Origin of the sequence: Mesotoga sp. H07.pep.5.3 (genome assembly GCF_002752615.1) — a bacterium.
In the GTDB taxonomy this organism is placed as follows: domain Bacteria; phylum Thermotogota; class Thermotogae; order Petrotogales; family Kosmotogaceae; genus Mesotoga; species Mesotoga prima.
The window spans coordinates 517,702-575,372 of sequence record NZ_AYTV01000012.1 but is presented as its reverse complement, the minus strand read 5'-3'; the positions used below and the strand labels follow the sequence as shown (position 1 = coordinate 575,372).

At 44.6% G+C, this 57,671-nt stretch carries 54 protein-coding genes (2 of these 54 only partly in view); 19 read left to right on the top strand and 35 right to left on the bottom strand.

What is annotated here, in order from left to right; translation table 11 throughout:
* Both V513_RS06465 and V513_RS06460 read left to right on the top strand, forming a co-directional pair.
* A protein-coding gene (locus tag V513_RS06465) for an asparaginase (RefSeq protein WP_014730558.1) crosses the window boundary here: on the top strand, positions 1 to 30 show its final stretch. Its footprint begins 966 nt before the window's first position; the window shows 30 of its 996 coding nt (coding positions 967-996); the start codon falls outside the window, past its left edge; its stop codon occupies positions 28 to 30.
* A gap of 1 nt (position 31) precedes the next feature.
* Positions 32 to 1,471: an AI-2E family transporter gene (locus tag V513_RS06460; protein ID WP_099772079.1), complete on the top strand. Its 1,440-nt coding sequence runs from the start codon at positions 32 to 34 to the stop codon at positions 1,469 to 1,471.
* Positions 1,472 to 1,557: 86 nt separating this feature from the next.
* On the opposite strand, the gene queA is transcribed toward V513_RS06460, so the two are convergent.
* Positions 1,558 to 2,568, bottom strand: coding sequence for a tRNA preQ1(34) S-adenosylmethionine ribosyltransferase-isomerase QueA (gene queA, locus V513_RS06455; protein ID WP_014730556.1), 1,011 nt, complete (start codon positions 2,566 to 2,568; stop codon positions 1,558 to 1,560).
* Positions 2,549 to 3,553, bottom strand: a complete 1,005-nt coding sequence (locus tag V513_RS06450) for a ribonuclease (RefSeq protein WP_099772078.1) — start codon at positions 3,551 to 3,553, stop codon at positions 2,549 to 2,551. Before V513_RS06450 ends, queA begins: the two co-directional genes overlap by 20 nt.
* Before the next feature lie 110 nt (positions 3,554 to 3,663).
* Here V513_RS06450 and rpmE point away from each other — a divergent pair, with 110 nt between their 5' ends.
* The 3 genes from rpmE to glgP all read left to right on the top strand — a co-directional run bounded on the left by rpmE (position 3,664) and on the right by glgP (position 7,021).
* Positions 3,664 to 3,873 carry a 50S ribosomal protein L31 gene (gene rpmE / locus V513_RS06445; protein WP_006492482.1) on the top strand — a complete coding sequence of 70 codons (210 nt, stop codon included), beginning with the start codon at positions 3,664 to 3,666 and terminating at the stop codon, positions 3,871 to 3,873.
* Positions 3,874 to 3,923: 50 nt separating this feature from the next.
* Positions 3,924 to 4,292 (top strand): S1 RNA-binding domain-containing protein, encoded by a 369-nt coding sequence (locus V513_RS06440; RefSeq protein ID WP_014730554.1) that lies wholly within the window; start codon positions 3,924 to 3,926, stop codon positions 4,290 to 4,292.
* A 161-nt stretch (positions 4,293 to 4,453) separates the two neighbouring features.
* The gene (glgP, locus tag V513_RS06435) at positions 4,454 to 7,021 is read left to right on the top strand and encodes an alpha-glucan family phosphorylase (RefSeq protein ID WP_099772077.1); all 2,568 of its coding nucleotides are present in this window, start codon (positions 4,454 to 4,456) and stop codon (positions 7,019 to 7,021) included.
* Positions 7,022 to 7,047: 26 nt separating this feature from the next.
* On the opposite strand, the gene V513_RS06430 is transcribed toward glgP, so the two are convergent.
* From V513_RS06430 to V513_RS06395, 8 genes are read right to left on the bottom strand one after another with little or no spacing between them, the layout of a single operon-like run.
* Positions 7,048 to 7,377, bottom strand: coding sequence for a hypothetical protein (locus tag V513_RS06430; protein ID WP_014730552.1), 330 nt, complete (start codon positions 7,375 to 7,377; stop codon positions 7,048 to 7,050).
* A gap of 7 nt (positions 7,378 to 7,384) precedes the next feature.
* The gene (locus V513_RS06425) at positions 7,385 to 8,179 is read right to left on the bottom strand and encodes a DUF72 domain-containing protein (RefSeq protein ID WP_099772076.1); all 795 of its coding nucleotides are present in this window, start codon (positions 8,177 to 8,179) and stop codon (positions 7,385 to 7,387) included.
* Positions 8,180 to 8,773, bottom strand: a complete 594-nt coding sequence (gene pduL, locus V513_RS06420) for a phosphate propanoyltransferase (RefSeq protein ID WP_014730550.1) — start codon at positions 8,771 to 8,773, stop codon at positions 8,180 to 8,182. It abuts the gene before it with no gap.
* A 14-nt stretch (positions 8,774 to 8,787) separates the two neighbouring features.
* Positions 8,788 to 9,894: a GTPase gene (locus V513_RS06415; RefSeq protein WP_099772075.1), complete on the bottom strand. Its 1,107-nt coding sequence runs from the start codon at positions 9,892 to 9,894 to the stop codon at positions 8,788 to 8,790.
* Positions 9,891 to 10,943 carry a YqeG family HAD IIIA-type phosphatase gene (locus tag V513_RS06410; RefSeq protein ID WP_014730548.1) on the bottom strand — a complete coding sequence of 351 codons (1,053 nt, stop codon included), beginning with the start codon at positions 10,941 to 10,943 and terminating at the stop codon, positions 9,891 to 9,893. Before V513_RS06410 ends, V513_RS06415 begins: the two co-directional genes overlap by 4 nt.
* A complete protein-coding gene (locus V513_RS06405) occupies positions 10,921 to 11,163 on the bottom strand; it encodes a DUF4911 domain-containing protein (RefSeq protein ID WP_014730547.1) in 243 nt (80 codons plus the stop codon). The genes V513_RS06410 and V513_RS06405 overlap by 23 nt, the downstream gene beginning before the upstream one ends.
* Before the next feature lie 9 nt (positions 11,164 to 11,172).
* Positions 11,173 to 12,459, bottom strand: a complete 1,287-nt coding sequence (locus V513_RS06400; RefSeq protein ID WP_099772074.1) for a PhoH family protein — start codon at positions 12,457 to 12,459, stop codon at positions 11,173 to 11,175.
* Between the two features lie 2 nt (positions 12,460 to 12,461).
* Positions 12,462 to 13,019, bottom strand: a complete 558-nt coding sequence (locus V513_RS06395) for a 3'-5' exonuclease (protein WP_014730545.1) — start codon at positions 13,017 to 13,019, stop codon at positions 12,462 to 12,464.
* 85 nt (positions 13,020 to 13,104) lie between these two features.
* Between V513_RS06395 and V513_RS06390 the strand changes: the two genes are divergently transcribed.
* Positions 13,105 to 13,413, top strand: coding sequence for a polyhydroxyalkanoic acid system family protein (locus tag V513_RS06390; RefSeq protein WP_099772073.1), 309 nt, complete (start codon positions 13,105 to 13,107; stop codon positions 13,411 to 13,413).
* 3 nt (positions 13,414 to 13,416) lie between these two features.
* A complete protein-coding gene (locus tag V513_RS06385; RefSeq protein ID WP_099772072.1) occupies positions 13,417 to 14,169 on the top strand; it encodes a histidinol-phosphatase HisJ family protein in 753 nt (250 codons plus the stop codon).
* On the opposite strand, the gene murJ is transcribed toward V513_RS06385, so the two are convergent.
* Positions 14,163 to 15,680: a murein biosynthesis integral membrane protein MurJ gene (gene murJ / locus V513_RS06380; protein ID WP_099772071.1), complete on the bottom strand. Its 1,518-nt coding sequence runs from the start codon at positions 15,678 to 15,680 to the stop codon at positions 14,163 to 14,165. The two genes, V513_RS06385 and murJ, sit on opposite strands and share 7 nt — an antisense overlap.
* A gap of 105 nt (positions 15,681 to 15,785) precedes the next feature.
* Between murJ and wecB the strand changes: the two genes are divergently transcribed.
* Positions 15,786 to 16,943 (top strand): non-hydrolyzing UDP-N-acetylglucosamine 2-epimerase, encoded by a 1,158-nt coding sequence (gene wecB / locus V513_RS06375; protein WP_099772070.1) that lies wholly within the window; start codon positions 15,786 to 15,788, stop codon positions 16,941 to 16,943.
* Positions 16,944 to 16,965: 22 nt separating this feature from the next.
* Here the strand turns inward: wecB and V513_RS06370 are convergent, their stop codons facing one another.
* The 5 genes from V513_RS06370 to V513_RS06350 all read right to left on the bottom strand — a co-directional run bounded on the left by V513_RS06370 (position 16,966) and on the right by V513_RS06350 (position 21,520).
* Positions 16,966 to 17,658, bottom strand: coding sequence for a DUF2461 domain-containing protein (locus tag V513_RS06370; RefSeq protein ID WP_099772069.1), 693 nt, complete (start codon positions 17,656 to 17,658; stop codon positions 16,966 to 16,968).
* Positions 17,655 to 18,407 carry a PHP domain-containing protein gene (locus V513_RS06365; protein WP_099772068.1) on the bottom strand — a complete coding sequence of 251 codons (753 nt, stop codon included), beginning with the start codon at positions 18,405 to 18,407 and terminating at the stop codon, positions 17,655 to 17,657. Before V513_RS06365 ends, V513_RS06370 begins: the two co-directional genes overlap by 4 nt.
* Positions 18,408 to 18,436: 29 nt before the next feature.
* Complete coding sequence (locus tag V513_RS06360) at positions 18,437 to 19,336, bottom strand: tyrosine-type recombinase/integrase (protein WP_099772067.1); 900 nt, start codon at positions 19,334 to 19,336, stop codon at positions 18,437 to 18,439.
* Positions 19,337 to 19,549: 213 nt separating this feature from the next.
* Positions 19,550 to 20,491 (bottom strand): hypothetical protein, encoded by a 942-nt coding sequence (locus tag V513_RS06355; protein WP_099772066.1) that lies wholly within the window; start codon positions 20,489 to 20,491, stop codon positions 19,550 to 19,552.
* 180 nt (positions 20,492 to 20,671) lie between these two features.
* A complete protein-coding gene (locus V513_RS06350) occupies positions 20,672 to 21,520 on the bottom strand; it encodes a carbohydrate kinase family protein (RefSeq protein ID WP_014730536.1) in 849 nt (282 codons plus the stop codon).
* A 98-nt stretch (positions 21,521 to 21,618) separates the two neighbouring features.
* On the opposite strand from V513_RS06350, the gene V513_RS06345 reads away from it, so the two are divergent.
* Positions 21,619 to 22,860, top strand: a complete 1,242-nt coding sequence (locus V513_RS06345) for a glycoside hydrolase family 1 protein (RefSeq protein ID WP_099772065.1) — start codon at positions 21,619 to 21,621, stop codon at positions 22,858 to 22,860.
* Positions 22,861 to 23,391: 531 nt separating this feature from the next.
* The gene (locus tag V513_RS06340; RefSeq protein WP_099772064.1) at positions 23,392 to 25,386 is read left to right on the top strand and encodes a sodium-translocating pyrophosphatase; all 1,995 of its coding nucleotides are present in this window, start codon (positions 23,392 to 23,394) and stop codon (positions 25,384 to 25,386) included.
* A gap of 56 nt (positions 25,387 to 25,442) precedes the next feature.
* On the opposite strand, the gene yihA is transcribed toward V513_RS06340, so the two are convergent.
* Genes yihA through V513_RS06310 form a run of 6 tightly spaced genes read right to left on the bottom strand, consistent with a single transcriptional unit; the run spans position 25,443 to position 31,672 of the window.
* Positions 25,443 to 26,015 (bottom strand): ribosome biogenesis GTP-binding protein YihA/YsxC, encoded by a 573-nt coding sequence (gene yihA / locus V513_RS06335; RefSeq protein ID WP_099772063.1) that lies wholly within the window; start codon positions 26,013 to 26,015, stop codon positions 25,443 to 25,445.
* On the bottom strand, positions 25,996 to 28,371 hold the full coding sequence (lon, locus tag V513_RS06330; RefSeq protein ID WP_099772062.1) for an endopeptidase La: 2,376 nt from the start codon (positions 28,369 to 28,371) through the stop codon (positions 25,996 to 25,998). The genes yihA and lon overlap by 20 nt, the downstream gene beginning before the upstream one ends.
* A complete protein-coding gene (gene tsaE / locus V513_RS06325) occupies positions 28,372 to 28,929 on the bottom strand; it encodes a tRNA (adenosine(37)-N6)-threonylcarbamoyltransferase complex ATPase subunit type 1 TsaE (RefSeq protein ID WP_014730531.1) in 558 nt (185 codons plus the stop codon).
* Positions 28,887 to 30,347, bottom strand: a complete 1,461-nt coding sequence (gene glpK, locus V513_RS06320; protein WP_014730530.1) for a glycerol kinase GlpK — start codon at positions 30,345 to 30,347, stop codon at positions 28,887 to 28,889. The genes tsaE and glpK overlap by 43 nt, the downstream gene beginning before the upstream one ends.
* Positions 30,348 to 30,357: 10 nt before the next feature.
* Positions 30,358 to 31,431 carry a DUF362 domain-containing protein gene (locus tag V513_RS06315; RefSeq protein ID WP_099772061.1) on the bottom strand — a complete coding sequence of 358 codons (1,074 nt, stop codon included), beginning with the start codon at positions 31,429 to 31,431 and terminating at the stop codon, positions 30,358 to 30,360.
* Complete coding sequence (locus V513_RS06310) at positions 31,352 to 31,672, bottom strand: hypothetical protein (protein WP_049794037.1); 321 nt, start codon at positions 31,670 to 31,672, stop codon at positions 31,352 to 31,354. Before V513_RS06310 ends, V513_RS06315 begins: the two co-directional genes overlap by 80 nt.
* A 150-nt stretch (positions 31,673 to 31,822) precedes the next feature.
* On the opposite strand from V513_RS06310, the gene V513_RS06305 reads away from it, so the two are divergent.
* The 3 genes from V513_RS06305 to V513_RS06295 all read left to right on the top strand — a co-directional run bounded on the left by V513_RS06305 (position 31,823) and on the right by V513_RS06295 (position 35,326).
* Positions 31,823 to 32,371: a 3'-5' exonuclease gene (locus V513_RS06305; RefSeq protein ID WP_014730528.1), complete on the top strand. Its 549-nt coding sequence runs from the start codon at positions 31,823 to 31,825 to the stop codon at positions 32,369 to 32,371.
* A 221-nt stretch (positions 32,372 to 32,592) separates the two neighbouring features.
* A complete protein-coding gene (locus V513_RS06300; protein WP_014730527.1) occupies positions 32,593 to 34,746 on the top strand; it encodes a ribonucleoside triphosphate reductase in 2,154 nt (717 codons plus the stop codon).
* Positions 34,664 to 35,326, top strand: coding sequence for an anaerobic ribonucleoside-triphosphate reductase activating protein (locus tag V513_RS06295; RefSeq protein WP_041928073.1), 663 nt, complete (start codon positions 34,664 to 34,666; stop codon positions 35,324 to 35,326). Before V513_RS06300 ends, V513_RS06295 begins: the two co-directional genes overlap by 83 nt.
* Positions 35,327 to 35,423: 97 nt before the next feature.
* Here V513_RS06295 and V513_RS06290 read toward each other — a convergent pair whose 3' ends face one another.
* From V513_RS06290 to V513_RS06270, 5 genes are all read right to left on the bottom strand, one after another.
* On the bottom strand, positions 35,424 to 36,614 hold the full coding sequence (locus tag V513_RS06290; protein WP_099772060.1) for a POTRA domain-containing protein: 1,191 nt from the start codon (positions 36,612 to 36,614) through the stop codon (positions 35,424 to 35,426).
* A gap of 9 nt (positions 36,615 to 36,623) precedes the next feature.
* On the bottom strand, positions 36,624 to 37,868 hold the full coding sequence (locus tag V513_RS06285) for an ABC transporter substrate-binding protein (protein ID WP_014730524.1): 1,245 nt from the start codon (positions 37,866 to 37,868) through the stop codon (positions 36,624 to 36,626).
* Between the two features lie 16 nt (positions 37,869 to 37,884).
* Positions 37,885 to 38,706: a carbohydrate ABC transporter permease gene (locus V513_RS06280; protein ID WP_006492433.1), complete on the bottom strand. Its 822-nt coding sequence runs from the start codon at positions 38,704 to 38,706 to the stop codon at positions 37,885 to 37,887.
* Positions 38,699 to 39,631, bottom strand: a complete 933-nt coding sequence (locus V513_RS06275) for a carbohydrate ABC transporter permease (protein WP_006492432.1) — start codon at positions 39,629 to 39,631, stop codon at positions 38,699 to 38,701. The genes V513_RS06280 and V513_RS06275 overlap by 8 nt, the downstream gene beginning before the upstream one ends.
* 103 nt (positions 39,632 to 39,734) lie before the next feature.
* Positions 39,735 to 40,331, bottom strand: coding sequence for a class I SAM-dependent methyltransferase (locus tag V513_RS06270; RefSeq protein ID WP_006492431.1), 597 nt, complete (start codon positions 40,329 to 40,331; stop codon positions 39,735 to 39,737).
* Positions 40,332 to 40,455: 124 nt separating this feature from the next.
* On the opposite strand from V513_RS06270, the gene V513_RS06265 reads away from it, so the two are divergent.
* From V513_RS06265 to V513_RS06240, 6 genes are all read left to right on the top strand, one after another.
* Positions 40,456 to 40,764, top strand: a complete 309-nt coding sequence (locus V513_RS06265; protein WP_006492430.1) for a DUF5320 family protein — start codon at positions 40,456 to 40,458, stop codon at positions 40,762 to 40,764.
* Positions 40,765 to 40,768: 4 nt separating this feature from the next.
* Positions 40,769 to 40,996, top strand: coding sequence for a DUF5320 domain-containing protein (locus V513_RS06260; RefSeq protein ID WP_039882872.1), 228 nt, complete (start codon positions 40,769 to 40,771; stop codon positions 40,994 to 40,996).
* Positions 40,997 to 40,999: 3 nt separating this feature from the next.
* Positions 41,000 to 41,851 (top strand): ATP-binding protein, encoded by an 852-nt coding sequence (locus V513_RS06255; RefSeq protein WP_006492428.1) that lies wholly within the window; start codon positions 41,000 to 41,002, stop codon positions 41,849 to 41,851.
* Positions 41,851 to 42,726: a nucleotide-binding protein gene (locus tag V513_RS06250; RefSeq protein WP_039882870.1), complete on the top strand. Its 876-nt coding sequence runs from the start codon at positions 41,851 to 41,853 to the stop codon at positions 42,724 to 42,726. The genes V513_RS06255 and V513_RS06250 overlap by 1 nt, the downstream gene beginning before the upstream one ends.
* 2 nt (positions 42,727 to 42,728) lie before the next feature.
* Positions 42,729 to 43,046 carry a NifB/NifX family molybdenum-iron cluster-binding protein gene (locus V513_RS06245; RefSeq protein WP_039882868.1) on the top strand — a complete coding sequence of 106 codons (318 nt, stop codon included), beginning with the start codon at positions 42,729 to 42,731 and terminating at the stop codon, positions 43,044 to 43,046.
* Positions 43,047 to 43,126: 80 nt separating this feature from the next.
* Entirely contained in the window at positions 43,127 to 43,591 is a 465-nt protein-coding gene (locus tag V513_RS06240; RefSeq protein WP_006492425.1) for a DNA polymerase IV (Family X)-like protein, read from the top strand.
* Here the strand turns inward: V513_RS06240 and V513_RS06235 are convergent.
* The 8 genes from V513_RS06235 to rplJ form a co-directional block, all read right to left on the bottom strand.
* Entirely contained in the window at positions 43,584 to 45,086 is a 1,503-nt protein-coding gene (locus V513_RS06235) for a carboxypeptidase M32 (protein WP_006492421.1), read from the bottom strand. The genes V513_RS06240 and V513_RS06235 overlap by 8 nt on opposite strands.
* Before the next feature lie 42 nt (positions 45,087 to 45,128).
* Positions 45,129 to 46,019, bottom strand: coding sequence for an ABC transporter permease (locus V513_RS06230; RefSeq protein WP_006492420.1), 891 nt, complete (start codon positions 46,017 to 46,019; stop codon positions 45,129 to 45,131).
* Entirely contained in the window at positions 46,012 to 47,046 is a 1,035-nt protein-coding gene (locus tag V513_RS06225; RefSeq protein ID WP_006492419.1) for an ABC transporter permease, read from the bottom strand. Before V513_RS06225 ends, V513_RS06230 begins: the two co-directional genes overlap by 8 nt.
* Positions 47,043 to 48,551, bottom strand: coding sequence for an ABC transporter ATP-binding protein (locus V513_RS06220; RefSeq protein WP_099772059.1), 1,509 nt, complete (start codon positions 48,549 to 48,551; stop codon positions 47,043 to 47,045). Before V513_RS06220 ends, V513_RS06225 begins: the two co-directional genes overlap by 4 nt.
* A 107-nt stretch (positions 48,552 to 48,658) precedes the next feature.
* A complete protein-coding gene (locus V513_RS06215; protein WP_006492417.1) occupies positions 48,659 to 53,353 on the bottom strand; it encodes a DNA-directed RNA polymerase subunit beta' in 4,695 nt (1,564 codons plus the stop codon).
* Between the two features lie 40 nt (positions 53,354 to 53,393).
* Positions 53,394 to 56,918 carry a DNA-directed RNA polymerase subunit beta gene (gene rpoB, locus V513_RS06210; RefSeq protein ID WP_099772058.1) on the bottom strand — a complete coding sequence of 1,175 codons (3,525 nt, stop codon included), beginning with the start codon at positions 56,916 to 56,918 and terminating at the stop codon, positions 53,394 to 53,396.
* 105 nt (positions 56,919 to 57,023) lie between these two features.
* Entirely contained in the window at positions 57,024 to 57,410 is a 387-nt protein-coding gene (gene rplL, locus V513_RS06205) for a 50S ribosomal protein L7/L12 (RefSeq protein ID WP_006492415.1), read from the bottom strand.
* A 21-nt stretch (positions 57,411 to 57,431) separates the two neighbouring features.
* Positions 57,432 to 57,671, bottom strand: partial view of a 50S ribosomal protein L10 gene (gene rplJ / locus V513_RS06200; protein ID WP_099772057.1) — the end only. The gene runs 303 nt beyond the window's last position; only the last 240 of its 543 coding nucleotides appear in the window; the start codon falls outside the window, past its right edge; the stop codon is at positions 57,432 to 57,434.

Genomic DNA, 57,671 nt, shown 5'->3' with positions numbered 1-57,671 from the left:
CTCTTTAAACTCCCTTTGAAGGGGGCATAAAGTGAGTCGTGAGATTTTGAAAAAACCTCGTTTCAATGCTGCAATTTTCACCCTGTTCTACCTGGCTCTCTTTTTTATGGTATTCTCAGTTTCGTTGCAAACGGCAATGATTCTCTTCGCAACCTTCACGGTTGTCATAATATTGGAGCCATGGGCGAGATTTGCAGAAAGAAGTTTTCGCATTAAAAGGTCGATCTCTCTTGGCATAGGGCTGGCGGTGATTTTTTCGGGTCTCACGCTTCTGATCGTGTTCCTTACTACCCCCGTTGCAAAAGAAGCTTCCAAGTTCTATAACATAGTGAGAGACTTCTTTCCCTCCGCTGAAGAGACCGAAATAACTTCTTTCGAAGTAAATGCAAACATAGATAGATTTCTTTCCGAAGAGGAGTTTCTTTCAAAACTCTCTCCAGAAGAGGTTGAATCCTTGGATCTGCTGTCAAAAGATCTCAAACGTTACTACTCAGATATCATGGACCCGATCACCGCAGACTCGGAAGACCTGAATGAGGATCTTGCCTTACTTGAGGAGACCCTGAAAAACAGAAGCGATTATGTCGTAATTATCAGCAGCAGTAAGCAAAAAAACGCTTCATATGAAGAGATACACAAAATCATTTCGAATTATCTTAACCCAGAAGCGGCGGAACTGCTTTCAGCTTCGGTTCTGGATAATGCAATGGTAGTTCATTCACAAGAACTGTGGCGCAACGTAGTTGATTACTTCATGCCGAAAAATATCGACCCATCAACACAAAGAGCCACCTACGAAAGTGTGAGAAACTTCCTCATTCAAGTGCAGAGCAGCCTAATGAAATTTCTGCCTGGTATACTTGAAAAGATTCCAAGCTTCTTAACCAGTACGGGACTTGTTCTATTCTTTACCATTGTAGGCGCGATTTACCTGAGTTACTACTTCCTCACTGTGAAGGATTTTATTCCCAGATTCTACCCCAAGAAAGTGCGTGGAATAGCTATAAGCTTCCTCGAAGATACTTACAAGAATCTAGAGCGATATGTAATTTCAGTGGTAGTAATCGCCTTGATCGTTGGGGTGGTGGTTGGCATTGTTGTGCATTCTATGGGACTTAAATACAGTCTTTTGATGGGTACGTGGGCCGCCTTCACAAATCTAATACCCATTGTCGGTGTTCCTCTTGAGTTCATTCCTCTTTTCTTGCTGGCAGTGTCTACTCAAGACCTGGTTCTTGTGATTACCTTAATGATAATACTAGTGATTGTACACGCATCTGCGTTTATACTCTTCCTGGTATTCATGAAGGGATACAACAGGATAAACCCGGTGATAATTATCTTGATGATAGTTATCGCCGGACAGCTCTGGGGGCTTTTTGGTGCAATTATTGCCGTGCCTTTTGCGATAGTCCTTAAGATGACGTGGATGCATTTTTTCTCTCCAATGCTCGAAGAAGAAGAGCAGTAGGGCACCTTTTTTCCCGCAAAGAAGACGCCTTATTCTTTCGTATAAGACTTCAGCTTGGGAATTTCTAGCATCTCAGAGCCGCTTCTCTATAGTATCAGACAGGCATCACCGAACGAGAAGAACCTGTATCTCTTTAAAATGGCCTCTCTGTAGGCAGAGAGAATCAGTTCCCTCCCGGCGAATGCAGAAACGAGCATAAGAAGGGTAGATCTCGGTAAGTGAAAGTTAGTTATGAGAGAGTCGGTCGCTTTGAATGTATAAGGAGGATAGATAAAAATATCCGTATGACCGCTATCACCTACGATGCAACCGTGGCGAGCAACTATACTCTCCAAGGTTCGCACGGTAGTAGTTCCAACCGCTACTATTCTTCTCTTTTCGGTTCTGGCTCGCTCCAATCTCTCTGCAACCTCCGAAGAAACGGAGAAGAATTCATTGTGCATCTTGTGGCCGTCTACTGTTTCTGATTTGACGGGTCTGAATGTGCCAATTCCGACATGAAGAGTAATGAATTGAACATCGACGTCTTTCTTCCTAAGTCTTTCCAAAAGAGTATCCGTAAAGTGCAATCCCGCAGTGGGGGCAGCTACGGAGCCTTCCGGCCGAGAATAGACCGTCTGGTACGACTCTGGATTGTCTGGGTAGTATTTGACGTAAGGTGGAATTGCCAAGAGGCCTGCTTTTTTTACGTCTTCATCTGTTACGCTACCAAAATCTAGTATCCTGCTTGAATCATCGCAGTGTTCTATTACTTTGCAGGAAATTTTATTGAACAAGAGCACGTTTCCAGGTTTGATTTTTGACCCGGGCCTAACTATGGCTTTCCAGAGGCCCCCGCCAAGCTTTTCCGTAAGGACGGCCTCCACTTTGGCCCCTGTTTCCTTTTTGCCGAGGAGTCTTGCCGGAATAACACGACTGTTGTTTAAGACAAGAACATCTCCCGGATGAAGAAAATCCTCGATTTCTGCGAATACTCTATGCTCGAATGAGTATGTCTCCCTATCGATAACCAATAGCCGGGAACTGTCTCTTGGAATGGCTGGTTTCTGAGCTATCAGTTCTTCCGGAAGCTCAAAATCATAGTCTGAGACTTTCATCGATTTCCTCCGGTCTGATAATCGTAATATCTTCAGCAGCATGGTCCAGGAACCTGTCGTAGGTTATCACTGCCGAACCGCCCTCTCTCGCCAAAAAGATTAGCCGATCATCGGCAGGAGAGTATGTCTCGACTTGAGGAAGTGACAGAAGCCTATTGAGACTCTCCTGCTGAAAGCCGCCGATAGTATATCTGATGTTTGCATCAAACACTATCCTATAAGGGAACAAAGCAATCCTGCAAAGAGCCATTCTTAGGAAGAGATCATCGATTCTTTTTAGATCGGCATGATCGGTCATCGAAAAAACAACATTGCTGCCGTCAATAACAACAGGTCTAGAATGATTCGACATAATGGCCGTCTTAACGTAGGGATGTGTGAACCTGAGACTGCTAAGCAACCTTTTTTCGGATTTCGAAAGAGAAGTTACTGCATTTCTAAGGGTCTTCATTTCTGAGATATCTGTGTATAAAGCTCTTATTAGTCTTTCAGAGAGATTGGAGCTTCTATCATTCTCCTCCCTTTCGAAAAGCAAAGCCGCTTCGAGCATAACGAAATCCTGAATCCCATGCTCACCAACTGAGCGAGTTAGGGATTGCCATTCTTTGTAATCATCGATTGATTGAATTCTCTCTTTTACCGGGCCAGTAACTGGAGGATTGTTTCTCGGATCCACAAAAAAAAGCAGGTGCCCCATATCTGAGACTGATGCTTTGGACAGTGTAGAAGCATATTCAACCCTTTCTTCGGGTGCCCTGTCTCTTTCGCGGAGTATGTCGATCGAAAATTCGACCTCTTCATAAGAGAGATGGGCCAATCCGCTTATGCTCCTTTGGATTTTTGCAATCGTTGTACTACTTACAGGGCTTCTCTTTAGAGCCCTATTTAAACTCTCGACACGCTCCTTTCTGTTACTATAAAAGGCGTAAAATCCTTGGGAAGAAGCGGCCTCTTTCACAAAGTTCAATATATCGTCAATCATCATTACTCACCGTTCCAGTACAGCATTCAGCCATAATTAAGTCTTTGACACGCTTTCCTCTCTATGATATAATGAATTCTGTGCAAATTACAACATGAAGAGGTGAAGCCCCGATGAAAAAAGAAATGCACCCTGAGATGAAGCTAGTGACTGTAAAGTGTACGTGTGGCGCGGAGCACAAGTTTTATTCAACAAAGGAAAATATCAAGATCGACCTTTGCTCGAGCTGCCATCCCTTCTTCCGCGGAGATGCGTCTTCTATGATTCTCGACACTGAGGGAAGAGTACAGAAGTTCAGAAACAAATACGGAGACAATTACTGAGCAAGCGTTTTGCGCAAACTCAAGTATATAGTCAATTGGAGGTTAGTCATGTGAGTGTGAAAGTGGGTACCGTTGTTGAGGGAAGTGTGACTTCTGTTAAGAAATTTGGAGCGTACGTAAATCTTGAAGGCGGAGAAGAGGGATTCATCCACATTTCAAAAGTCGCAAGGGAGTACGTGAAGAACATTGAAGACTATCTCAAAGTTGGTCAGAAAGTGGAAGCAAAGGTTCTCGGAACTACGAAAGACGGAAAGTGGGAGCTGTCTATAAAGGATTTGAAAGGCAAAGGTTCAGAAGAGGCGCCTACAAGCCAGGATTTCGAGAAGAAACTAGCCAAGTTCATGAGAGATAGCGGCGAGAAGATTTCTGCCTATAAGAGAAGACTCGACAAGAAAAGAGGTATCCGTAAAAGACCATAATGGAAGAGCGAAAGTTAGATAGAATTAAGGGAGCTAGGCTCCCTTTTTTGTAGCTCTGCTAGCAATTCGTAGAAATGGCGAGCGAAATGATAGTAGGAAAGCACAGACTTGCATAAAAAGGTATAATTGGACAGAATTGCCAGAATTAGGAGGTTATTGCTATGTACTTCCTCGAAAGAGTGATGGCGGTACCACGATTACCGGAGAAGCTAAGAAGACTTGAAGAACTTTCAAAGAACCTTTGGTGGAGTTGGAACTACCGCGCTCAACAGATGTTCAAATACATGGATCCAGAAATGTGGTATCAGGAAAGAAGGAGTCCCATAAGGCTTCTTCGAAGGATAAGTCAAACCAGACTTTATGAGCTTTCCGAAGACAAACCATTTATTGAGATGTATGAAAGTGTTGTAGGAGAGTTTGATGAATATATGGGTGGGAAAGATACATGGATGGATAGAGAACATCCGGACAGAAAGGAACAATGTATCGCGTATTTCTGTGCCGAATATGGCTTTCATGAATCTTTCCCGATCTACTCCGGGGGTCTTGGGATTCTTGCTGGAGATCACTTGAAGACTGCTAGTGATATGGGACTGAACTTCGTTGCCGTCGGTCTTTTATACAGGAACGGTTATTTCGAACAGAGAATCGACGAGTCGGGCTGGCAACAGAACATATACCACTCTTATGAATTTGAAGACTTCCCCGTAGTTCCCGCACAGGATGACTCGGGAGATGAGATATTTGTTAACATCGACTTTCCAGGCAGGAAAGTCTGGGCGAAAATCTGGAAGACAGCCGTGGGAAGAACATCTCTCTATCTACTTGATACAGACATTCCCCAAAACGAGCCGGAAGACAGAAACATAACTGCTACACTCTATGGCGGTGACCGGGAAACTAGGATAAAACAAGAGATTCTCCTTGGCATCGGCGGAGTGAGGGCTCTCAGAATGCTCAATTATTCGCCGAATGTTTGGCACATGAATGAAGGGCATGCGGCCTTCCTTTCTCTCGAGAGAATCAGAGAGCTGGTTCAGAAGAATTCGATAGATTTATCCACAGCTTCAATGATTGTCAAATCAGGCAACGTCTTTACTACTCACACTCCTGTGCCCGCCGGAAATGACACGTTCAGCCTCGAGATAATCGACAAATACTTCCGCGATTTCTGGAGCACAATAAGAGCCGAGAGAGATGAATTCATAAATCTCGGGATTGAAAGACTTCCGGGCGGAGGCCAGCAATACAGTATGACCGTTCTAGCCCTTAGATTGTCCGCTCTAGCTAATGGAGTCAGCAAACTTCACGGAAGGGTAAGCAGAAACCTTTGGAATCATATCTACCCCGACCTGCCGGCTGTCGAGGTTCCAATATCTCATGTTACAAACGGAGTACATATCTGGACCTGGCTGAACCCAAATCTGGTCAAACTTCTTGACAGATATTTGCCTGTCGGTTGGCACGAAAAAGTGTACGACCCCGAAATCTGGGAGGCAGTGGACAAAATACCCGAAGAGGAGATCTGGAAATTGCATATGTCGCTAAAATCCAGGGCCAGAAACTTTCTCCAAGGTAGGCTCAAGAGGCAAAGAATGAGACTTGGCGAAACCATAGAAGATCTTATGGAAGTCGAAGAAGCTCTTCCCGAGGATGTTCTTACGATTGGATTCGCAAGGAGATTTGCCACATATAAGAGGGCGACGTTAATTTTCAAGGATATCAACAGGCTGAAGTCGATAATAACGAACTCTGAAAGACCGGTTCAGTTTGTCTTTGCCGGGAAGGCTCATCCTGCAGACGACCCTGGAAAGGAACTGATAAGAAAGCTTTATGAAATTTCCAGGACTCCTGAATTTAAAAGTCGAATCATTATAGTCGAAAATTACGACATGAACATAGCTCGACACTTGGTGAGCGGTGTCGATGTATGGCTCAATACGCCAAGAAGACCTCATGAAGCTAGTGGAACCAGTGGTGAGAAGGCTGGTATGAATGGAGTTCTGAATTTCAGTGTTCTAGACGGCTGGTGGGTAGAAGGCTTCAACGGAGTAAACGGCTGGGCCATCGGCGACAATAGAGATTACGAGGACCACGAGCTCCAGGATAGAATTGATTCCGTTTCCATTTACAGCTCACTTGAAAAGGAGATAATTCCCCTTTACTACTCTAGAGACGAAAAGGGAGTTGCCAAAGAGTGGGCAAAGAGAATGAAAAACTCTATCAAAGAAATCGGAAGCAAATTCAATACTCACAGGATGATCGCAGACTATGCTGAGGATCTATATTTTCCAGTCGCCGATCTTTCCAAAGAAGTCGAAAAAGATGATTTCAAACTCGCGAAGAGTGTTGCCATCTGGAAAGACAAATTCAGTTCGAGCTGGAATGCCATAAGAATCAAGCCCAATATGATAGGTGAGACTTCTGCAAAGTCCGTTAAGGTAGGACAGGAGATTTCTGTTTCAGCGAACATATATCTCGGTACTATGGATCCTTCTGAGGTTCAGGTCGAGATCTTCGTGGCAAAGATGAATGACGAAGGAGAAATGGACGGGTTTAGTCTTTACCCCATGAAGTTAGTTAAGGAAGATGTTCACGGCGAATATGTCTATGGAGGCAAATTCACCGTAGCTGAAGAAGGGCAGCTTGCATACACTGTTAGAGTAATTCCCAACCCCGAAAGACTACCTCACAGATACTTCATACCTGTTGCAAAATGGATTACGTAGAGGGAACCCGCCTAATGGCGGGTTTTTCAACTGTAGGAAGAAAAATCGCTTAATGTTCTCTCAAAATCACCGGGGGAAATATCTCCCCACAAAAGAGATTTATACAGACCTGGAACGCTAATTATCGCTTTCAGCTCTTCATCAAGGAAGACTCTTTTCCTTGGGTCGTAATAACCGTCCAAGATGACTTCCGTTGATTCAGAACCGGAAGTAATCATGCTAATAACGGCATTATAGACCTCGGTGATCTCAACTTCCCTCAAGCCAAGTTTCTGAAGCTGTTCATAGATCTCATGAGTTTCGTTTCCCTCAGCTATCATTCTGAGAACCACATTTATGTAATCAGAAAAGGTCATTCTTTATTCAGGCACCTCCTAAGATGTCTCTCATCAGAAGAGCGTTGCGAACTGCTCTTCCCATGTAGCAATTATTAAAGAATACATAGACCGGTACATCATGCTTATGAAATTCTAGCACATCGAGTGCAAAACGTCTCAAATCAGTTTTCGGGTAATCGTAGTTGTACCTCTCACTGCCCTTGCTGTTGAACCAATCGGGATTTCTCCCGTGAAACCTGAAATAAGCACCCCTGGAACCTGATCTCGGAAGATATGGAAACAATCCACCAAATGAAGGTTCGTCAACGGTTACAGGTACCACACCCAATCTGTCAATGGTTTCGAAGACCTCTTCAGCTGCCCAGCTTTCGTGCCTGAATTCGAAAGCGAGCAAATTCTTATCTGAACTGAAAGTCTTTGCGACTGCTTTAATGTAAGACATATTCTCTTTGTTGTTCTTGAAGGACCAGGGAAACTGAAAAAGCAACGGGCCCAATCTTCCCTCTTCTTTCATTGGAAAAAGAGCATTATAGAACTCATCCGAGATCTCTTCTAGCTCGTTGAGACCGTTCTTCCATATCTCATGAGTCACTCTTCCCGGCGCTTTTACTGCAAAGATCATCTCACCAGGTATCTTTCTAATCATTCCAGTAACTGTCTTATATGTTGGCATTCTATAATAAGTAAAATTTAGTTCAACTGAGTTGAATCTCCAAACAGAGTGATAGTATCTCAGCATCTGAGAAGAGCTTATCTCCGCTGGATAAGCAGTACCCACCCAGTCGGGGAATGAGTATCCGCTCGTCCCCAGATAAATCACTTAAAGCTCCTCAACAATGTATACCGGATCGTCGTTGTTGAGAATGGCCGCATTTGCTTCGTCTACATCTACATGAAACTCCAGAGCGTAACTGGAATGAACTCTAACTAGAACATCGTCGAATACTACTTTCCTCGTTCCGGAACCTTTAGCGTACACCATAACGATATCCTTGTCCTTAACACCAAAGATTTCGGCGTCCTCAGGCGTCATGTGTATGTGCCTCTTAGCCAGCATTACTCCAGAATTCAGCACTACCGTTCCTTTAGGACCGACAATCGTGAGACCGGGCGTATCCGTATGGTCGCCGGAATCCTTAATTGGTGGCTTTATGCCAAGAGTAAAGGAATCCGTTCTAGATACCTCTATCTGAGTTGCCTTTCTGGCAGGTCCAAGAACTCTTACTCCTGTGATCGCACCTTTGGGACCCACGAGAATCACTTTTTCATCACATGCAAACTGGCCAGGTTGTCCAAGATCCTTGACTGGAGTAAGCTCATGACCCTTGCCGAAAAGACTCTCGATATCTGCTGCACTAAGATGAAGATGACGGTTTGAAACGCCTGTCTTGATTGCCGGTTGCTTGAGTTTCACAAAAACACCTCCAGTTATTTCTGCTTCTTGAATTTTTTCGCGCCAATAAGTCCCTTTCTTACTTTTGTGGCAACACCCTCTGGGGTAGTTACAGCGATCGTCAGAGGACCTTTTGCCACATTTATCCATCCCATTCCGAATATATGAAGCTCTTGACCGGTTCTAAGTCTGAATCTTTCGCTTTTCCATTTGTAATTGCTTCGAATCGACTCCGAAAAAGGAGGTTTCAAGATTCCTCCATACCATCTGTCCCACTCTTCGTTTCCCGTATCGGAATTGGTCTCGTGCACTGTTACACTTTCAGGAACAAAGACATGGAATATCCCGACCGGATCGCTCTCATTTTTTACATCTAACCTAACAAATCCACCAAGAAAAACTGTACGAACATCGTGAAACTGAATCGTCGATTTGTTAAGCTTCTTGCGTGGAAGGAATCTGCTTTGATCTTCTACACTCAGAAGGTCTGTTATCCTGTCCTTTGTGAAGATTCCGGGCGTGTCATAAACGGTGAATGCGGAGCCGCCGACTTTCTTAGAAGCTACCTTCACAGTCGTTCCAGGGAATCGGCTCACTGTAAGTTCTTCAGACTGTATAAGACCATTAAGAATAGAGGATTTCCCAACATTTGTCACTCCTACGGAGACAAACTCCTCGGAAGCCGATTTCAAATAAGAGAAGAGTGATTTAAGACCATGATTTTTCAGCACAGAAACGGGTCTAACGGTTTCCTTAGGTACTTTAAGCATACTGGCCGCCCAGTCTCTTATCTCGTCGATTTTAACCTCCCTAGGCAGAAGATCTATCTTGTTCAGTATGTAGTGAACGGTGTGCTCCTTCAGGAGTCTCAAGATATCTCTTCTACAGGTCCCGTCGAAATCTGAAATATCAATGACGTAGATAACATCTTGCGCAAGATCGAGGTATTCTTTTAGGTTGTCGATTGAATGAACGACTCTATCGTCTTCAGAAAGAGAACCATAGTGTTTGATCAAAAAACATCTACGACACAGAACTTGTTTCCCCGACTGAAGCCTGGATTCCATGACCGATCTGGATATGTAACCTAAACCGGCTGGGTCATCATGCTGGAGCTCAGCACCGCAACCACCACACTTCATCTATCCAACGCCTCCACTTCGGGATGCTTCCTCATCTTGCTCAATATGAGACTCTCTACTCTTCTCACAAGCTTCGTCCAGAAGAACTCCCTGTCGGAAATCGGTTCTACCTTAACCGTATAAGCACCCAATAAGTTCCCCATGATGATATCTGTGAATAGCTGATCACCAACAATTACCGTCTTATATGGAGGTATACCGAAATCTTTCAATACACGTTTTGCTTTGAATGTAAAAGGTTTTCTTGCCCGACTAATAACCTTTGTCTTACCAAGTTCTCTTTCGATTTTTCCAAGTCTATTTGATTTCCCGTTTGAAATCAAAACCACTTCAAGGCCAAGCCGCTCTACTCTGCTTATCAGCAATCGTTTCTCCTTCGAAACGCTGGTAGCTCCCCACTTTTCGAGGGTGTTGTCAAAATCGAATATTATCAGTCTATAACCAGAATCTTTAAGTGAATCAAAATCAATATCCATAACGGTCGTTGCGAAAAGGTGGGGCGTTGCTAGTCTTCCGGTTCTGAATATCCAACCAACAGTGAAGAAAAAAACGAGATAGGCCGCAATTGTGACCTTCCCCAGAAGTCTCTTATACCATTTATGGCTGATATCCACCAAAGGGGATACCAGAATTGAGTACATACCCATTCTATTTCCCGCAATTATATCCGTGAAGAAAAGATCGCCAATTATTACTGTCTTTTCGGGTCTCGATTTCATCTCGCTGAGAACTTTCCTCAGCTCCTTTGTCCCGGGTTTCCTCATCGAGTGATACACTTTCAGGTCTTCTCCGAAGAGATCCTTCAGGTTCTTGACTCTCGACTGTGGTCCGTTAGTAACGACTCCAACCTTCATTCCAGATGAAATCAAGCTATCTATAACGGGCTTGTTCCTCATGTCGAAAGGTTCTCTCCATACAGCAATTGTGTTGTCATAATCGAAGAGAATCGTACTGTAACCGAGTTTTCGGAGCCTCTCGTAGTCTATCTCTCTTACGTTTTCTGCCTTTTCGTTCGGTACTGCGTTATCAAGTATGTCCAGGATTCGCACGAATCTCCACCACTTCCAGTTCAATACGGTTCTTAATGCTTTGAAGAAAACTCTTGACTTCCTCCAGCAGATCGGCGGGGACGATTATCTTAAGTAGTCCTTCGTCAGTAACATGCCTGATGTTCATCAGATTGTCTTCTGCCTCGGCAATATAACAAAGCACATGAATGTCCTCTGGCCTGATTTTTACGAAGAGATCATATTCCAATATCTCACCCATACATAAACCTCATAGCAAATCTGCGGCCAGACTTGCAAGTTCTGATCGCTCACCTTTCATCAGAGTGATGTGGCCTGCGAGTTCTTTGTCCCTAAATCTTGACGCCGCATATGTCAAGCCATTGCTGTAAGCATCGAGATAGGAATTATCTATCTGGTAGGGATCACCGATAACGACGATCTTGGTATTCTCCCCCACCCTCGTTATAATCGTCTTGATTTCATGCGGAGAAAGGTTCTGAGCCTCATCAATTATGAAGTACTGGTTAGGTATTGACCTCCCCCTAATATAACTTAGGACCTCAACTTCCAATTGTTCTCTCTTCTTCAAGAATGAGTCCATGTCCATATGGCGATTGCTGAACAACAAATAGAGATTGTCGTAAATTGGAGTCATCCATGGATCTATCTTCTCCTCCATCGAGCCGGGAAGATAACCTATATCCTGTCCCATCGGGATAATAGGCCTTGCAACAAGCAATCTCTCATACTTCTTTTCATCTACAACCTTCCTCAGACCACAAGCAAGCGAAATCAGCGTCTTACCAGTTCCGGCAATTCCTGGTATAAAGACGACCCTCACCCTATCGTCCAAAAGCAGTTCCATGGCCATCATCTGTTCGTAATTTCTGGGCTTTATCCCCCAGTTGCTTGTATCCATTGTGACTTCAAGAGGAACTATCATTTCGCCGTCGGGAGTTACCCTTCCGAATATTCCCTTTCCGAAGTCAACAAATTCATTTGCCCCAACGGAATCGGAGAGTTCATCCACCGAAAGCTCGTCCCTATCTATGAACTTGTCTCTAAGGGCTGAGTCGTCAAACGTGTTAACTCCTGAGAGCTTGTCGTCGATTTCAACTTTATCGTGAAGGTAGTCTTCAGCCTTCATCCCCATTATGTCGGCTTTGACTCGCATGTTGATATCCTTACTGACAAGTATCACAGGAAGTTTATCTACGAGTTCAAGTTCTTTCATATATAGAAGGATAGCGTTATCCTTGTACCCGCTTGCTGCAAAAGGCGGAAGCTGGCTCTTGAATTCATTGAAGACTGCTATTCTCAGCGTGCCGCCCGACTCCAGCCTAACACCCTCGGTCAGTCTGCCCTTAGATCTCAACGAATCGAGAAACCTGTTGACTTTTCTAGCATTCTGGCCAACAGATCCCGAGTTTTTTTTCAGCTTGTCTATCTCTTCAAGAACGGGAAATGGAATGATTAGATTGTTGTCCTCAAAATTGTCAAAACAGTATGGATCATGAACAAGAACATTGGTATCGAGTATAAAGTCTTTTATCAAACTTAACCCCTCCACTTCTTTTCGTATTTGACCATTTGAGATATGCCCCCGAGTCTTCTTGCCAATGCCAGAAAGACTTTTGCTGTTACCCTGGCATCGTCCATCGCCCTGTGAGTCGGAACATCTCTTATTCTCAACCTCTTCGCAATGCTCTTAAGACCATAAGGCCCTTCGGAAAAGACTTCATGAGCTATGTCAATAGTGTCAATGTAGTTATTTGCTAAGGGCAGTATTCCGGTTTCTTTCGATGCAATATCAAAAAAAGTCATGTCATTAACGATGTTATGACCTACAATCGTGGCTCCTCCAACGTAATTTCGGAATCTTGGGAAGACCTCTGCCATTGTCGGTTCATCTAACACATCCTCATTTTTCAGCCCGTGAATGCCTGTAATCTGCGCCGGAATCATTACAAGCGGATTCACGAGCGACTGAAATGATAGATTGTGCAAGATCTTGTTTCCATAGACCGGAATAGCTGCAATCTCAAGAATCCTATCCCCTTCAAGGGGACTGGATCCAGTTGTTTCTGTATCAATGACTAAGTAGATCTTTTTCATTTCTAAACCTCCGTCAAAATTTTACCATGAGACCGCTTATACTACCGGCTTCCTCTTTACTATACAATTGAGAGAGGTGATTCATTTGAAAGAACTTTCCGTTATCATCGAGCACACACTCGGAATTGAAGAGGCAATAAAGAGATTGAATAAGAAAATCGAAGAGCTGAAGAGTGAATATGAAGGGAAGTTCGCCCTTGACTCGGCCTGGGAAGACGACTCCCTGAGATTCAGGTTGAAGGCGGCCGGAATGAAGACAGAAGGTTCTGTGAAGTTTGCCGATTCTACTGTTACGCTATCAGGAAAACTACCCTTAACGTTGGCTGCTTTTAGAGGAAGGATCGAAAGCACTTTGCGAGCTGAGCTTCTAAAAGTTCTATGTGACTGTGACTGAGAAGTGTCTGTAGATCTGCATAACCACAGCTCCTTTTCCCCTGACAGTCAGACACCTGTGGAGGAAATCGTTGAGGAAGCAATTCTTAAAGGACTGAAAGTTATAGGAATCTCCGACCATGATGATCTTGACGATTCCTCCCCTGATAGCTATAGGATGAAAGATCCTGAAATCTATTTGAGGAGCCTTTCTCGCATGAAAGAGAATTCAGTTATCAAGGTTCTGGCGGGTCTAGAAGTCGGGCTTCAGTCATGCGCAAAGACCTTACCTGAAGGTGACTTTGATTACTTCATTTACTCGGTTCACGGAATTCCCGGAATTAAAGACCTGACTTCCGGGGACGTTTGGACGCTTTATCTGGAAGAGGCAATCGAGGCGATTTCCGGTATCGACAGACCGGGTTTTTTCGGTCACATCGATTTTCTCAGAAGATATCTTCCCGGTCATAAAGCTCTTGACAACGAGGAACTTCTTTGCGAATTACTGAGGAAGCTCATAAGAGCCGGTATCGGAATTGAGATAAACACATCGGGCTGGCGTTATCCTTACAAAGAACCTTCACCGCAACGCTGGATTGTGGAGAAGTACTTTCTATGTGGAGGGAAGTTTGTGACAATAGGTTCAGATTCTCATAGAAGGGAGGACGTAGGTAGTCACGTTTCCGATGCATTACTTCTGCTGAAGAGCATTGGGTTCAAGGAGGTCTTTTACTGTGAAAAGATGGAATACAAACCCGTTGCGTTGACTATTTATTGAGAGCTGCTTCTTTTGTTCCGCAAGAGATCTCTCAATCTGAAGAGATTCCCAACACGAAGTATCCTCGCGGAAAGAAAGTACACTATTATTCCTGCAACAAGAGTCAACGAAGTCGAAATGAATCCGGTTCCAAATAAAGTCCTCCCAACAATCATGACGCATGACATGACAAGCGAAGCAAGTATTATCTTCAAAATAGCAATAATCTTTTCTCTGTCGTATCCGCTCCACCTAAACAGTGCAACCGAAACGGTAACTGTGCCAACGATTCCGGCCACACTTGTTGCCAATGCAACGCCAAGCGGCCCAATTGTAAAACCAAGCAGAATATCTAGTGCTACATTGACGCTTACCATGATTGCGGAGATGATAGTCGGAGTTCTGGGACTCTTTCTCGCATAGTAAGCCCTTGATAAAACCCCATACGATCCATAGAAAGGCAATCCCAGAGTATATCCGTAAAGAAGAGACGTGGTAAACGCAGTATCGGATGGTGTAAAAGAACCCCTCTCAAAGAGAATCCGAACTATTCCTTCACCCAGGACCAGAAGACCCAGAGTCGAAGGTATGATAAGAAAGGCGAGCACAGTCAATGAGTCCCACAGAGCCTTCCTGAAACGGTCTCGCGCATCGGAACCGGAGAGTTTCGATAATCTTGGAAGTGCTACAGTGGCGACAGCAACGGCGAAGACGCCCAGTGGAAGTTGATAAAGCCTCTGAGCATACCCCAGGCTAGAGACTGCGCCTCGACCCAGTTCAGTGGATACTCTTACATCTACAAAGGAATTGATTTCGTTTATAGCCGGAGATACGGCCGAAAAAAGGAAAAGAATAAGGAACTCCCTCACATCACTTTTGCTGTATCCCGGTTTGAAGACAAAGCCCTTCGATTTGGCCGCCAGAGCTACAACAACCAATTGGATTACCCCGCCAGCCAGGAAACCTATAGTCGGTCCGACAATTGGTGGCGAAAACCTTTCTGAAAGCAGAATCCCTGCGATAGTTGAGAGATTTATGAACATTGGAGAAACCGCCGCAATGAAGAAAGCATCGAGACTGTTGAGAACTCCGCAGTAAACTGCCCATAGAGAAACAAGCGCTATGAATGGAAAGGAGATTCGAATTAATCTCGATGTCAGGTCCAATGCATCCTTATCGAAACCCCCGGCAAATACTGAGGCTACCCCCTCTGAAAAAACCATCCCTCCGGCGGAAATCGATCCAGCAACAATCACTACAAAGACAATGACAGTAGAAGCAAAGACAAAGGCCCTTTCTCTTGAAATCTTGAGCTTTTCGTTGAAAACCGGAACAAATGCCATGGTCAAGGCGCCGTCTGCGAATATCTTTCTGAGGAAGAAGGGGATCATTATTGCCACAAGATATGCATCATATTGAGCAGAAGTACCAAAGTAGTTTGCAAAGAGGGAGTCTCTCGCGAGACCCGTTAATCTGGATAACATAGTTGCTATGGCAAAGATAGCGGTGCTTCTCACAGTGCTTGCCGTCATAGAGACCTCCAGACAAGATTATAATACATGAAATGTGTCGGTGAGCAGCTTGTGCTCGTCGATACTCTCTAAGATGTTGAGTCGGGAAACTGTGATATACTGAACATGGCTTTTGTGAATGGAAAGAAGGAGGGAACGGCCAGACGGCTGAAGAAGATGAAAAAGGTAGCGCTAATTTTCGGGACGAGACCTGAAGCTGTGAAGATGGCCCCTGTGTATCTTGCTCTGAAGAATTCACCAATTAGACCGGTAGTTATAGCAACGGCACAGCATAGAGAGATGCTCGATCAAGTTTTATCCTTATTTGGCATAGAAGCGGATTTTGACTTAAACATAATGCAGGAGAGACAGTCACTGGCAGGCCTTACTTCAAGGTTGATAAGCAAACTCGAAGAGATTTACTCAGAGAACGTCTTCGATGCGACTCTGGTTCAGGGCGACACAACTTCTACGTTTGCAGGAGCACTTGTCTCCTTCTATCATAAGATTCCCGTAGGTCACGTTGAAGCAGGACTCAGAACCGAAAACGTATATGACCCCTTTCCTGAAGAGATTAACAGAAGGCTAAACGGAGTCATCTCATCATTCCACTATCCCCCCACTGAAAATGCGAAGAACAACCTTCTGAAAGAAGGAGTTCCTGAAAACAAACTACTGGTAACTGGCAACACCGTGATTGATGCCTTGCTCTGGGTAACGGAGAATCGATCCGTACTCACTTCGAGTTTTAGAGAAGCACTCGGTGTAGAGGAAGATGAGTACATACTGGTAACCATGCATAGAAGAGAAAACTGGGGCGAGCCGATGCGACAGGTCATGAAAGCAATAAAGGACATACTTAAAGAGTTTCCGAAGATGAAAGTTGTATTTCCCGTTCACTTGAATCCCGCCGTAAGAGAGGTTGTTTATCCTGAGCTGGAGAAACATGACAGAATCGTCTTAACGGATCCACTCGATTATCTCCCTTTCGTATCGTTGATGGAAAAGGCGAGGATAATACTGACCGACTCCGGCGGGATTCAGGAAGAGGCTCCAGCTCTGGGGAAACCAACTTTGGTGCTAAGAAAAACGACGGAAAGACCGGAAGCCATAAAGGCAGGAACCGCGAAGCTCGTTGGAACAGACAGAGATTTCGTCTTCAATGAGACAGTCAAACTTCTAAGAGATTCTGATGAATACAGGCGAATGGCAAACGCAAAAAATCCGTTTGGAGACGGTACTGCATCAAAGAGAATCTTGAAGCATCTTTGCGAGAACCTTTAGATAATGCTCCCTACTCTAAGCTTTAGGCATCTCTCATTTTCAACTCCCAGAAGTATTCGTAAAGCTCCGATAGCGCGGAAAAGGCCGCCTCAAGGTGACCGACAAGTCTGGAGGATAGAAGAATCTCATCGATTTCGTGATTAGAGGCGATGTAGAAATCTCGATACTGAAGCCATTCGGAAAGGCTGTCAGACACTCCCTTCCTATTCCTCCTTCTCTTGTATTTCTCACCGAAGACAGAAAATTCGCTATCTCTCAGAACCTCTGTCTTTTCAACAAACCTTACAGGGTTTTTCTCGATCTCTTCAGAAAGCTTAACCATTGTCGCCCGGGAAGGCAGATAGAAACCCATTCCGTACCGGTACCAGTCTGGAAAAAGCTCGAAAAAGAACCCAGGAGAGTCTTTCCAGTCGGGTCCTGGAACTCTGAAAGTGAACCACATATTAGTTCGGTATGGTGGTTTTCCCTTGTTACGTCTCGCATCTCTGCTGATCCTGCTAATAGTCTTTCCCACCTGTGGTCTAACGTCTATAAATGGATCGATTCTCTCCATGGAAGGGCCTAGCTGCTTTACAAGAGCTCTGAATGGCTCCAACAGTTCTATACGGTATCGATCCCTGTTTCTTTCCATCCATGATCGGTTGTTGTTAATCCCGAGATCTATCAAAAATGAAAGTGTCTCGCCGGAAAAACCTTCGAACCTCTTTTCACTCATTTTGCCTCCATTATCGGAACGGGAATATAACTACCATTCTCACAATAAAACACTTCTTTAATCCCCATTTGCCTAAGCAAAGAAAGCGCTTTCACAGTGAAATTTCCGATCTGTGAGGCCCTGTGCGAGTCTGAACCTACCGTAACAAAGCGGCCCCCCAGGTCTATATATCTCTCTATTACCCATGGCTGGGGAGAAGGGTCCCCAATTCCGTACATCCAGCCAGAGGTGTTCAACTCGAGTCCAACGTGATTCGATACAAGCTTCATCAGAAGCGTATCCATAAGCTGCCCAGGTTTGGGAGGCTTTGCTTTCGGGATATGCCTTCGCAGAAAATCAAGGTGACCAAAAAAGCCAGGTCTGTCAATGAGATCTACCGCACTGATAGCCTCTTGAAGGTATATATCCCAAGGGTTTTCAAGGGTCTTGAGATCGGGTCTCCCTGGAACGGTGTGAACAGAGTAGATGTAATAGTCCATTTCTTCACCGGGCCAGAGAATTCCTTCCGATTGCAGGCCAAGCTCAAGCCCGGCAAGAACCTTTATTGGATACTTTTCGCTTAAAGTTCTTATCTCTTTTAGATACACGCTTACTTCTTCGGGCTGAAGACAGACCTCTTGAGCGACATATGGATCAAAGTGATCGGAGATTCCGACTATCTGAAGACCTTCCTTCATTGCCGATTGTATTACCTCTTCCACGGTATTCCTTCCGTCGGAATACGTAGTGTGATTGTGAATATCTATCATACAACAACTCCACAATATTCACTTGCAAATCAGTCCGATAGCAATTGTACAGCTGCTCTCTTCTCTTTATCTGTAATATGCAAATATATACTAGTAGTGCTAAGATTTGCATGTCCCAGCAATTCTTGTACAATCTTTATACTTGCACCTTTTTGTAGAAGTTGTGTAGCAAAACTATGTCGAAATAAATGTGGATGTACTCGTTTTTCTGGATATACATATTTTACTTGTGTATTTAGTACTTTTGGAATTACGTTTCTTGCCATTGGCTCTCCCCGTGTTCCTATAAAGACGTGGTCTTCATACTCACTCACGGGAAACTCTCTTCTTATTTGGAGATACTCCTTCATAATGGAGAGAACCTGGTCGTTCATCGGTACTTCTCTATCTCTGTTCCCCTTTCCGCTCATGATCCTCACCGCCGGCGAATTGCCCATTCTGAGATCCCCGAGCCTCAATTTGCACACTTCGCTTACCCTCAATCCACAGAAGTACATTACTGCAACTATAGCCTTGTTTCTTTTGCCCAGGTTGGTACTTCTGAAGGAAGAAAGGATCTCCATGACCTCATCATGCGTTATGTAATCAGGGATTCTACGCCGTGTCTTCGGATTCTTGATCAGCTCCGTGGGAACCTTGCCTACCGTTCCACTTATGTAGAGAAACGTGTAGAATGATCGGATCGTCGAAAGATTTCTGGCCACGGTAGTTGCAGAAGGTCTCTTCTTCGAATACTTCCCCTGAGAATACTCTTTAACGAACAGCTCGATGTCTTTTCTCTTCACCGACTTGTAGTCAATTCCACGCTCATTAAGAAAGAGCTCGAAATGATGGAGATCGGAAAGATAAGCGGCAACTGTGTTGGAAGACATATTTCTCACAAATTCCATGTTCTCTTTGAATCTCTCAACTGCTTCGGAAAAGTCCATTTTCAACCCCCAGATTATCATAAATATGAGTCATAATAGTCATTATGACTCATATTTCGTATTATAGCACATGGCTTTCTTCAATGCTACGCGTGTAAGCTCCATTCAATAGGGGTTACAGCGCGATACCTCTTAAAATGCCCTGTGTTGAATTTTTCTTCACTTTCGTATCTATTTATATTCTTGCCAGAAGAAACAAGCAATATGAGCCGTTTAACGCGCGCGTGCCTGAACACCGCTTTCAAAGCGTGCTTTAATTTCGGATATTAAAGGTCTGTATTTGTCGGCCAGTCGATATCTCTTTCCCTCGCGCAATACAAGCTCTTCTTTGATCCCGGAGTAGTGTTTCGAAAGAGCACCCATTATTGCACCTAGTGCCATAGGCCCTTTCACCAGTTCGCTCTCGTTTTCCTCCAGGAAACTGTTTATTCTATCTACCAAGTCTTCACTCAACATGGGCGAATCGAGTAAGGAAAACAGCATCCCTATGGTGGGCAGCTTAAGTCTTTCCATAATGAATTCTTCAAGTTCTTCTTTAGACCACTCTTTTTGAAGCGATATCTGGGGTTTTCTTGCCAGCTCCTTTTTGAAAGCTAATAGCATTAACTCCATAAATGATGATATTCTTTTGTCGTAGTTATCATCTGTAACAAGTATCGACGCTACTGAACTAACCGGAAGCTCGATTTGCTCGATCATTGAAAACAACATACCTAGACGTCCAACTGTAACAAACGGTCTCCCGAGATCAATCGCTTCGGGAAGAATTAGGAGAGCGTTCCTCGCAACTCCCTTGGCCTCTTCGAAATCAGTACAAATAATCGCCGCGACTTTGATCTGACTAGCCTCACCCACCTTCCAGATTCCCGTTATCTTCTCTCTTCCGGAGTACTTCACATAGTCAACGGAGAAACCCGATAGCTCGGCAAGTCTATTAACAAGATCGGCGTAAGCTCTTCCGAGACTCTCAGAATCGCCATCAAATGTAGGATAGGCCTCAAGTAGGCCCTCGATGTCACTGATGATGGATTCGGGAGAAGTGTACTTTGAAAGATACTCGCGTATGAATCTATTTCTACTTGATTGCTCCCCTCCATCGTCACTCAGCTTACCAAGTATTCTTACAACATCAACCGATGCAATTTGTGCTGGCATTAAATCACCTCTACAAATATACTATCACGAAAGCGTTCATGTTTGACCTAAGCTTTATATACACAAAATATTTTGTATAAACTATTATAGAACAACACAAATCCATACATAATCTATGCACATATATACACAGTTACTTTCATCATATTCAGTATAGTATATTTATTAAACTATATACAACTAATGCAAGTATACGTGATACATATTTGCGAGATCACTTACTTCATTGTAGGTGAAAGCAGGACTTGCTCCCGGCCTTGATACTACCATAGATGCAAGTAGATTTCCCAGTTTCAAGCACTGTACCGGATCTTTTCCTGAAAGATATGCGTGCAAGAATCCTGCAATGAAAGAGTCTCCGGCGCCCGTTGTATCAATTACCTTCGCCGGAAAAGCAGCTTCTTCTGGGCCGTTCTTGATTTTCGATCCTCTCGCTCCTTGAGTTACGACAATTTCCTTTGGCTCTCCGGTGAGCGAATGTTCAAGATGATTCCACTCGCTCTCATTAACGAACAGCACTTCACACCTTGCTGCAATAGCCGCAACTCCAGTTGTCTTCTCAAAAGTGACTATGCCTCCAGGGTTGTATGAAAACCTTACTTCGCCAGTTTTATCTATAAACCTTTCAATCTGATCGGGAGTTACACCTCCAAAGTGGTAGAAGTCAAACCCATCTTCAATCGGGTACGCTTTTTCGTTAACTCCCCTATACGTGAAGAGATGCCTTTGTCCATCTTCAGAGATCGCTGAAAAACAGAAGCCCGTCTTTCCATTCAGCTTTAAAAGATAATCGGTGTTGAGGCCTTCTCTTTTCAGCAATTCAAGCGCCATCTCTCCAAACAAGTCGCTCCCAACCGCACCTTGCAGATAGATGCTCTTCCTTAGCCTGCTTAACATTATTGATGTGTTCGAGGCGCTTCCTCCGATGGCAAAGCTCATCTCGCTGATCCTGTTTTCTTCATTATTCCCGCTTTCGCTTATAAATGCGCTTAGGTCTATGTTCACATTGCCTACAATAGAAATCTTCATGCGACCAACCTCATCTTTCCAGTAGTTTTTACTTTGCCCACCTTCATGATTATAATTGTATATGAGTGTACACAAAACATACTTAGGAGGTTTCCGATATGCTTTCGTTTCCAGACGGCTTCATGTGGGGTGTTGCAACGGCCGGTCATCAAATAGAAGGGGCCAATGTATTTTCTGATTGGTACGCATGGGAACATCAAGGTAAGGTGAAAAATGGAGACACATCCGATGTCGCTTGTGGGAGTTGGGAGCATCTCGAAAGAGATTTGGAAGCTATAAAGCCTTTGGGTGTGAATGCGTACAGGTTTTCAGTTGAGTGGGCGAGAATCGAACCCAAAGTCAACAGATTTGAAGACAGTGTAATAGAAAGATATAAAGATTTCGTAACGATGCTAATTGAAAACGGAGTACAGCCCATTCTCACTCTCAATCATTTCGTGCTTCCCCAGTGGTTCTCTGAAATTGGGGGTTGGGAGGACAGAGAAAATCTACCTTACTTTCGCCGTTTCGTCTCGAGAATCGTCTCATCTATGGGTGAGAATATTCATTACTGGGTGACAATAAACGAGCCGAATGTTTATGCGGTAATGTCATACCTCATGGGAGAATGGCCCCCGGAAATCAAAGACATGGGGAGAGCGATGAGGGTTCTTGCAAATCTACTTTACGCTCATAGTGAGGCGTACGATGTCATAAAAGAGTCCAATCCCCTCTCTATGGTGGGCGTGGCAGTAAACATGATGCCTTTCTTTCCTCTGAGAACGTTCCACCCTGGAGACAGAATTGTGTCAAAGTATCTTGACAGGGTTTACAACTACAGCTTTCTGGACAGCCTGAAGAATGGGAAGATGATTAGACCTCTCGGAACCGGAGAAGCAGTATCGGGGATATCCTCAAAGCTAGATTACCTCGGAATAAATTACTACACCCGAATGTTTGCTAAATATGCAAAACCGCTTCCCGAGATCGTTGTCGGAGATGAATTTGAAAAGACAGAGATGGGTTACGAATTCTTTCCGCAGGGAATTGAAGACGTAGTACTGAAGGCCTACAACAGGTATGAATTACCGATCATGATCACAGAAAATGGTATAGCCGACGGTACAGACAAGAGAAGATGGGAATACATAGAAACAGCCCTAAAGAGCCTTAGAAACGCAATGGATAAGGGTGCCCGAGTGTTTGGGTACATCTACTGGTCTTTAATGGATAATTTCGAATGGAAGGAAGGTTATTCGATGAAGTTCGGGCTTTACGAAACGGTGCGAGAAAATCTAGAACTTAGACCCCGTGGTAGTGCCGACAAGTTCAGGGATTTCATTCGAGAGAGCCTCTCCTAACAAAAATTAAATTTCTGATACTTAAAGAAAGAACCTACAGTAGTTTGGTGATCAGTCGAAGGAATTCACGTTTTCAACTCGGTGACTTCCGCAGTTTTGGCGCGGAGTACTTGGAACATGTAAACAATGAGATATGTTGCTTTCCATGGATTTGGCTTCTCACACATATTAGTCTTTATGCAGTATGCATATACCTTATGGCCCATATTCAGTGGTATTTTTGCTGACCGTGACATCTTTTGCCCTTCCAGATACAATAGACTCAAGGTATGCAATAACGGCTTCAAATAGAGCATTCAGCAAACCAATTATTAACAACGGAACTCGACCCTAGAGATCCGTTACCAAAAAAATAATTGGAGGCAAATTCTAACTGTATTCATTGCTATTGGGAGCGATTTAACTATTACCCAAAGAGACTGTGAAATCAAGTCTTTCTTGAAGCTTAATGATCTTTACTCGCTCTGCAGTGCTAGAATCACTTTGATATATTACCTACTGTAGTTCGTCCATGAGGAGGCGTTTGCAAGTATGGAAATGATCTCTGCAATTTCTGCTGCTGTTATTTCACTCCTTTCAGTATTACTTGGTATCTATCTCTTCAAATGGGTCAGTAAGCACCCTGTTGGTAGTGATCGTCTCAGAGAAATCGGCGAAGCAATACGTGAAGGAGCCAATGCTTTTCTAAGGAAGGAGTACACAATTCTTATGTTCTTTTCGATAGCCATATGTGCCCTTCTCGCGATTTTCTTGGGGCTTTCATCAGCGATAGCTTTCATAGTTGGGGCGATTTCTTCTGCTATCGCCGGCTTGCTGGGAATGAAAGTAGCTCTCAAAGCTAATGTTCGAACTGCTACGGCAGCAGATAAAGAAGGTCTTAGTAAGGCCTTTTTAATAGCTTTTCGTGGTGGTTCCGTAATGGGCCTTCTCGTCGTCGGGTTAGCACTTGCCGGTGTGAGCTTGATTTACGCTATCACTTTGAAGCCAGAGATACTACTTAGTTTCAGTTTCGGAGCTAGCATTCTTTCACTGTTTGCAAAGGCCGGTGGTGGTATTTTCACCAAGACTGCTGATATTAGCGCCGACCTAGTTGGTAAAGTGGAAATAGGAATCCCTGAAGATGATCCAAGAAACCCAGCTGTTATTGCGGACAACGTTGGTGACAATGTGGGCGATGTCGCTGGTATGGGGGCTGATCTATTTGATTCTTATGTTGCAAGTATAGTGGCTGCAATGGTTCTGGGACAAACCCTGGGTGTGAAGATGGTCGTACTACCTCTGATTCTCGCTTCGGTGGGGATCGTCTCTTCGGTGGTTGGAATCTTCAGTGTTCGAGTTAGAAGGGAGAAGAATCCCGGACGTGCACTGGACTTTGGTACCTACATAACATCGGCTGTTTTTGCTTTGACCACCCTAGTAATCTCCTTAATTATGTCATACGATCTAAAGTACTGGGGTGCTGCAATGGCGGGACTCGTAGCCGGTACTGTCATAGGGTTTACTACCGACTACTTCACTTCTATTGATAGGCGTTTCGTTAAAAAGACTGCACAAGCTTCTCAGTCGGGAGCAGCAATAACCATTCTCACCGGCTATTCTTACGGATTAATGAGTCTTCTACCATCGCTTGCGGGAATCGGAGTCGCTTCGGGAGTTGCCTTTGCGCTTTGCGGCGTATTTGGAATTGCGATAAGCGCTGTTTCCATGTTGGCAATTGTAGGAATGGTAATTTCTAGTGATGCATACGGGCCTATTGTCGACAATGCCAAGGGGATCTCCGAGCAGTCGGGACTCAGCGAGGAGGTCATATCAATGACGGACAAACTAGATGCCGCGGGTAACACATCGAAGGCAATTACAAAAGGCTTTGCGATTGGCGCGGCGGGACTCACAGTTATTGCTCTGCTGGCAACTTATCAAGAACGAGTTGCAGCAATTACTGGCTTTACCATAACATTTGATCTAATGAACCCTCTAGTGATGCTCGGGTTGTTGATTGGTATTTGCGTTCCTGCACTCTTTTCCGCAATGATCATGCTTGGGGTTAGCAAAAACGCTTTTCGAATGATAGCCGAGATCAGGCGACAGTTCAAAGAGATCAAAGGGTTGAGCGAAGGAACGGCCAAACCGGACTATGCTCGATGCGTAGAGATAGCAACAACCGGAGCTCTGAAGGAGCTAATGCTTCCAAGTCTAATAGCGATTGGGATTACCCTCCTTGTGGCATTCATAGGTGGAATACATGCCCTTGGCGGTTTCCTGGGTGGTGCGATCCTCTCCGGACTGTTCAACGCGCTCTTGATGTCTAACAGTGGAGGAATGTGGGACAACTCAAAGAAATTTATCGAGGATGGGGCCTTCGGTGGGAAGGGTTCCGATGCACACAAAGCGGCTGTCATTGGTGACACCGTGGGAGATCCCTTCAAAGACACCGCCGGGCCCTCGCTTAACACGCTAATAACGGTTATCTCACTCGTTGCCTCTTTGATAAGCCCGCTTGTTATTCTTTATGCTGTCTTCAAATAACAGGCAATTAAAACAAAAGGCGGGGAATCCCCGCCTTTTTTCCTTTTCCTGAATATCTATAAAAGCGCAATCAATAACTCCTCAATTCCCTGCTTTTTGACCGCCGACACGACAAATACAGGCGGGTAGACTCCAAGTGAAGCCAATTCATCTTTAATTGACTTCTCGGCTATTATCTGCTGGTTCCTTGAGAGCTTGTCGGCCTTAGTAAGGACTAGAATAAAAGGTATAGTATAGTATGTAACCCATTCGAGCATCTGTATATCGGCCGGCTGCAGCGGATGCCTTATATCGACAAGAACAACGACGAGGGAGAGCTCTTCTCTTGATTCAAAATAATCGATAATCAGCTTCTTCCATTTCTCTCTCTCTGACATCGAGGCTTTTGCATACCCGTAACCGGGCAGGTCCACAAAGTAGATCTCTCGATTTACGCCATAGAAGTTGATCGACCTGGTCTTTCCGGGAGTTGAGCTCGTCTTCGCCAGCTTTCTTCCAAACAACGAATTAAGGAGAGAAGACTTACCGACGTTAGATCTACCGGCAAAGGCGATTTCTCTTCTAAGAGGAGGGGGGTATTCACCCTTAGCAAAAACCGTCCTCACTAGCTCAGTACTCTTTACCGTCACCGGGGATCAGCGCCTCCTTCAGCACCTCTCCGATGTCCTCGACAAAAACGAACTCCAATTTTGACTTTATTTCATCGGGGACTTTTTCGAGATCTCGTTTGTTGGCCAGCGGGATTAGAACCTTTTTCATCCTTGCCCGATAAGCTGCCATCAGTTTTTCTTTCAGACCTCCAATAGGCAGTACTTTACCACGAAGAGTAATCTCCCCCGTCATTGCGATATCATTTCTCACCCTTCTTCCAGTAACGGCAGAGACAATCGCCGTGGTGAGAGTTATTCCTGCACTGGGGCCATCTTTTGGAACGGCTCCTTCCGGAACATGAATGTGGAAGTCTTTCTTTTCGAAAACCTCTGAGAACCTCTCATCATCGCAGAGCTTTCTGGCCAGCGATGCCGCTATCTGTGCCGACTCCTTCATAACATCGCCCAACTGACCCGTAATGATCGTCTTTCCCTTTCCTGCAACGGGCAAGACCTCTATGTACATGATTTCTCCTCCCACTGAAGTCCAGGCCAGACCAGTCACGACACCAACCTCGGGATGCTTTCTGAAATCGCTCTCTTTGAAAAGCGGCGCCCCGAGAAACTCACCGAGTTCATTCACGCCAACAGAGATCGAATCGCTGCCTTCTGCAATCTTAAGCGTCGCTTTTCTGATTATCTTCGCAAGATTTCTATCGAGCTCTCTGACTCCTGCCTCTCTTGTATAATCTCTTATCACATCCCTCACTGCCGCAGGCGTTATCCTGAATTTGCTTGAATCCATGTTGTACTCTTCCAATAGCTTTGGAAGAATGTGATCCCTTGCTATGTGATACTTCTCCGATTCCGTATAACCTGGAATCTCAATTATTTCCATCCTGTCCTTGAGCGCAGCAGGAATTGAATAAAGAACGTTAGCAGTGGTTATGAACAACACTCTCGAAAGATCAAAGGGCACTTCCAAAAAGTGATCGGTAAAATTGTTGTTCTGTTCTGGATCAAGCACTTCAAGAAGAGCGGAGGCCGGATCACCCTGAAAGCTGATCCCCATTTTATCGACTTCGTCAAGGACAATTACCGGATTTCTTGTCTTCAGCTTTCTTATCATCTGCATTATTCGTCCCGGAAGCGCCCCAACGTAGGTACGCCTATGGCCCCTTATTTCCGCCTCGTCTCTCATCCCTCCAAGAGAGATTCTGCCGAACTTCCTGCCCATTGCTTCAGCGACCGACCTTCCAAGTGAGGTCTTTCCAACCCCCGGAGGACCTACAAGACATAGAATTGGAGCCCTGAGATTCTTTGAAAATCTCCTGGCAGCAAGAAACTCGAGTATTCTTTCCTTAACATCGTCGAGTCCATAGTGGTTGCTGTCAAGAGTCTTTCTAACATCTCTGATCACTATTTCGTCGTCGGTCTCTTCTTGCCACGGAAGATTCAACAACCAGTCAAGATAAGTTCTTGCAACTGTCGCTTCCGGAGAGTATGGCGACATCTTCTCAAGTCGTGATATCTCCTGTTCCGCTTTTTCTTTAACTTCCTGCGGAAGCTCCCCTGACTCTGCCTTGTTCTTTAGCTCTTTTATTTCCTCATCTTCTTCGCCCTCTAATTCCTCTTGAATAGCTCTCATTTTTTCCCTGAGATAGTATTCCTTCTGTCCTTGCTCGATCTTTTCCTTAACCCTTTTATCCAGCTCTTCTTCCAGAGAGAGAATTTCTATCTCCCTTGTGAGTAGTTCCATCAGGGTGTTGAGACGATCCTTCGCTTCAATCTCCTCGAGAAGCCGCTGTTTCTCTTCAAGCGAAAAAGGCATCATCGAGGAAACGAAATCTCCAAACTTGTCCGCATCAGATGTGTCTTCTAGAGCCATTATTGCTTCGTCGGGAAAACGTCTGCTCATTGAGACATACCTGAGCGCAAGTTCTTTCACCTTTCTTACTAGCGCCTGAAGCATCTTGCTCTTTCTACCCTTTCCCTTTAGTTTTTCGACCACGACAATCAGTGAATTTTCCTTTTCTTCAACTGAAACCAACTTCGCTCTTGTCAAGCCTTCAACAAGTATCTTGTAATTTCCGTCGGGCATCTTCATGAGCTGAACAATTCTGGCAATAGTGCCTATCTCGAAAAGCTCTTCAATTTCCGGGTCCTCTTTCGTAATATCCCTTTGAGATACGAGAAAGACCATCTGATTGAACTTACCAATTGATTCTTCCAGAGCGGCCAGCGACTTTTCACGCCCCACATACAACGGCATAACTGCCGAAGGATAGACAAGCATGTTTGTTCTCGTGGGAATCACTGGCAACTTTTCCGGAATTTCTATCTTCCGTTCGCTACCAACGGCCGCCTTTTCCAGTAATTCAAATTTCTGAGCCATCTATTCACCTTCCCTTCTTTCATCTTCATTAATTATCGTAACCAGACGATTCAAAAGTGACTTCATTTTACGACCATGAGGCTCTATTCTCACGCTTCGTGTCGACTCGTCGCAGTGTTCCAACCTTACAATCAAGTAAGGTTGAGAGACATACTTGACATAAAGCTCAGGCCACTCCACCGCTACAACAGTATCCAGGTCCACCAAGTCGTGAAGTGCAAGATCTAACATCTCTTCTTCGCTTTCAACCCTGTAAAGGTCTACATGAATAAGACCAGGCCTCTCCACTTCCACCGGGTTTTCATTGTCCTCTTTTCTTGATGATAGTCGCGGGTAGGAATTGACAATGTTAAAGGTCGGACTCCTAACGTAGTCGCGATCGATACCCAATCCATCGGCCATCGACTTCACAAAAGTTGTCTTCCCGCTTCCAAGGTCGCCAAAGAGGAGAACCGTCTCTCCTCCTTCGAGCATCTCTCCTATTTTCTTAGCAATTCTCTCGAATTCCCTCAGATCTAATTCGCCCAATTCATAGATCTCTTCAGCGCCTCTTTCCACCTTCTGAACTCTTCCTCCATTCTGTCACCTGATGGTTCAAACACCACCTCGCTGATTCTCTTATTCTTAAGACTCTCGAGATCCCATAAGCCTGTACATATTCCTGCAAGCATTGCCGCTCCAAGCGCTGTTGTCTCTTTTATGAGAGATCTGTCGACGGGAATGTTCAATACATTTGCCTGCATCTCCATGAGAAAATTGTTTCGGGTTACCCCTCCATCCACGAGTAGCTTATTCAATCTAATACCCGTTTCCTCTTCCATCAAATCTAGTATTTCCCTTGTCCTGAAGGCAATGTATTCAAGGACCGCTCTCACTATATGAGCCTTCCTCGTTCCTCTAGTTAAACCGATCATCATACCCCTGGCGGAAGAATTCCAGTAGGGCGCTCCAAGACCTGTAAGCGCTCCGGAAAAGAACACACCACCATTATCGGCGACTTCTCTGGCAAGAGACTCGGTTTCGGAAGGACTGTCGATTATTCCAAGTCCGTCTTTTAACCAGCTTATCAAAGCTCCAGTAGCAAATATCGACCCTTCAACAGCGTAAACAATTTCCTCCTTGGACTTCCATCCTATAGTGGTCAGCAAACCGTGTTCAGATATCTTTGGCTTTTTCCCTGTGTTCATCAAAATGAACGAGCCCGTTCCGTAAGTGCACTTTGCGTCTCCAGTCTGAAATGCAGTTTGCCCAAAGAGCGAAGCCTGCTGATCTCCAGCCATTCCACCTATCCTCGGACCATATATCGAAGGGCCGAGGAGCTTACAGGACTCAACGACTGTTGGCAGATATTCCTCTTTCACACCAAAGAGATTGAGCAAATCATTATCCCATTTCAGCTCTTCTATATTAAATAGCATTGTTCTAGACGCATTAGAGAAATCACACACATGAAGATTCTCCCTCGTTAGATTCCATACCAGCCACGAGTCTATCGTTCCGAATCTCAATCTTCCCCTATTTGCTGCATCTCTAACGGCAGGTACATTCTCTAGCAGCCACTCCATCTTTGTGGCGGAAAAATATGGATCCGGTTTGAGTCCCGTCTTCCGTCTAATTAACTCTCCATAAGAGCTTTCTATCTCTTTACATCTACCGGCAGTTCTTCTATCTTGCCAGACTATGGCATTGTAAAGCGGTTGATCCGTGAGAGCATCCCAGGCAACAACCGTCTCCCTCTGATTTGTGATACCTATAGCCGCTATCTCCCTGAATGAAATTCTTGCATCTGAGACCACTCTCTCAATTGTGCTCATAGTACTGAGAATAATGTCTCTAGGATCATGTTCCACCCATCCCGGTTTAGGATAGATCTGCTTGAATTCCTCCTGCGCAACCGCAACTTGATATAGCTCATGATCAAAAAGGACCGCTTTGCTGCTACTTGTTCCCTGATCGATAGCAAGAATGTAGTTCATCAAACCCCTCCTATTTAAAAAGACGTCTCGTAAAAACAATAGCATCTTCGGGACAAAGCTCGTGACAGACGTAACATGTTATGCACTTGTTGTAGTCTATGGCAAATCTGTTTATGTCAATAGCTTTTGCTGGACACGCGTTTTCGCAAACACGACAGCTCCTGCATCTTTCTCTATCTATCTTCGGAAATTTCGTAACTATTCTTCTCAGTATAGCTGCGCCATAGACACCAATGAAGTTAGTTTCGGGAAGAAGGAGTTTCTCAGGGTGTACTTCGTCACCAACTATATCATAGTCACCGACCAGGCCTCTGTCTCTAGCTATTTGCAGTATCGGAACTTTTGAATGGTTGACGCCGAATAATTCCGCTATAGCATCGTCCAGTGCAAAAACATCTCTTGACATCCCAATTATTCCTGGTTTGATAATCCTACCGTTCGAGGGACCGTTACCGTCCATCCCATTTATACCATCAATTACGGTTAGATCTGCCCTCAGATGAACGGCGAGATCTAACAGCATCTTCGAAAACTCCTTCATGTTTCTGACTCTGAAATGCCAGCCCTGTTTCTTTGCACCAGGAACACATCCAAAAAGGTTCTTCACCCCTAGTGTAACCCGAGTTAGTGCATGAGTCTTGAGCTTAGGCAGATTTATCAGGAGATCAGTTTCAAGAACTGGTTTTGAAATAAGGAAACTCCTGTATGTCCCCTCGTCAAAGACGATTTGAACGGGGTCATCAAAATCCAGCAGAGGTATTCCCAACTCTTTGCACACTTGGGAGATTCCAGAAGCATATCCCGCAACAGAAGTGCTTACGCTAGCGGGAGAATCCCCAACGCTCACCTCTGCTCCTCTTCCAAGAAATAATTCTGCAACTGCTCTAACAAACAAAGGGTTCGTGGTTACACAACTTTCCGGTGATCTTGCCGATAGAAGATTGACTTTCAGAAGAACCTTCTTTCCCCGGAGAGTTTCGTCGAAACCGATCAGATCTAGCCCCTCACTGATCTTCTCCCTGCACTTTTTGTATTCTGGACTGCTTAGGATTGCTACCCTTTTCGTTTGGCTCCCGTTTCCCATATATTATCCTCTTCTTCTTCCTTCTATCGTCAACAATGCATGATACTCCTTCGGGTAACTTCACTTCGGAAGAACCCAGAGTCTCTACGATGACTTCTTCGGGAATAGAGGTAATGGCCCAGAGATCTGTAAGATAAAGCCTCTCGCCCGATCTGATCGGTGCTTTCTGAACCGCTGATTCAAGGGCCCTCCTATAGCGTTCCGTTATTTCCTCTTCGGAATGGTTTACTTTGTCATCCACTGTGGATCACCTCATAGAAATTATACTCTATTGACCGCCCACAAACTGGGAAGAAAGCGTAAAGGATCTTCTGATTTCTTCGCACTTCCAACTTGACATCCTTTCCGAAAGAGATCCTTTCGTTATAGAATGAGAAGAGGGGGAAGTCCTTTGGAATTTGTAGTGATAGACACAGAGACAACCGGGATGAATCCATACCGAGGAGCCAAACTCATCGAGGTGGCTGGCGTTCGTGTGAAGAACTGGGAACTATGCAGAGATGACTTTTTTGATTCTCTCATTGATCCCGAATGCATAATTCCAATAGCAATAACTGCCCTTACTGGAATAAGCAACTTGACCGTGAAAGACAAGTCAACAGTTTGCGATGTTCTCAGAGGCTTCTATTCTTTTGCTGGAGACGCAACACTGGTAATTCACAACGCCCCTTTTGATCTTTCCTTCATTAACTTCTATGGTGATAAATGTGGACTGGGTAAGCTTCGGAATCAATTTATCGACACAATAGAAGTCTCAAAGGCCGTCTTCAGATATGGGAGAAACAACCTTGATATTCTTTTGGCAAGATTGGGTATTATACCTGAATCGAGACATAGAGCATTAGGTGACGCACTGGCAACTGCCGAGGCCTTCGTTGCGATGTTAAATAGAATTGGTACAAATAACGTTACCCGTTTCATAAAGAAACCCAACATTTAACACATTTCACTTTCTTCAAACCTTAAGTTCCTATGAATTCTAAAAGTCTCTCAGGAACTCGTGCTTAGACAGCCGTTATCACTTCCCTAGAAAATAATAAAACTTCCCAACTGAGATAATTATAGGGGGTCTATTTTTGAAATAACAATATATTGTGGTACAATCAACTTTGGACACAATTTGTGGGGATATTTCATTATCATATTTATGGAGGTATCGTGATGCTTAATGTGAGAAAGAGAAACGGAGCCATAGTAGGCTTCGATCTAGATAAGATAATCAACGCTATGAAAAAAGCATTCGATGCAACTGAAACCCATTATAACGAAGACATACTTGAGCGGGTTGCGTTGAGGGTTGTGGCCGATTTTCAGCCTAAAGCCACGGATAATCTAATCGACATCGAAGATATTCAAGACTCTGTGGAAAGAACGCTTGAAAGTCTTGGATTCACAGATGTTGCCAAATCTTACATTCTTTATAGGCGACACCGTGAAAAACTGAGAGAACTCGATTCCTCGATGCTTGACTTCTCGAAAACAGTTAATAGCTATCTGGACATGCTTGACTGGCGAGTTCACGAAAATTCCACGGTGACCTACTCAATAGGCGGGCTGATTCTTCACAACAGTGGAACGGTAACTGCCAATTACTGGTTGAGAGAAATATACGATCCTCAGATTGGCAATGCTCATCGTGAGGGAGACATTCACATTCACGATCTTTCAATGTTGTCGGGCTACTGCGCTGGCTGGAGTCTTAAGCAATTAATAGAAGAAGGCTTGGGCGGGGTGACAGGAAAAGTCTCTTCATCACCGGCAAAACACCTATCAACCCTGGTGAACCAGATGGTAAACTTCCTCGGAATACTCCAGAATGAATGGGCAGGCGCTCAGGCTTTCTCTTCTTTCGACACTTATTTGGCACCATTTGTGAAAATTGACAACCTTTCTCTCAAAGAGGTGAAGCAAAACATCCAGTCGTTTGTCTTCGGAGTAAATACTCCTTCGAGATGGGGAACGCAGGCACCCTTTACAAACATCACGCTGGACTGGGTAGTGCCGACGAAGTTGAGGACACAGCCTGCAATTGTCGGTGGGAAGGCCCTGGACTTCACATACGGAGATTGTCAGGAAGAGATGCGAATGATAAATCGCGCCTTCCTTGAAGTTTTGGACGAAGGAGATGCTAACGGCCGGGGCTTCCAGTATCCGATACCAACCTATAATATTACGAAAGACTTCGATTGGGAAGACGAAGATGCAAAGCTTCTTTTCGAAATTACCAGCAAATATGGTACCCCGTATTTCCAGAACTTCATCAACTCTGATTTGGATCCCGACGATGTAAGAAGCATGTGCTGCAGGCTTCAGCTTGACAAGAGAGAATTGAAGAGAAGGGGCGGAGGTCTATTCGGCTCAGACGAATTTACTGGATCGATTGGAGTTGTAACGATCAACCTTCCGAGAATCGCATATTTGAGCAAGAACGAAGAAGAGTTCTTCGCAAGACTTTCAAAAATGATGGACCTCTCGAGTAGGAGTCTAGAAATAAAGAGAGCAGTAGTCGAGAAATTGAATAACGAAGGTCTCTATCCATACACAAAGAGATACTTGAAGAACTTTGACAACCATTTCTCAACTATAGGCTTGGTGGGCATGAATGAAGCGAGCTTGAATGCAAGGTGGATAAAAAAGGCGATTTCAGAAGAAGAGGGCTACCAGTTTGCACTTAGGGTTCTGGACTTTATGAGAAGCAAAATGATGGACTATCAGGAGGCAACTGGCCATCTCTATAATCTTGAGGCAACTCCGGCAGAATCAACTGCCTACAGGCTGGCTAAGACAGACAAGGAAAAGTTCCCTCAGATCATTACTGCGGGAAAGGAGAATCCGTATTACACGAATTCCTCGCACCTTCCCGTTGACTACACTAGAGACATTTTCAGTGCACTCGACCTCCAGGAAGAGCTTCAACAGAAATACACGGGTGGGACAGTCTTTCATTCCTTCCTTGGAGAGAGAATTTCAGACTGGGAAACTACAAAGCAGCTTGTAAGGAAGATAGCTGAGAATTACAAAATACCGTACTTCACAATTTCACCAACCTATTCAATATGTCCGGATCACGGGTACATAAGGGGAGAACACTTTACCTGTCCCGAATGCGGAAAGCCAACTGAGGTTTATTCAAGAATAACGGGGTATTACCGACCTGTACAAAATTGGAATACTGGAAAGCAAGAAGAGTTTAAGACACGAGAAACTTACAGAGTGGGGAGAGAAGGAGTAGATGAATTTCGCAGGAATAGAGAGCGTAAGCCTAGTGGACTATCCGGGGAAAGTAGCTCTGACACTGTTTACCTCAAGTTGTAATTTTGATTGTGCTTACTGCCACAATTCAGAACTGAAAAAAAGGGTTAAGGAAGAATTGGGGGAATCGGAAGTTTTCGATTACCTCGACAAAAGAGGAAAGCTTTTGGACGCAGTGGTCATAACCGGAGGTGAGCCAACCCTAAGAGCCAGTGAACTGTTGCCGTTTATGCGGAGGCTCAAATCACGGTTTCCAGAAACCCTTCTGAAGATCGACACGAACGGCTGGAATGCTGATATCCTGCAGGAGTTTCTTAAGATCGTTGACTATGTTGCGATCGATTTGAAGTCACTCCACTACGAAATCTTTTCACCTGTGAATCTGAGAGAGATCGAAGACAGCATAGAAATAGCGAAGGGATTCGCAAATCATGAGATAAGAATTACAATGTTCCCCCCATATCTTCCCGAAGATGATTTTGAAGAGCTATCTAAAATCTGTGGAGGAGCATCGTTAGTTTCAGTTCAGCAGTACAAACCAGTTGCCGGCTTATGTGAAACGCCACCGTATCCCTCAAGCGTTCTTAAAAGATTTGCCGACCTGATTTCTGATCATGCGCAAAAAGTAATAATCAGAGAGTAAAGAGATTCTAGTGCAGAGCAACCGGCCGCGTACAGCGGCCGGTGCTTTTCTATTACATTTTCAAGCTATTTGCTGGAATAACGAATGTTCGACTCGTCTAGTTCAACTCTAGATAGAATTTGAGTCCACTTCCTCCAAAGAATAATTGAGGTTCTACCGCAACACCAAGCGGTGTCTTCCATTCGAAACCGATTCCAATGGACATCCCAAGAGTTTCATTATCACCGAGAGCTCCCATGAGGTAGAGCTTCGGTATAAAGACGCTCATTTCATCGGAAGGGGAGATACCAAAACTCTCGGTAAGAGGGATTCCGGCCTCCAGTATTTCTAACAGGAAAAATCTCGGATTGAAGGAATAAGGTTCCCACCCCTTGAGATCAAGATTACCGCCGAGATAAAACTGTTTCGTCACAGGCGCCTGGCCGAAATAAGTTAATCCTGCCATTGTATCGCTTTGGACGTAGATTCTACCGATTATTCTATACCAGTACGTGAATGAAGCTTTTTGATTTAGGTAATTGATTCCTTTTCCGAACCCGTAGGAGAGGGCCGTCTGACCATAGAAATTCCCTCTTTTCTCTTCATAATTCTCCTCGTCTCCAAACGCGAAGGCCCCTGAAAGGATTGATAGCGAGTAGTTATTCAACGGTGTAGTATCGAACGTCGCCTTTTCATATGTGTAAGATATCCCGACAACTAAGTCTTCGAAGGGATAGGTTGTTCCAGCACTAAACGAGTCCAGCGTAAGAATCAAATCGTCCCTCCAGGGAACTTCTCTGAACAGAGTCAGTTCCAAGAAAGGATCTAACCCGCTTCCAAAGGCACTAAAAGTGCTTGCACCCAAAGTAAGACCGCCCCAGAAGAATTGAGGTTTGGGAAGAACCCCCAGTAGTTTTTCATCGGTAAATCTCAGGAACCTGATACCTCCATAGAGGTTGACACCTGAACCCAAAAAATTCTTGTCTCCAACCCCCAATGACAGATACTCGCCAAAGTACGGGTAGATAGTGTTGCGCTCTTGAACTGAAATTATTAGTTTGTAGTCGCCATCGGCATCATTCAGCTGGAGGTAGACATCTGTGAAAAGCCCGCAATCCTCAAGATTTCTCTTCGCCCTGTAAACTTTCTCGATATCCAGCTCTTCACCAATCTGTAGCCCCGAGATGTTTATTACTACTCGCGGGTTTGTTTTATGAACTCCTGTAACCTCTATCCCCACAATTCTGTCCGCACCAAAAGCTGTCAATGAAAATAATAAGAGCACTGTTGCCAAAATTACTCGCTTCATATCATCACCTCACTTCAGCAGCTCATTGACTTTGATTACAGCTTCATCAAAAGCTGGTTTGGGTTCCGAAACGCCTTTCCTTACCTGTTCTACTGCGTTGTATAGAATATTCCTGATCTCGATAATGTTCGTATGTACTGGTCTTGGCCTGGCAAAAACCACTGATTCTATAGGCGCCTTCAGCTGCGGGAACCTCTGCCAGATAAGCTGAATCTCCAGAGAATCCATAGCCGACTTGAGAACAGGCATGTATCCAGTCCCCTCATACCAGAACAAAGTGTTCTTTTCCGAGACCATCCACTTGATGAAGGTCCATGCAGCCTTAACCTTCTCCTCCGAAAGTCCCGACATGATGGAAAGCGAACCACCACCGAGTGTTGTTGCCTTTTGCTTTCCTTCAGGAAGTGGAGCTACCCCTAAATCCCAAGGGATGTTCTCCAGTGCATAGCGGATTCCTCCACTGGTCATTGGCCCCATAGAGATTCTACCCATTGTGAATGACTGGATACCTTCATCGATTGTTAAATCTGCTGGGGAAAGGCCCTCTGCAAACCAACGTCTCCATGTTTCCAAAGCTTCGATTCCTTCGGCAGAGTTGATGATGCACTCAGTCATGTCTTCATTGAAAATCTCTCCACCATTTTGCCAGACTAAAGGTTCAAACTGGTAAAACATGGTGTCTACTCCCCACAAAAGACCGTATTGAGAAGGCCTGGAATCTGATGATTTTCTGATTGTAAGCTTTCTGGCATACTCCTCCAGTTCTTCCCAGTTTTTGGGAGGTTTATTGGGGTCTAATCCAGCTGCTTCGAAGTGGTCCTTGTTGTAGAAAAGCATTAAAGCACTTATGTTGAAGGGCAATGCATAAGGTTTACCATCGCGAATTATAGTCTGCCAGAAGCTTTCGACGAAATCTTCTGCACTGAGTGTGGGATCATTTGAAATCAGATCTGTAAGATCTTGTAACGATCCATCTTTGGAGAAAATTTGGATATGTTCAATGTTTACCTGTGCAATATCCGGACCCTTTCCTGCTAGCAGAGCAGCTTTCAACTTTGTTACAGTCTCATCGTATGAACCCTGAAAGATTGCCTTCACTTCGATGCCGTCATGAGACCTGTTAAAATCCGCAACGAGCTTATCGATTATTGGTTTCTGATAATCGGACATCGAGTGCCAGAAAGTAAGTGTCACGGCTCCCAACCCAGTAAGCGAGAAAACTAACAAGGCAAATACAGTAATTATTCTTTTCATCTTTTCCTCCTTTTCACTATCCTTTTAGTCCCGTAAGAGTTATTCCCTTAACGAACTGCCTTTGAGCTATGAAATACGCAATCATAATCGGAAGTGTAGCTACAACGGTGGCGGCCATGAACTCTCCCCACTGAATTCCCCCTTCTGATTTAAACATCGCGAGACCGAGCTGCACGGTCCTCATCTTCGGCTCACTTATTACCAGAAGCGGCCAAAAGTAGTTGTTCCACGACCACATGAACGAAAAGACAGCAATTGTTGCTATAGCCGGTTTGGTAAGTGGCAAAAAGACATTGACCAAAGTGCGTAGAGGACCACAACCGTCAATTGTTGCTGCGTCTTCCAGATCTCTTGGAATAGTTAGAAAGAACTGCCTCAGAAAAAAGATCGAAATAGCGGTCGAGGCATGAGGCAAAATCAATCCAAGATAAGAGTTGTCCATGTTAAGTTTCATGACGACCAGGTATTGAGGAATCATGACAACCTGCTGTGGAATCATCATAGTTGCCAGAAAAACATAGAATATCACATCTCTGCCACGAAACCTCATTCTAGCAAAAGCGAATGCTGCCAAGGAAGCCGTCAAGAGCTGCAAGAAAGTCGTTGCCAATGCTACAACAGTACTGTTTAAAAGATACCTAGCAAATGGAACTTTGGTAAAGACACTTACGTAGTTCTTCATTGTAAACTCTTTGGGTATCAGTGAAAACGGATCCCTAAGTATCTCCTTTAGATCTTTGAATGATGTCATAAAAGACCAGAAGAAGGGAAAGACCATTACAATGGCTCCCACCACAAGAATTACATACTTGACAGTTCTACCGACCCTTTTACTCATAATGAACAGTCCTCTCAATTGTTCTAACCTGAAATACAGTGAGCGAAATAACAAACAGGAATAGAACAAAGGCCATTGCAGCGGCATAACCGAATCGATAGTAAGAGAAGGCTTCACGATAGAGCCGAAAAACAACTACCGAAGTTGTGTTAAGTGGTCCTCCGTCGGGAGTCATAACCATTATCGGTCCAAAGACCTGAAAGGAACTTATGCTAAACATTATCAGAAGAAAAAATGTTGTTGGCGATAAGAGAGGAACGGTGATCTTCCTAAGCATCTGGAATTTGCTAGCTCCACTAAGCGAGGCTGCCTCATAGTATGTCGTTGGGATGTTCTGAAGCCCTGCAAGATAAACGACCATTGCGTATCCAATATTTTGCCATATTCCCATAAGGATTATCACAAAAAGAGACACACTCGGCCCCTGAAGTACTTTGGGAAGTGTAATTCCAGTCCAGTTCAGGAGGATCTGAAAAATCCCTTCTGGATTTGTCAACCAGTTCACGTATTCTCCTCCAAGCGATGCAATTATGTGATTCACATATCCCAGTTCCGTGCTGAACAGAAAACTGAAACCCATGCCTGCTGCAATTGGCGAAGTCACTACCGGAAGAAAGTAAATCATCCTAAAAAAGCCAATTCCCTTCATTGTGGAGTCGTTCAACAAGGTTGCTATGAGAAATCCTATAAGGAGCGAGAAGGGCAGCACGCCGAGAATATAGTAAGCAGTATAAAGCATGGAATCCCAGAATTCACTCGATGAGAGAATCTCTGAATAATTCCTGAGACCTACAAAGGTCATGTTTGGAGAAAGATCCCATTCGAAAAGGCTTATTGCAAATGAATAAAACAGTGGGTAAAGCATAAAGAAAGCTATTATAAGGCCCGCAGGCGCTATAAATAGGTACGGGATAAATTTCTTCACCTGTGTCTACCCCCAGAATCCTCTTCTCAAGAAACTACATCGGCAATACGACACCGTAGGGCTTAAAATCCTTGAACCTTCCTGAACAAACTCAATGAACATCTTACTCACAACGACAAATGTACCACCCAGTAGAGGAAGATAACCTCCTTCTATCTACAACAGGAAAGTACTCTTTCAGCTCTTCGAAAGCCTTTGGCACAAACTTTCTGTAATCACTTCTCTCGAAAAACTCAACAGTAGAGATCAATGGATTTCTGTTCGGAAAAAACTCATGGATCAAGACCTCTTTATTGCAAATTCTTCGACTCTCCTTGTAGAACTTTTCTCTACCTTCACGTTTATGACCGTGAGTGACATAAGAGGCAACAAGAAGATCAAAACTGCTGTCCTCAAAAGGAAGTTTCTCAAAGAAATCACCTTGAACAACCGATACACCACTACCCCTCAAATTGTGCCTGGCAATCATAACCATGGCGGCAGAGGCATCCACGGCAGTCACTTCATACCCTAGCTCGCTAAATGCCAGCGCAAGGGCACCAGTTCCGCAACCAATGTCTAAGACACTTCTTATCCCTTTTCCAAGCAGAGATCGGTGTTCTTTCAGCAACTTTCGATAGCTCTTTAGCTGCGACTTGAACGCAACATCATAAAAGGGAGCAATTAATGTAAAAAGTAATACGTGAGCCCTGTTTCCCATTGATCCTCCTTATCTAGATACTATCAGAAATAAAGCATAATTCTACAACGAGATGCTTGTCTTGACATTTTATATCTGAATTTGTATAATATATATGATAAGTGCATATATAGGAGGTGACTATATGCCATATGGATCAGGTCCAATGAGGTTTAGAGACGGGTCATGCAGATTCTATGGATATGGCCCAGGGTACGGAGCGGGATACGGAAGAGGTATGGGATATGGAAGGGGATTTGGCCCCGGAAGAGGATATGGTTATTACGGACCATACGATTACGACGTAGAGATTTCTCCGGAAATGGAACGTCAAGATTTAAGAGAGTATCAAGCTTTCCTAAAGAAGGAACTCGACATGATCAATGAGGAACTTAGAGAAATAGAGAAAAGGCTTGAGACACTTCAGAACACAACCAGTGCGGAGGAGGAGTGACATTATGCCGTGGAGAGATGGAACAGGTCCTGAAGGCTACGGACCAATGACCGGTTGGGGCATGGGCAACTGTGCACCCAGAGACCGAGTGGTAGGGCCCGCTTACCCGGTTAGAAATTATTCGTACAGGTTTTTCCCGAGGAGAAGGCTCTTTCTCGGGAGAAGAATGGGTTTTGGAGCGGGATTTGGTCCCGGAAGAGGCATGGGTTACGGCTTCAGGAGATGGTGGTAAGCCTTGGTTATCGCAGTATTGAGTGGCAAGGGTGGCACTGGTAAGACGACCCTTGCCACTAATCTTGCCGAAGCAATTTCCGACGAGTTTGAAGTGCAGCTTCTCGATGCAGATGCTGAAGAGCCCGATGTGCATCTCTTCTTCGAGCCGGATATCAACCAGGAAGAGGAGATAGAACTTCTTCTCCCCCTAATAGATAACGAAAAATGTACCCGATGTGGAAAATGTGCTGAAGCATGCCAGTTTGGCGCTCTCTCAGTTTTTGACGCTGGAGTCATGGTTTTTGAATCGCTTTGTCACGGTTGCGGTTTATGCACATTCATTTGTCCCGAGAAGGCCATTACCGAGAGACCAAAGATAATCGGAAAGGTTCAGACCGGAAAGATAAACAAAAAGATTGACTTTGGAATGGGAATACTAGAAATTGGCGAGCCTTCTCCTGTAAAGGTTATAAGAACACTGAAGAAGCACATAAACAGGGATAGAATAGTAATAATCGATTCACCTCCGGGGACTTCCTGCTCAGTTGTTGAAACTCTCAGAAATGTCGACTACGCTATACTCGTAACAGAACCAACGCCATTCGGTCTTCACGATTTAAAACTTGCTGTGGAAATTGTTAGGGAAATGGATATTCCCTTTGGCATTGTAATAAACAGGGATACCGGTTCTTATACTCTTGTAGATGAATACGCCAGTGAAGAGAATTTCTCCGTTCTTGAAAGAATCCCTTTTGATCGCGGTATAGCTGAGTCTTATTCTGAAGGCAAGCTCTTTGTTGAAACTTCGCCAATCTGGAAAGCAAGATTCAAATCGCTTGCGGAGAGAATCCTTTCTTCAGCGGGGGTGTCATGATGTTTCAGCTAGCAATTGTAAGCGGAAAGGGAGGAACGGGGAAAACAACACTCTCGGGATCACTTTCTGTCCTGTTTGATTCTATTGTTATGGCCGATTGTGATGTGGATGCCCCAAACCTTCATCTAATATTGGAAAACAAGCTGATTGAGAAATATGAATACTTCGGTGGAAAGAAGGCTGAGATCTCTGATTCGTGCATTTCTTGCGGAATTTGTGAAAAGTATTGCAGATTCGATGCAGTGATCAGAGGGGGGCCCTATTCGGTTGATCCTTATGCCTGTGAAGGTTGCGGGATGTGTGTCGCAGTATGTCCTGCTGATGCTATTACACTCAAAGACAACAAATCTGGCGATTACTTCTTGTCCCAATCAAACGGCATTCCTCTTGTGCATGCCCTTCTCACTCCCGGAGAGGAGACATCTGGTGGACTTGTCGCGGAGGTAAGAAAGCTTGCCATCAAAGTTGCCGAAGAGGAAAAGAAGGAAGTTATCATCATAGATGGAGCCCCAGGAATTGGTTGTCCCGCAACATCTTCAATAACCGGTACTACTTACGTTCTGGTAGTAGCTGAACCCACAGTTTCCGGTAATCACGACCTGGCCAGAATAGTCGAAACAATAAGACACTTCAAGAGGGATTTCGGAATAGTCATCAACAAGTGGGATCTTAACACATCGAAAAGCTCCTTCATTGAGTCTTGGTGCGGAGCAAACGGCATTGAGCTAATTGGAAAAATCCCTTTTGACGAGCAGGTCGAGAAAGCTACTATTATGGGTAAGCCAGTCGTTTCAATAAAAGGTTCAGAAGCAGCAGAAGCAATTGTGCGTATTGCTCAAAGGCTAAAGCGAAAAATCAGTGGAGTTGGAGGATGAGTATGAAAATTGCTGTTCCAGTGAAAGAGAAGAGTATGAATAGTATTCCGGACGATAGATTTGCCAGGGCAAAGTATTTCCTTATATACGATCCCGAAACTGGAAGTGAAGAATACATTGAACCTGACAACAGTGTAGCGCACGGAGCCGGACCGATGGCGGTGAACATGCTCACAAAGAAAGGTATAAGCGCACTGATTGCCTTTCATCTTGGAGGGAATGCAGTTCAAGCAATTGAAGCGGCCGGAATTGCATTCTACGAAGCGTTCGTCGGAACTGCCAAAGAGAATATCGACGCTGTACTTCGCAAAAAGAAGTAGAATAGAAATTTTGTTGATTCATCCTATCATTTGGACAAATCCCTGGTTTCTGCTATAAAATATAGTTAGAGGTGAAGTGAGTGGAGAAAGAAGATCTTGCAAGACAATTCGATCTTCTGTCGAGACTTTTGAAGGTAGCCAGGGACAATCCATTCAAAATAAGAACTTACGAATTTGCCGCTAAAACTATCAGATCAAACCTTACTTCGGGGAAGCTTTCAAGTCAAGATATCATAGCTCTCTCGTCGATAAAGGGAATCGGAAAAGCTGTAGTAGAGAAGTCTCTTGAGTTCCTTCATGGCTCTGAAATTCAGAAGATTACTGATTTGAAAAGCACACTCCCTAATTCCATTTATGCACTTGCTGCACATGATCTCATTGATCCTGAAGTCTTATCCTTCATCTGGAAGGACATGGGCTTGACTGAGCCGCTTGAGATTGTTGGATTTTTGGTCGACAAAAAGGAGAGCCTCAAGTTGTCTCAAGAAAGGCTCTCCAGTATTGAAGCTCTCCTTATTGAAATTGGTTCCTCCAAAACTAAGTGAAGTAGATCTTCGAATACTTCTCCATTACATACTTCAGGAAATAGCTGGGATCCAGCTCCTTCCCAGTGGCTATTTTTAGAAGTTTTTCAGGTTCGTAACGCCTGGCTTTTGAGTGGATATTATCCCTCAACCAATCTACCAGGGACAGCACATCTCCCTTTTCAATCCTCTTTTCCAGACCAGGGATGTCCTCCTTTGCCTTTGCAAACATCTGAGCAGCATAGAGATTCCCTAGCATGTAAGAAGGGAAGTATCCTATTGTTCCAGACGGCCAGTGTACATCCTGGAGAACGCCATCTCTGTTTGTTTGAGGTTCAATTCCAAGATATTCTTTCATCTTCGAATTCCATGCTTCCGGAAGATCTGAGACTTTGAGATCACCTTTGATGAGTGCTTCTTCCAGTTCAAATCTAACCATTATATGTAGGTTGTAGGTGACTTCATCTGCCTCTATTCTAATCAGAGAAGGTTCTACATTGTTAATTGCTCTGTAGAATTCACATAGAGATACATGTCTGAAGTTCGATGGATATGCCTTCTGAATCTGTGGGTAGAAGAAAGATAGAAATTCCATACTTCTTCCCACCATATTCTCCATCATTCTCGACTGCGATTCGTGGATACCCAAAGAACATGCACCGTAAAGAGGCGTATCGATGAGCGAAATCGGCAATCCCTGTTCATAAATCGCATGGCCCCCCTCATGAATAGATCCGAAGAGCGACGGTGTGAATTCATCAGGTAAGTATTTCGTGGTTACCCTTACATCATTAACACCGATACCAATCGTGAATGGATGAACTGTCTCATCAAGTCTACCTGCTTCAAAGTCATATCCTATTAATTTCAGAGCCTTTCTACTCAGCTTCTCCTGAGCTTTCTTGCTGAATCTGCCTTTAAGAATTCCAGTATCCGGGGATTTGCCTTTCTCTACAATTCTCCTAATAAAAGGAATCAGTTCCGATTTCAGTGGTTCTATTATCTTTCGCAGCTTCTTGGCTGTCATCCCCTCTTCATAGCCTTCCAGAAGCGCGTCATAAGGGTTCTCTTCGTAACCGTAAAGCCTGGCCATTTCTCTCAATAAATCGATAATCTCCTCTAGATAAGGCGCTATACTCTTGAAATCGTTTTCATTTCTCGACCTTTCCCATACCTTTTCACTTTTTGACGATAAAACAGAGAATCTGTGATATAGGTCCGGTGGAATGGCCTTGACTCTGTTATAAGCCTTAGTTGCCACTCTCACCATTGCTTTCTCATCTTCTGTTAATTCCTCTTCAATTTTTCCTTCGGCCAGTTGACTCAGCAAAGTTCCCATCTCTTCGGAAACTGCCTTTCTGAATGCGAGAGTCGAGACGTACCCTAGAACCTCTGATCTCATCTCAGCGCCTTTGGGTGGAATATACGTTCTCATGTCCCACGTTATCAGAGCGGCAGCACTATGAAGATAAGTGATTTCGGAGTACTTCGACCTAAGTTCATCTATAAGCTTCAAAACTACACCTCCAATTTGAAGAATTATATCATGCACATATCTTTACCAGTCCATGAACCTCTTGTCCTTGTTTTCACCATAAGAGATCGCCAGGATAATGAAAGAGGCAAAGTACGGTAAAGATAGAAGAAGTTTAGGAGAGATCTCAGTGGCAACCTGCAGGAAAACTGAAAGCTCAGTGACGAACCCTAGCATTAAAGCGGACAAAAGGACTATTAAGGGATTCTTTCTTCCCATGATAACTGCAACAAGTGCTAACCAACCTCTTCCTCCAGACATATTGGAAACAAAGGCCCCCATTGGAATGGACAAGGCAGCCCCAGCTAGTCCTGAAAGAATACCGCTCCCAGTGTATGCGAGAAACCTTAAGTCGTTTACTTTAACTCCGCTATAAAAAGCGCTTTCCTCGTCGAATCCACAAGAACGCAACTTCACTCCTGTGGACGTTTTCTTGAAAAACAGAAGAAGAAACAAAGGTACTACAAACGCCGATAGATCGAATAAACTCAGTCCGTTGAGCCAACCAAAACCCGAACCGGTGAGGAAATCCAAAGAAAGGACTACGGGTCTTGGAGAATCGCTGAAGACCACAGTCCCTTTGCTTAAAAACCAGTTGTAAGCAAGCGTGACAGTAATTCCCACCGAAAGAAGATTAACAGCTATGCCAACAACAAAGAGATTGGCCTTCAAGTATCTTACAGCGAAGAAGATAATTGAAGAAAGGGCCATCGCCACCAGAATGGCGGCAAGAGTTCCGATTATAACGCTTCCAGTGAACGACGAAACTACAACCGCAAAAAAAGCCGCTGACAATATTGTGCCTTCAAGACCAATATTTAGCCACCCAGATACCTCCGTCAGTAAACCGCCGCTCGCTGCGAGGACAATCGGCGTGGAGTTTTTTATCGTATCCCTGATGATGGCTTCAAGCATATCGTTTCCTCCCGAGGTGTTTGGGAACAAGCGCTTCAGCGGTTATCAAGAAGAAGATCACGGCCTGAACTATTCTGGCAAATTCAGGTGTGATATTTGCTTCAAGCGCTGCAATTTGTGCTCCGCTCTCTAGGTAAGCAAAAAAAAGAGCGGCAGGTATAACCATCACTGGATTATTCCTTGCAATCAATGCGATAGCGATACCATTCCACCCATATCCGCTCGAAAAACCTCTCATTACACGTCCATGAATTCCAACAACATCTATAATTCCCGCTGTAGAAGCCAATCCACCACTCAGAAACAGAGCCCAAAATAGCAACCTATTCGTTTTCAATCCAGCATAAAAAGCGAAAGCTCGATTTTTCCCAACTATTCTGATCTTGAAACCCTCTCTAGTCTTGAATAGGAAGAACCACAATAAAAAGGCAGCACAAAGAGAGAAGAAGATCCCTGTGTGTAAACCAGAAGGCAGCATAAGACCATTGAATCTGAATTTTGCAGGAAGGCTTATGGATGCCGCAAGACCAGAAGCCCTGTCATTTAGTGGTCCTTCGACAAAATAATCGACTACAAGCACTATTCCATTGCTGAGAAGGAGAGATGAAATCAGCTCACTAACTCCAGTTCGGATCTTAAGGATAGCGGAAATACTTGCCACCGAAGCCCCAAAGAAGAAACTGACTGTAAACATGAAGGCAATTCCAATTGCTCCAGGTACAAGATCGGATATAAGAATGCCTACCGAAGTACCCGCCAGCGCTCCCAGATAAACCTGACCTTCCATTCCCAAATTAAAACAGGAAGCTGTGAAGGCAACTGATGCGGCCAATCCCGTAAGCATTAACGGTATCGAATGTGCAAGTAGATTGCCAAAGTAGAAACGATTAGAAAAGACTGAGAGAAAGAAGGCCCTTGCGGCATGGCCAGGATCGTCACTCATCAACACTACTAGAAGAAGACCCGCACTCAAAGAAATTGCGATAACCAGCAGTGATCGTCCAAGGTTGTGAAGTCTTGAAATCACTCTATCTCCTCCATCGCTCCGAAGAGATACTTTCTCAGATCAGGAGTACTTAATCCCGGCCTGATGTCAGAAGAAAAGACGACTCTTCCCTCAGACATGATGAGTATTCTATCAGCAATTGTGAGTGCTTCGTCAACATCTGCCGAAAAAGCTACGATGGCAATTCTCTTCTTTGCCTCCATTAGAAGGAATTTCACGCTCTCGAGACTCTTGACATCAAGTCCTCTGAATGGTTCTCCAAGTAGAAGAACCTTTGGATCGCTGCTTATCTCTCTTGCAAGCAGTAACTTCTGAAGATTTCCACCTGAAAGTGAGGAAATCGGATCTTGAATTTTCCCGAAGGTCACGCCATAATCCCTAAGAAGTTTTCTTGCTGAGAACACATGTTTCTTTTCTTCAACAACCCACTCCCCGTTACTTATTGAGTATACAAGGAGATTGTCCCTTATGGATGAGCCTTTACAGCTGGCAATATTGTCTCTGTCGTAATGAAGAGCTGCCAGTCCAAGTTTACGAAGTTTGAAAGGTTTCAAACCCGTTATATCTTTTCCGTCGAGAATCACTCTTCCGGACAGAACTCTTCTCATCCCGAAAATTCCATCTAGAAGCTCTTCTTGACCATTTCCCGCAACTCCTGAAACAAAAAGGATTTCTCCCCTTCTTGCTTCAAAGGAGACCCCTTTTACGGCCTCACTATTAGAAGAACCTTCAACACTCACTTCCTGAACACGTAAGAGAGATTCATCGGACGTAGGGGACTGAACACGAAGTGCACAGAATTCCCCGCCGTATAGGAGTTCTTGAAGCTCTTTTATGGAAGTCTTATACCTACTTTCTGAAAAGACAACCTTTCCAGAGCGAAGCACAACAATCTTGTCCGAAATGGAGTAAGCTTCACGAAGCTTGTGAGTAATGAAAATTATCGCCTTTCCCTGAGATCTCAGTCTTGTGATGATCTCGAAAAGTTCTTCTTTTTCTCTGTTGGAAATCAGAGTAGTGGGTTCGTCGAATATTATCACATCAGGCGAATTCTGGAGCACTCTAAGAATCTCTAGCTTCTGTCTTTGCCCTGTGGAAAGCGACGCCGTTTCATTGTCTAGCGGTAGCTGAAGAGAGTATTGTTTCATTAATTCTCTAAGACTCTCTCTGTAGTCCTTCATCCTAACTTTCTTTTGGTTACTTCTGAAACCGAGAATAAGATTCTCAATCACCGAAAGCTTATCAACGACTTTTATGCTCTGAGGGACCATTCCCAAACCTTTCTCGTTTGCGAAGTGGGGACCCGATGGAAGGTATTTCTCGCCTTTGAAGACCATCGATCCACTGTCGGGCTTTTCAATCCCCATGATGACCTTCACAAGCGTAGTCTTTCCTGCCGCGTTTTCTCCAAGCAGAGTGGTTATCTCTCCGGAGAATAGAGTTAAAGCGACTCCATCTAAAGCTTTTGTTTCGCTAATTTCATAGGTCTTCTTTAAGTCGTTTATTTCCAAAACAGGCTTAGACAAATGTGCCCCCAAACTTTCAAAATTCAATTCCTTAACAATGTTACCATTACAAAAGAAAAGCGGAAAGCATTAGATGCTTTCCGCTCCTATTAAGCTAAACAATCAAATCAAGCCAACTCTTCTTCCTGGTACTGTGACGGAACAACCGCCTCTTCAACCTGAAGATTGGCGTACATATCAAGACCAGTTCCGGCAGGTATGAGTTGCCCTACAATGACGTTCTCTTTCAACCCTTGTAAGAAGTCGGACTTGCCTGCAACGGAGGCCTCGGTCAGAATCTGAGGTGTCTGCTGGAACGACGCGGCAGATAACCAACCTTCACTCTCAAGAGACGCCTTCGTAATCCTTAGAAGCTTTCGCTTGAACTTAATCGGATCCTTCGGCATTATCTGAATGTTCTTCTCGGGAATTACCGTGTCGGGATTGAAGTCGTCTACGAGCTTCTGATAATGGTCCTCATCGACGTCATATATCAGTATTTGCTTTATACCGCCTTTGAGAATCTTCTCCAGAAGCTCTTCACTTATCGGTTCTGCTTCGGCCGCTATCTTCTGTATCTTTCCATCTTCGTCTTCGCCAAGGACCCTTCTTGCCAGCCTTTTGCCGATCACGTATTCTCTGTTCTCTCCAACTCTGCTGTTGGCTTCTTCTATCGACTTGTTTATCTTTCTAATCTCTACAATGTCCAGCAGATCACCAGGCAAAAAGTCCGTGTCACCTGGGTCTGTCACTTCGACCTTAGAAAGCATCTGCCGAATGATTAGCTCAAAGTGCTTGTCGTGAATCTCGACTCCCTGTTCGGCATAGACCCTCTTTATCTCGGTAAGCAAATACAGAGCGGTCTGAACAAGGCCAAGCTTTTCCATTAGTTTCCTAGGCCTAACGGTTCCCGTGGTAATTGCCTCTCCCTCAGTGACCTTGTCGCCTATCTCTATCTTCGGTTTGATGTTTGAGGAAAGATCGTATTCGCTGATACCTCCGGTCTTTGTTTCTATGTAGACCTTTCGTCTACCCTTATCATCAGAGACGAGATCCTTAACGAAACCACTATCGCCTTTTTCAATAAAGAGCGCTTCGGGATCCTTGAGTTTCTTTCGGGCCTCAAACAACTCTTCAGCCCTCGGAAGACCTCTGGTTATGTCTTGTCCGGTCGCGATTCCACCCGTATGGAATGTCCTCATCGTCAGCTGTGTGCCGGGTTCACCGATTGACTGGGCAGCGACTACACCAACGGACTCTCCGACATTGACTATTTCATGGTTTGAAAGATCCATTCCGTAACACATGGCGCATACTCCGTTGTCGGATTCACACGTCAGAACAGATCTTACCTTTATTGTGGGTCTAACAAATACCTTCTCGATTTCGTTTTTCTGAAGATTCTTGGCCGTAAGCTCGTCGATTTTCTCTTGATACTTTACAAGCATTTCTTTAGAACCGTTCTTTATGGGATCTCCTACAAAGATCTGGTTTACACAGGGAAATGCGACTACCTTTATCTCCTCAATCTCTGAGTTCTTAAGCTGATGCAGAAGGTCACTGCCGATATGGGTTCCTTTCTTGTATTCCTTGTCATTAATCTTAATATCTTCATCAAGCTCTGTGTAGTTAATCAGCCTCGTTACCTTCGCGATGCTTAGAACCTCTTCACGCGCCACTTCAACCTTTGCCTTATAACCAGAGAGGAATGCTGCATCTTCATCTCTGATCATCGTATCTCGGAAGTATTCCTTTCCCGTTTTCTCGTTTTTAAGGACTTTTCCTGTCAACGGGTTGATGACATCGGCTGCAAGAACTCTTCCGAAGAGGAATTCTTCCAGTTTCTCGATCGTTACCCCGTCGGCCATGAGTTCTACTGCCTCAATTCCCTCATGAGTCCCGCAGTTGGGCGTTGTAACAGTAATCGTTTGCGAAACATCTACCAGCCTTCTAGTAAGGTAACCTGCAAAAGAGGTCCTGAGAGCCGTATCGGCAGAACCCTTTCTAGCGCCATGAGTAGAAGTGAAGAACTCGAGCTCGGTAAGACCGTCTCTAAAATTCGACTTTATTGGCACTTCAATAGTCTTCCCGGATGGATCGGCCATAAGACCTCGCATGCCGGCCAGCTGTTTGAGCTGGTCAATGTTGCCTCTGGCTCCTGAGTCGACCATCATGTAAATCGGATTGAATGGATACTTCTCGAACTCCGTGTATGTCTTTTCCATTATCTCCTGAGTGGTATCCGACCAGATTCTAATTATCTCTTCGGTTCTTCCTTCTTCAGTTAGGAATCCCGACTTATACAGGTTCTCAATCTGATCTACCCTCTCCTGCGCAGCCTCTATAATCTTGTCTTTCTGAGGATACACAACTATATCGTTAATGGATATTGTGAGACCGGAAGTGGTTGCATAATGGAACCCGAGCGACATCATATCGTCCAGAAGGTCTGCCGTTCTATCGATTCCATATTCGTGGAAACAGTCGTAGATCAACTTCTTTATGGCTTTCTTGTTGAACTTTTTCATGTAGTCCCTAAGTTTTTCGGGTACTATTGTATTGAAGATTATCCTTCCAACCGTTGTCAGCGTCAGTTCTCCTGAGGAGGGATCGAGTTGTACTAGAATGGGATCGTGGAGAGAGATATATTCAGAGTCGTATGCCAGTAGAGCCTCTCCAGCAGATGAGAACTTCCAATCGACCCATTCGAGAGCCTTTTCTCTCACTTTTCTTTTTGCTTCTACTTCGGAAATTTCCTCATCTTCACGGAGTCTTGCATCGTAATCCATGATCTCTTTTTCTTTCTTTTCATATTCGTGGTCAACTGTCGTGAGATAGTAAACGCCAACGATTATGTCCTTACCGGGCATCGAAATAGGCTTCCCACTGGCAGGGGAAATCACGTTGTATCTGCTGAGCATGAGAAACTTTGCTTCTGCCTGCGCTGCGGCCGATAGTGGAACGTGGACGGCCATCTGGTCTCCGTCAAAGTCTGCGTTGAATGGCGCACAGACAAGCGGATGAAGCTGAATAGCGTTTCCTTCAACCAGTCTGGGTGTGAATGCCTGAATAGATATCCGGTGAAGAGTCGGTGCTCTATTAAGAAGGACAGGATGTCCCTTTATCACATCTTCAAGGACTTCCCAGGCTTCCGGCATTTCCTTTTCTATGATTGTTTTCTTTAGCTTTCTCGCTGTCTTGCTCGATTCACTTCCATGGAGAAGCTTCGAAAGAACAAAAGGTTTAAATAGCTCCATAGCCACTCTCTTGGGAATTCCGCACTCGTGGATCTTCAGATCGGGTCCGACGACGATAACCGCTCTACCTGAGTAATCTACTCGCTTTCCAAGCAGATTTCTTCTGAATCGTCCCTTTTTACCCTTCACCAGATCGGTGAGCGATTTCAGTGGACGTCCAGATTTGTCGGATACGGCCTTCCCCACCCTGCCGTTGTATATGAGGGAGTCGACTGCTTCCTGAAGCATCCTCTTTTCATTTCTGATTATTATGTCGGGAGCACCTATCTGCAGTAGCTTCGCAAGCCGATTGTTCCTGTTAATGACCCTTCTGTAAAGGTCGTTGAGGTCGGTGGTGGCAAACCTTCCGCCCTCTATTTGAATCATAGGACGTAGGTCCGGCGGGATTACCGGGACGACATCCATAACCATCCACTCGGGTTTGTTGCTTGAAGCTATGAAGTCTTTGACGTATTTAAGCCTTCTGAGAAGCTTCAGAGCTCTCGCACTGCTTTTGGGGATGGTCTTCAGCTCATGTTCTATAGCTACCTGAAGCTCTTCCAGATCGATACTCTGCAGCAACTTCTTAATCGCAGCAGCTCCGTAATCACAGGTTACCTTTCCAGGATAGAGCTCTTTGTAGGCCTCATATTCATTTTCTATGAGGACTTCACCGATACTTCTCCCAGTCTCCTCAGAAACAGTTGGGTCGATCTCAGTGATTATGACTATTGGCCTATCGCTCTCTGTATCCGTTTCCACTTCGAATTTCCCGGGATAGTACTCATCGAAGATCTTGTACTCCGTTGCCGAAAGGACTTCATCTTCAAAAAGGAATCTGTCGGCAAGAGTATCACCCTTATGGACTTCATCGTCATTCTGGACGTATATAAGTGAGCCTTCGAAGACAGGGTACTTTTTTTCTATTCCCGTTTCGTTTGTAACGACTACCCAGTTGAGCTCTCGCTCGGTACTGCTGTCAAGTCTTTCTATCCTGACTTTCCCGTCGATATCCGTTGTAACCGGTCCGTGGGGAACCTTCACCTTGTAACCCTGCTCGACTTCGAAGCTGAGCTTCTTTGTGTATATCTCGTACTCCGTCTGGTACATCGTCATACCTGGGAAAAAGTCGGTATCCTTCGGGTCGGTAACTACATACAGCCTTTCGATTACCCTCTTCGATCCATAATAGATGATGTTCTCGAGATCCTTCGCAGGAATGTTCAGAAGCGAAGAAAGAACACTGGGTGCACTCTTCAAGTACCAAACATGTGTCACAGGAGCGGCCAACTCAATGTGGCCCATTCTTCTTCTGCGTGCTTCTTTAGATTCGACTCTGACGCTGCAGCGTTCACATACGGTACCCTCATACTTCTTACCCTTGTACTTGCCACATGTGCACTCGTAGTCTTTCGTCGGTCCAAAGATCTTCTCGCAGAAAAGCCCGTCCCTCTCCGGTTTGAAGGTACGATAGTTTATTGTCTCGGGTTTTTTCACTTCCCCGCTTGACCAGCTCCTAATTCGTTCCGGTGAGGCGATATCGATTTCCAGTTTGTTGACCTTTCTTTTGTATGTGCTTACTGGCATCTGCTTCCCTCCTTGAGGGGTAGCTCCCTTCTATTGATTCTCATAATTTGTCCACATCCAGCTCGACATTGTTTTGATCGAAAACCTTAACGTCGAGTGAAAGTCCCTGTAGCTCTTTAATAAGGACCTTGAAACTCTCGGGAATCCCGGGTTCCGGGATGTTTATCCCTTTAAGTATCGCTTTGTAGACATCGTTTCTTCCCTTGATGTCGTCCGACTTAATTGTCAGCATTTCGTTCAGAGTGTGAGCTGCTCCATAAGCTTCGAGCGCCCAGACTTCCATCTCTCCAAACCTCTGCCCTCCGAAGTGAGCTTTCCCGCCAAGGGGTTGCTGATGAATGAGCGAGTAAGGCCCGGTAGATCTGGCATGTATCTTATCCTTTGCTATGTGAACAAGTTTAAGCATGTACATGACTCCCACAACAATAGGATAGTCGAAAGGATTGCCGCTTCGTCCATCTCTCAGAGTGACTTTACCGGTCTTCAGATCCTCACTGTCTCCGTCCTCAAGGCCAAACCTCTTTCTCGCTTCGTAGAGTTCGGTCATGATTTCTTCTTCAGTAGCTCCATCAAATATTGGAGTTGCAAAATAACGATTAGTGAGCTTTCCAAGCCATCCTAAGTGGGTTTCCAGAACCTGACCAACGTTCATTCTTGATGGAACTCCCAGAGGTGATAGAACAAGCTGAATTGGCGTCCCGTCTGGAAGGAATGGCATGTCCTCCTTCGGGATAATATTCGAAACGACACCCTTATTGCCGTGTCTACCGGCAAGTTTATCTCCCACATCGAGTGGCTTTCTAATGCCGACGAAAACCTTCACAAGCTTGTTAATGCCGGAACCCAGTTCAGATACCTCTTCCTTTTCGAATACCTTTACATCTATTACTCTACCTTCGACGCCATGAGGAAGTTTTAGGGATGAATCCTTGACGTCCCTTCCTCTGTCACCGAAGACTGATCTGATTATCTTTTCCTCGGGAGTGGTTTCAGACTCGCCTTTGGGAGTGACTTTGCCAACTAGAATGTCTTGAGAAGTCACATAAGCTCCGACCCTAACTATGCCGCTCTCATCAAGGTTTTTCAGCGATTCCTTAGAGACGTTCGGGATGTCTGCAGTAATCTCTTCTGGACCAAGCTGAGTGTCTCTGGCAATTGTTTCGTACATTTCGACATGTATGGTTGTAAAGGTGTCGTCTTCCAATAGCTCCTGATTGACAAGAATAGCATCTTCGAAATTGTATCCTTCCCAGGGCATGAAAGCCACAAGCACATTCTTTCCAAGAGCAAGTTCTCCCATTTCAGTTGATGGGCCGTCGGCAATCGGAGTTCCTGTCTGGACGATCTCGCCAACGGAAACTATTGGTCTCTGGTTTACTGCCGTGTCTTGATTTGTTCTTACGAACTTGTGCAACGTATATACGTCTTCTATAGGTTTCCCTCTATCGTCGAGTTCTGGCTTGCCCTTTTCATCTATTCTCTGGACGATTATTCTTCTTCCGTCTACACTAACCACCTTTCCTCTGTGCTTAGAAAGAACCACGTATCCCGAGTCTCTCGCTGCAACTCCTTCCACACCGGTTCCTACAATTGGCGCCTCGGCCTTGACAACAGGCACGGCCTGCCTCTGCATGTTAGACCCCATGAGGGCTCTGTTTGCGTCGTCATTTTCAAGAAAGGGTATCAAAGATGTCGAGATAGAGACTATCTGCTTGGGCGAAACCGACATGTAATCGACTTCCTCCCTGTTAACATATCTCACTTCACCTGCATATCTAATCTCAACATTTTCATCGAGGATATTACCCTTTTCGTCCATATCTACAGTGGAATGAGCGATATTGTAACGCTCTTCTTCATCTGCGGCTAAATATACAATATCGTTAGTAACGGCTCCCTTCTGAACCTTTCTGTACGGAGTCAAAAGGAAACCGTACTTATCTATCTTTGCAAAGGTCGCCATTGAAGTCATCAACCCGATATTGGCACCTTCGGGGGTTTCTATTGGACACATTCTCCCGTAGTGCGAGTGATGGACGTCACGAACTTCGAATCTTGCGTGTTCTCTCTTAAGTCCACCAGGTCCAATAGCAGACAGTCTCCTCTTGTTAGTCAGTTCGGCAAGAGGATTAACCTGGTCCATGAACTGAGAAAGCTGACTTGTCGCAAAGAACTGATGAAGCGTAGTCATTAAAGTTCTTACGTTAACAAGGCTCTGAACAGAAATCTTGTCAAACGATGTGTATATTGTAAGCTTTTCTTCCAGAAGCTTATGTATTTTTATGAAAGCCTTCTCGAACTCAGTTTCCATGAGCTCACCGACTGTCCTCACACGCTTGTTTCCAAGATGGTCCTTGGTGTCAAGCAACTCCGGCCTGCTTTCAATCTCGGTCAGATGTCTTGCAGCAAGAACGACATCAAGGACAGTGAGAATAGAGGATTCTTCTGAGTAATCTGTATCTTTTGAGACTTTCTTTCCTTCAACTTCCTTTAGATAGTCCTGGTAGACCTTCTTCAGCCTGCTGTTTACCTTGTACCTTCCTACATCGGAAAAGTCGAAGCGATCAGGGCTGAAATACAAATTGGCAATGTAGCTCTTTGCGGCATTTATTCTTGGAATTTCGCCAGGCCTCAGTTTTCTGAAGAGCTCTATATAAGCGTCGTCCTCAGTCATACCTTCGCCGTATGTCTTCTGCAAAGCATTGAACGTTTTCATTGCAATTGGAAGCGGCATCTTTATGGTCTTCACATCTGCTTCAATTGCTCTAGCAATAATCTCTTCGGTTAGCAGCGTCCCTTTTTCTGCAATCAAATCACCACCAGGCGTCTTTATGTCCTCCAGGATCATACTCCCCACGTTTGCGAGCAATTCATCTTCGTCAGACCCGTCGTATTCATTTTCGAAAAGCCTCAGAAGGTCAAGGTCGTTTTCATAACCCAGGGCTTTCAAAAATACGAAGAAGTTTAGTTTCCTTCTTCTGTCAATCCTCGCCTGCATGATCTGCTTGTTAGGATTCAAGAGAATTTCGAACCAAGCTCCCTTAACGGGAAGGAAGTGAGCTACATAGATTGGCAAAGAACCAGAAACTGCCTTTGTAGGCTCATCCACGAAATAAACGCCTGGAGACCTTACAAGCTGATTAACAATTACCCTTTCAGCGCCGTTGATTATGAAAGAGGCGTTATCAGTCATATAAGGCAAGTATCCAAAGAAGGCCTCTTCCTCTTTGATCTCTCCAGTGTAGAGGTCAGTGATTCTTACCGTTACATAAAGTGGAACCGAATAAGTGAGACCCTTGTCTTTGCACTCCTGAATGGAATGCTTTGCCTCACCGATTCTGGTTGCTACAAAATCCAGAGAGAAGCCTTTCTCGCCCTTCTTAAGGTCCGAACGCTGGATCTGCGACTTGATGGGGGAATACTTCTTCAGAACATTCAGAAGACCTTCATTGATAAACCACTCGAAGGAACGAGTCTGGATCTCAATGAGATTCGGGATTTCAAGAGGTTCATACACTCTTCCAAAGACCCACCGCTCACGTTTGCCAAAATTGGCCTTTCTCATTAGATCACCTCTCGTATGTTTGAGCACACCAAACCCACATCAGAGCGTCTCCCTGATGTGGGTATATTTATTATACAGACAATATGTAACCAGACAATTGCTCAATTACTTCAGTTCGACTTCGGCGCCAGCTTCTTCGAGTTGCTTCTTCAGTTCTTCTGCCTCCGCCTTTGGAAGGTTTTCCTTTACAACACCCTCCGGTGTTCCAGCCTTTTCCACAAGATCCTTGGCCTCCTTGAGTCCGAGTCCAGTTATTGATCTTACTACCTTGATAACATCGATCTTCTTTGCACCAAAAGACTTCAAAACTACCTTGAATTCTGTCTGCTCTTCTTCTTCCTCTGCTGCCGCCCCACCATTTGCAGGAGCTGCCGCAACTGCAACTGGAGCCGCCGCGCTCACTCCAAATTCCTCTTCAAGGGCTTTAACAAGATCTGAAAGTTCTGCCACTGTCATTTCTTTTATTGCGCTTATAAGTTCTTCCTTTGTCATCTTACCACACCTCCGCGTGAATCATTCAACTTTTTTATCCTTTATCGCATTCAAAGCATACAGGAACTTTGTGAGCACTCCATTCAGAGTATAGACAAAACCGGTAATTGGGGCAGCAAATCCGCCTACGACCATGGCGATCAACTGCTCACGAGACGGCAGCTTTGCGAGGTCTGAAGCCCGGTCACCTGTGAAGAATCTTCCTTCAAGATATCCAGCCTTTATTAGCGGAAGAGTCTTGTTATTCTTATTGAAGTCGGT

What these genes read in the sequence shown, in the direction of transcription:
- queA (WP_014730556.1), bottom strand. Translation starts at nt 2,568, where the DNA reads ATGAAAGTCTCAGACTATGATTTTGAGCTTCCGGAAGAACTGATAGCT.
- V513_RS06450 (WP_099772078.1), bottom strand. Translation starts at nt 3,553, where the DNA reads ATGATGATTGACGATATATTGAACTTTGTGAAAGAGGCCGCTTCTTCC.
- rpmE (WP_006492482.1), top strand. Translation starts at nt 3,664, where the DNA reads ATGAAAAAAGAAATGCACCCTGAGATGAAGCTAGTGACTGTAAAGTGT.
- glgP (WP_099772077.1), top strand. Translation starts at nt 4,454, where the DNA reads ATGTACTTCCTCGAAAGAGTGATGGCGGTACCACGATTACCGGAGAAG.
- V513_RS06430 (WP_014730552.1), bottom strand. Translation starts at nt 7,377, where the DNA reads ATGACCTTTTCTGATTACATAAATGTGGTTCTCAGAATGATAGCTGAG.
- V513_RS06415 (WP_099772075.1), bottom strand. Translation starts at nt 9,894, where the DNA reads ATGAAGTGTGGTGGTTGCGGTGCTGAGCTCCAGCATGATGACCCAGCC.
- V513_RS06405 (WP_014730547.1), bottom strand. Translation starts at nt 11,163, where the DNA reads ATGGGTGAGATATTGGAATATGATCTCTTCGTAAAAATCAGGCCAGAG.
- V513_RS06395 (WP_014730545.1), bottom strand. Translation starts at nt 13,019, where the DNA reads ATGAAAAAGATCTACTTAGTCATTGATACAGAAACAACTGGATCCAGT.
- murJ (WP_099772071.1), bottom strand. Translation starts at nt 15,680, where the DNA reads ATGACGGCAAGCACTGTGAGAAGCACCGCTATCTTTGCCATAGCAACT.
- wecB (WP_099772070.1), top strand. Translation starts at nt 15,786, where the DNA reads ATGGCTTTTGTGAATGGAAAGAAGGAGGGAACGGCCAGACGGCTGAAG.
- V513_RS06370 (WP_099772069.1), bottom strand. Translation starts at nt 17,658, where the DNA reads ATGAGTGAAAAGAGGTTCGAAGGTTTTTCCGGCGAGACACTTTCATTT.
- V513_RS06365 (WP_099772068.1), bottom strand. Translation starts at nt 18,407, where the DNA reads ATGATAGATATTCACAATCACACTACGTATTCCGACGGAAGGAATACC.
- V513_RS06360 (WP_099772067.1), bottom strand. Translation starts at nt 19,336, where the DNA reads ATGGACTTTTCCGAAGCAGTTGAGAGATTCAAAGAGAACATGGAATTT.
- V513_RS06355 (WP_099772066.1), bottom strand. Translation starts at nt 20,491, where the DNA reads ATGCCAGCACAAATTGCATCGGTTGATGTTGTAAGAATACTTGGTAAG.
- V513_RS06350 (WP_014730536.1), bottom strand. Translation starts at nt 21,520, where the DNA reads ATGAAGATTTCTATTGTAGGCAATGTGAACATAGACCTAAGCGCATTT.
- V513_RS06345 (WP_099772065.1), top strand. Translation starts at nt 21,619, where the DNA reads ATGCTTTCGTTTCCAGACGGCTTCATGTGGGGTGTTGCAACGGCCGGT.
- V513_RS06340 (WP_099772064.1), top strand. Translation starts at nt 23,392, where the DNA reads ATGGAAATGATCTCTGCAATTTCTGCTGCTGTTATTTCACTCCTTTCA.
- lon (WP_099772062.1), bottom strand. Translation starts at nt 28,371, where the DNA reads ATGGCTCAGAAATTTGAATTACTGGAAAAGGCGGCCGTTGGTAGCGAA.
- glpK (WP_014730530.1), bottom strand. Translation starts at nt 30,347, where the DNA reads ATGAACTACATTCTTGCTATCGATCAGGGAACAAGTAGCAGCAAAGCG.
- V513_RS06315 (WP_099772061.1), bottom strand. Translation starts at nt 31,431, where the DNA reads ATGGGAAACGGGAGCCAAACGAAAAGGGTAGCAATCCTAAGCAGTCCA.
- V513_RS06300 (WP_014730527.1), top strand. Translation starts at nt 32,593, where the DNA reads ATGCTTAATGTGAGAAAGAGAAACGGAGCCATAGTAGGCTTCGATCTA.
- V513_RS06295 (WP_041928073.1), top strand. Translation starts at nt 34,664, where the DNA reads ATGAATTTCGCAGGAATAGAGAGCGTAAGCCTAGTGGACTATCCGGGG.
- V513_RS06290 (WP_099772060.1), bottom strand. Translation starts at nt 36,614, where the DNA reads ATGAAGCGAGTAATTTTGGCAACAGTGCTCTTATTATTTTCATTGACA.
- V513_RS06285 (WP_014730524.1), bottom strand. Translation starts at nt 37,868, where the DNA reads ATGAAAAGAATAATTACTGTATTTGCCTTGTTAGTTTTCTCGCTTACT.
- V513_RS06280 (WP_006492433.1), bottom strand. Translation starts at nt 38,706, where the DNA reads ATGAGTAAAAGGGTCGGTAGAACTGTCAAGTATGTAATTCTTGTGGTG.
- V513_RS06270 (WP_006492431.1), bottom strand. Translation starts at nt 40,331, where the DNA reads ATGGGAAACAGGGCTCACGTATTACTTTTTACATTAATTGCTCCCTTT.
- V513_RS06265 (WP_006492430.1), top strand. Translation starts at nt 40,456, where the DNA reads ATGCCATATGGATCAGGTCCAATGAGGTTTAGAGACGGGTCATGCAGA.
- V513_RS06260 (WP_039882872.1), top strand. Translation starts at nt 40,769, where the DNA reads ATGCCGTGGAGAGATGGAACAGGTCCTGAAGGCTACGGACCAATGACC.
- V513_RS06250 (WP_039882870.1), top strand. Translation starts at nt 41,851, where the DNA reads ATGTTTCAGCTAGCAATTGTAAGCGGAAAGGGAGGAACGGGGAAAACA.
- V513_RS06245 (WP_039882868.1), top strand. Translation starts at nt 42,729, where the DNA reads ATGAAAATTGCTGTTCCAGTGAAAGAGAAGAGTATGAATAGTATTCCG.
- V513_RS06230 (WP_006492420.1), bottom strand. Translation starts at nt 46,019, where the DNA reads ATGCTTGAAGCCATCATCAGGGATACGATAAAAAACTCCACGCCGATT.
- V513_RS06215 (WP_006492417.1), bottom strand. Translation starts at nt 53,353, where the DNA reads ATGCCAGTAAGCACATACAAAAGAAAGGTCAACAAACTGGAAATCGAT.
- rpoB (WP_099772058.1), bottom strand. Translation starts at nt 56,918, where the DNA reads ATGAGAAAGGCCAATTTTGGCAAACGTGAGCGGTGGGTCTTTGGAAGA.
- rplL (WP_006492415.1), bottom strand. Translation starts at nt 57,410, where the DNA reads ATGACAAAGGAAGAACTTATAAGCGCAATAAAAGAAATGACAGTGGCA.